55 protein-coding genes and 1 pseudogene (1 of these 56 only partly in view) are annotated in these 57,671 nt (G+C 27.0%); 9 read left to right on the forward strand and 47 right to left on the reverse strand.

Annotated elements, in window-relative coordinates; all coding sequences use genetic code 11:
* Positions 1-41: 41 nt before the first annotated feature.
* The 5 genes from NG918_RS06510 to NG918_RS06530 all read right to left on the reverse strand — a co-directional run bounded on the left by NG918_RS06510 (position 42) and on the right by NG918_RS06530 (position 8,554).
* Positions 42-1,649: a putative polysaccharide biosynthesis protein gene (locus NG918_RS06510; protein WP_252213739.1), complete on the reverse strand. Its 1,608-nt coding sequence runs from the start codon at positions 1,647-1,649 to the stop codon at positions 42-44.
* 9 nt (positions 1,650-1,658) lie between these two features.
* Complete coding sequence (locus NG918_RS06515) at positions 1,659-2,627, reverse strand: RluA family pseudouridine synthase (protein WP_252225416.1); 969 nt, start codon at positions 2,625-2,627, stop codon at positions 1,659-1,661.
* Between the two features lie 30 nt (positions 2,628-2,657).
* Positions 2,658-3,839 carry a M20 metallopeptidase family protein gene (locus NG918_RS06520; protein WP_252213742.1) on the reverse strand — a complete coding sequence of 394 codons (1,182 nt, stop codon included), beginning with the start codon at positions 3,837-3,839 and terminating at the stop codon, positions 2,658-2,660.
* 24 nt (positions 3,840-3,863) lie between these two features.
* Positions 3,864-5,978: a cell division protein FtsA gene (locus NG918_RS06525; RefSeq protein ID WP_252213744.1), complete on the reverse strand. Its 2,115-nt coding sequence runs from the start codon at positions 5,976-5,978 to the stop codon at positions 3,864-3,866.
* 569 nt (positions 5,979-6,547) lie between these two features.
* The gene (locus tag NG918_RS06530) at positions 6,548-8,554 is read right to left on the reverse strand and encodes an ATP-dependent helicase (protein ID WP_252225419.1); all 2,007 of its coding nucleotides are present in this window, start codon (positions 8,552-8,554) and stop codon (positions 6,548-6,550) included.
* A gap of 183 nt (positions 8,555-8,737) precedes the next feature.
* On the opposite strand from NG918_RS06530, the gene NG918_RS06535 reads away from it, so the two are divergent.
* Complete coding sequence (locus NG918_RS06535) at positions 8,738-10,216, forward strand: nicotinate phosphoribosyltransferase (RefSeq protein WP_252213748.1); 1,479 nt, start codon at positions 8,738-8,740, stop codon at positions 10,214-10,216.
* A 117-nt stretch (positions 10,217-10,333) separates the two neighbouring features.
* Here NG918_RS06535 and NG918_RS06540 read toward each other — a convergent pair whose 3' ends face one another.
* From NG918_RS06540 to NG918_RS06550, 3 genes are all read right to left on the reverse strand, one after another.
* A complete protein-coding gene (locus NG918_RS06540) occupies positions 10,334-10,540 on the reverse strand; it encodes a hypothetical protein (protein ID WP_252213750.1) in 207 nt (68 codons plus the stop codon).
* A 281-nt stretch (positions 10,541-10,821) separates the two neighbouring features.
* Positions 10,822-11,139 (reverse strand): hypothetical protein, encoded by a 318-nt coding sequence (locus NG918_RS06545; protein ID WP_252225422.1) that lies wholly within the window; start codon positions 11,137-11,139, stop codon positions 10,822-10,824.
* A gap of 247 nt (positions 11,140-11,386) precedes the next feature.
* On the reverse strand, positions 11,387-11,704 hold the full coding sequence (locus NG918_RS06550) for a hypothetical protein (protein ID WP_252213754.1): 318 nt from the start codon (positions 11,702-11,704) through the stop codon (positions 11,387-11,389).
* Positions 11,705-11,980: 276 nt separating this feature from the next.
* Here NG918_RS06550 and perR point away from each other — a divergent pair, with 276 nt between their 5' ends.
* Both perR and NG918_RS06560 read left to right on the forward strand, forming a co-directional pair.
* Positions 11,981-12,397 (forward strand): transcriptional regulator PerR, encoded by a 417-nt coding sequence (gene perR, locus NG918_RS06555; RefSeq protein WP_205449880.1) that lies wholly within the window; start codon positions 11,981-11,983, stop codon positions 12,395-12,397.
* Positions 12,398-12,522: 125 nt separating this feature from the next.
* Entirely contained in the window at positions 12,523-13,431 is a 909-nt protein-coding gene (locus NG918_RS06560) for a hypothetical protein (RefSeq protein ID WP_252225424.1), read from the forward strand.
* 137 nt (positions 13,432-13,568) lie between these two features.
* Here NG918_RS06560 and NG918_RS06565 read toward each other — a convergent pair whose 3' ends face one another.
* From NG918_RS06565 to NG918_RS06610, 10 genes are all read right to left on the reverse strand, one after another.
* Positions 13,569-14,156, reverse strand: coding sequence for a hypothetical protein (locus NG918_RS06565; RefSeq protein ID WP_252225426.1), 588 nt, complete (start codon positions 14,154-14,156; stop codon positions 13,569-13,571).
* A 114-nt stretch (positions 14,157-14,270) separates the two neighbouring features.
* Positions 14,271-14,534, reverse strand: a complete 264-nt coding sequence (locus tag NG918_RS06570; RefSeq protein WP_205449878.1) for a hypothetical protein — start codon at positions 14,532-14,534, stop codon at positions 14,271-14,273.
* A 31-nt stretch (positions 14,535-14,565) separates the two neighbouring features.
* Positions 14,566-15,093, reverse strand: coding sequence for a hypothetical protein (locus NG918_RS06575; protein ID WP_252225428.1), 528 nt, complete (start codon positions 15,091-15,093; stop codon positions 14,566-14,568).
* A 183-nt stretch (positions 15,094-15,276) separates the two neighbouring features.
* Positions 15,277-15,873 (reverse strand): ribosome biogenesis GTP-binding protein YihA/YsxC, encoded by a 597-nt coding sequence (yihA, locus tag NG918_RS06580; protein WP_252213762.1) that lies wholly within the window; start codon positions 15,871-15,873, stop codon positions 15,277-15,279.
* Positions 15,863-18,196, reverse strand: a complete 2,334-nt coding sequence (gene lon / locus NG918_RS06585) for an endopeptidase La (protein ID WP_252213764.1) — start codon at positions 18,194-18,196, stop codon at positions 15,863-15,865. Before lon ends, yihA begins: the two co-directional genes overlap by 11 nt.
* 303 nt (positions 18,197-18,499) lie before the next feature.
* Positions 18,500-19,789, reverse strand: a complete 1,290-nt coding sequence (clpX, locus tag NG918_RS06590) for an ATP-dependent Clp protease ATP-binding subunit ClpX (RefSeq protein ID WP_252213766.1) — start codon at positions 19,787-19,789, stop codon at positions 18,500-18,502.
* A 38-nt stretch (positions 19,790-19,827) separates the two neighbouring features.
* Positions 19,828-20,427 carry an ATP-dependent Clp endopeptidase proteolytic subunit ClpP gene (gene clpP / locus NG918_RS06595; RefSeq protein WP_252213768.1) on the reverse strand — a complete coding sequence of 200 codons (600 nt, stop codon included), beginning with the start codon at positions 20,425-20,427 and terminating at the stop codon, positions 19,828-19,830.
* A gap of 153 nt (positions 20,428-20,580) precedes the next feature.
* Positions 20,581-21,864: a trigger factor gene (gene tig, locus NG918_RS06600; RefSeq protein ID WP_252213770.1), complete on the reverse strand. Its 1,284-nt coding sequence runs from the start codon at positions 21,862-21,864 to the stop codon at positions 20,581-20,583.
* 92 nt (positions 21,865-21,956) lie between these two features.
* Positions 21,957-22,754, reverse strand: coding sequence for a hypothetical protein (locus tag NG918_RS06605; protein ID WP_252213772.1), 798 nt, complete (start codon positions 22,752-22,754; stop codon positions 21,957-21,959).
* 98 nt (positions 22,755-22,852) lie between these two features.
* A complete protein-coding gene (locus NG918_RS06610; protein WP_252213774.1) occupies positions 22,853-23,059 on the reverse strand; it encodes a hypothetical protein in 207 nt (68 codons plus the stop codon).
* A gap of 321 nt (positions 23,060-23,380) precedes the next feature.
* Between NG918_RS06610 and NG918_RS06615 the strand changes: the two genes are divergently transcribed.
* Positions 23,381-24,151, forward strand: a complete 771-nt coding sequence (locus NG918_RS06615; protein ID WP_286673965.1) for a histidinol phosphate phosphatase — start codon at positions 23,381-23,383, stop codon at positions 24,149-24,151.
* A 167-nt stretch (positions 24,152-24,318) separates the two neighbouring features.
* On the opposite strand, the gene hisE is transcribed toward NG918_RS06615, so the two are convergent.
* From hisE to hisZ, 10 genes are all read right to left on the reverse strand, one after another.
* Entirely contained in the window at positions 24,319-24,645 is a 327-nt protein-coding gene (gene hisE, locus NG918_RS06620) for a phosphoribosyl-ATP diphosphatase (RefSeq protein ID WP_252213778.1), read from the reverse strand.
* Positions 24,646-24,666: 21 nt separating this feature from the next.
* Positions 24,667-24,996: a phosphoribosyl-AMP cyclohydrolase gene (gene hisI, locus NG918_RS06625; protein ID WP_252225437.1), complete on the reverse strand. Its 330-nt coding sequence runs from the start codon at positions 24,994-24,996 to the stop codon at positions 24,667-24,669.
* Positions 24,997-25,047: 51 nt separating this feature from the next.
* Positions 25,048-25,809, reverse strand: a complete 762-nt coding sequence (gene hisF / locus NG918_RS06630; RefSeq protein WP_252213782.1) for an imidazole glycerol phosphate synthase subunit HisF — start codon at positions 25,807-25,809, stop codon at positions 25,048-25,050.
* Between the two features lie 37 nt (positions 25,810-25,846).
* Positions 25,847-26,560, reverse strand: a complete 714-nt coding sequence (gene hisA, locus NG918_RS06635; protein WP_252213784.1) for a 1-(5-phosphoribosyl)-5-[(5-phosphoribosylamino)methylideneamino]imidazole-4-carboxamide isomerase — start codon at positions 26,558-26,560, stop codon at positions 25,847-25,849.
* Positions 26,557-27,177, reverse strand: coding sequence for an imidazole glycerol phosphate synthase subunit HisH (gene hisH, locus NG918_RS06640; RefSeq protein ID WP_252213787.1), 621 nt, complete (start codon positions 27,175-27,177; stop codon positions 26,557-26,559). Before hisH ends, hisA begins: the two co-directional genes overlap by 4 nt.
* Positions 27,178-27,198: 21 nt before the next feature.
* Positions 27,199-27,786 carry an imidazoleglycerol-phosphate dehydratase HisB gene (gene hisB, locus NG918_RS06645; protein WP_252213789.1) on the reverse strand — a complete coding sequence of 196 codons (588 nt, stop codon included), beginning with the start codon at positions 27,784-27,786 and terminating at the stop codon, positions 27,199-27,201.
* Complete coding sequence (hisC, locus tag NG918_RS06650) at positions 27,776-28,828, reverse strand: histidinol-phosphate transaminase (protein ID WP_252213791.1); 1,053 nt, start codon at positions 28,826-28,828, stop codon at positions 27,776-27,778. Before hisC ends, hisB begins: the two co-directional genes overlap by 11 nt.
* Positions 28,829-30,115 carry a histidinol dehydrogenase gene (gene hisD / locus NG918_RS06655; protein WP_252213793.1) on the reverse strand — a complete coding sequence of 429 codons (1,287 nt, stop codon included), beginning with the start codon at positions 30,113-30,115 and terminating at the stop codon, positions 28,829-28,831. It abuts the gene before it with no gap.
* 61 nt (positions 30,116-30,176) lie between these two features.
* On the reverse strand, positions 30,177-30,800 hold the full coding sequence (gene hisG, locus NG918_RS06660; RefSeq protein ID WP_252213795.1) for an ATP phosphoribosyltransferase: 624 nt from the start codon (positions 30,798-30,800) through the stop codon (positions 30,177-30,179).
* 2 nt (positions 30,801-30,802) lie between these two features.
* Positions 30,803-31,951, reverse strand: a complete 1,149-nt coding sequence (gene hisZ, locus NG918_RS06665) for an ATP phosphoribosyltransferase regulatory subunit (RefSeq protein WP_252225441.1) — start codon at positions 31,949-31,951, stop codon at positions 30,803-30,805.
* A gap of 282 nt (positions 31,952-32,233) precedes the next feature.
* Between hisZ and NG918_RS06670 the strand changes: the two genes are divergently transcribed.
* Entirely contained in the window at positions 32,234-32,620 is a 387-nt protein-coding gene (locus NG918_RS06670; protein ID WP_252213799.1) for a hypothetical protein, read from the forward strand.
* Positions 32,621-33,040: 420 nt separating this feature from the next.
* On the opposite strand, the gene NG918_RS06675 is transcribed toward NG918_RS06670, so the two are convergent.
* From NG918_RS06675 to NG918_RS06710, 8 genes and pseudogenes are all read right to left on the reverse strand, one after another.
* Entirely contained in the window at positions 33,041-33,547 is a 507-nt protein-coding gene (locus NG918_RS06675; RefSeq protein WP_252225444.1) for a GNAT family N-acetyltransferase, read from the reverse strand.
* A 126-nt stretch (positions 33,548-33,673) separates the two neighbouring features.
* On the reverse strand, positions 33,674-34,831 hold the full coding sequence (gene thiI / locus NG918_RS06680; protein WP_252213803.1) for a tRNA uracil 4-sulfurtransferase ThiI: 1,158 nt from the start codon (positions 34,829-34,831) through the stop codon (positions 33,674-33,676).
* Positions 34,831-35,976: a cysteine desulfurase family protein gene (locus NG918_RS06685; RefSeq protein WP_252213805.1), complete on the reverse strand. Its 1,146-nt coding sequence runs from the start codon at positions 35,974-35,976 to the stop codon at positions 34,831-34,833. Before NG918_RS06685 ends, thiI begins: the two co-directional genes overlap by 1 nt.
* A gap of 563 nt (positions 35,977-36,539) precedes the next feature.
* Positions 36,540-37,391: pseudogene (locus tag NG918_RS06690) on the reverse strand (DegV family protein).
* 269 nt (positions 37,392-37,660) lie between these two features.
* Complete coding sequence (locus NG918_RS06695; protein WP_252213809.1) at positions 37,661-38,098, reverse strand: ACT domain-containing protein; 438 nt, start codon at positions 38,096-38,098, stop codon at positions 37,661-37,663.
* The gene (gene thrB, locus NG918_RS06700) at positions 38,095-38,994 is read right to left on the reverse strand and encodes a homoserine kinase (protein WP_252213811.1); all 900 of its coding nucleotides are present in this window, start codon (positions 38,992-38,994) and stop codon (positions 38,095-38,097) included. The genes NG918_RS06695 and thrB overlap by 4 nt, the downstream gene beginning before the upstream one ends.
* A gap of 3 nt (positions 38,995-38,997) precedes the next feature.
* Positions 38,998-40,461, reverse strand: coding sequence for a threonine synthase (thrC, locus tag NG918_RS06705; protein ID WP_252213813.1), 1,464 nt, complete (start codon positions 40,459-40,461; stop codon positions 38,998-39,000).
* A 119-nt stretch (positions 40,462-40,580) separates the two neighbouring features.
* On the reverse strand, positions 40,581-41,519 hold the full coding sequence (locus NG918_RS06710) for a DUF6414 family protein (RefSeq protein ID WP_252213815.1): 939 nt from the start codon (positions 41,517-41,519) through the stop codon (positions 40,581-40,583).
* A gap of 271 nt (positions 41,520-41,790) precedes the next feature.
* Here NG918_RS06710 and NG918_RS06715 point away from each other — a divergent pair, with 271 nt between their 5' ends.
* Positions 41,791-42,774, forward strand: coding sequence for an alpha/beta hydrolase (locus NG918_RS06715; protein WP_252213817.1), 984 nt, complete (start codon positions 41,791-41,793; stop codon positions 42,772-42,774).
* A 264-nt stretch (positions 42,775-43,038) separates the two neighbouring features.
* Here NG918_RS06715 and NG918_RS06720 read toward each other — a convergent pair whose 3' ends face one another.
* The gene (locus NG918_RS06720; protein WP_252213819.1) at positions 43,039-43,596 is read right to left on the reverse strand and encodes a DUF3867 domain-containing protein; all 558 of its coding nucleotides are present in this window, start codon (positions 43,594-43,596) and stop codon (positions 43,039-43,041) included.
* 189 nt (positions 43,597-43,785) lie between these two features.
* On the opposite strand from NG918_RS06720, the gene NG918_RS06725 reads away from it, so the two are divergent.
* Positions 43,786-44,556, forward strand: coding sequence for an alpha/beta hydrolase (locus tag NG918_RS06725; protein WP_252213821.1), 771 nt, complete (start codon positions 43,786-43,788; stop codon positions 44,554-44,556).
* A gap of 411 nt (positions 44,557-44,967) precedes the next feature.
* Here the strand turns inward: NG918_RS06725 and NG918_RS06730 are convergent, their stop codons facing one another.
* The 8 genes from NG918_RS06730 to NG918_RS06765 all read right to left on the reverse strand — a co-directional run bounded on the left by NG918_RS06730 (position 44,968) and on the right by NG918_RS06765 (position 54,079).
* Positions 44,968-45,765, reverse strand: coding sequence for a sirohydrochlorin cobaltochelatase (locus tag NG918_RS06730; RefSeq protein WP_252213823.1), 798 nt, complete (start codon positions 45,763-45,765; stop codon positions 44,968-44,970).
* Entirely contained in the window at positions 45,755-47,038 is a 1,284-nt protein-coding gene (gene hemL / locus NG918_RS06735) for a glutamate-1-semialdehyde 2,1-aminomutase (RefSeq protein ID WP_252213825.1), read from the reverse strand. The genes NG918_RS06730 and hemL overlap by 11 nt, the downstream gene beginning before the upstream one ends.
* Before the next feature lie 194 nt (positions 47,039-47,232).
* Positions 47,233-48,198, reverse strand: a complete 966-nt coding sequence (hemB, locus tag NG918_RS06740; RefSeq protein ID WP_252213827.1) for a porphobilinogen synthase — start codon at positions 48,196-48,198, stop codon at positions 47,233-47,235.
* 2 nt (positions 48,199-48,200) lie between these two features.
* Positions 48,201-49,676, reverse strand: a complete 1,476-nt coding sequence (gene cobA / locus NG918_RS06745; RefSeq protein WP_252213829.1) for a uroporphyrinogen-III C-methyltransferase — start codon at positions 49,674-49,676, stop codon at positions 48,201-48,203.
* Positions 49,677-49,890: 214 nt separating this feature from the next.
* Complete coding sequence (gene hemC, locus NG918_RS06750) at positions 49,891-50,763, reverse strand: hydroxymethylbilane synthase (protein WP_252213831.1); 873 nt, start codon at positions 50,761-50,763, stop codon at positions 49,891-49,893.
* A gap of 49 nt (positions 50,764-50,812) precedes the next feature.
* Positions 50,813-51,487 carry an NAD(P)-dependent oxidoreductase gene (locus tag NG918_RS06755; protein WP_252225451.1) on the reverse strand — a complete coding sequence of 225 codons (675 nt, stop codon included), beginning with the start codon at positions 51,485-51,487 and terminating at the stop codon, positions 50,813-50,815.
* Entirely contained in the window at positions 51,445-52,650 is a 1,206-nt protein-coding gene (hemA, locus tag NG918_RS06760; protein WP_252225452.1) for a glutamyl-tRNA reductase, read from the reverse strand. The genes NG918_RS06755 and hemA overlap by 43 nt, the downstream gene beginning before the upstream one ends.
* Before the next feature lie 562 nt (positions 52,651-53,212).
* Positions 53,213-54,079: a ferredoxin-like domain-containing protein gene (locus tag NG918_RS06765; protein ID WP_252213837.1), complete on the reverse strand. Its 867-nt coding sequence runs from the start codon at positions 54,077-54,079 to the stop codon at positions 53,213-53,215.
* A 241-nt stretch (positions 54,080-54,320) separates the two neighbouring features.
* Here NG918_RS06765 and NG918_RS06770 point away from each other — a divergent pair, with 241 nt between their 5' ends.
* On the forward strand, positions 54,321-54,962 hold the full coding sequence (locus NG918_RS06770; RefSeq protein ID WP_252213839.1) for an undecaprenyl diphosphate synthase family protein: 642 nt from the start codon (positions 54,321-54,323) through the stop codon (positions 54,960-54,962).
* Between the two features lie 147 nt (positions 54,963-55,109).
* Positions 55,110-55,385, forward strand: a complete 276-nt coding sequence (locus tag NG918_RS06775) for a DUF1294 domain-containing protein (protein WP_252213841.1) — start codon at positions 55,110-55,112, stop codon at positions 55,383-55,385.
* A 214-nt stretch (positions 55,386-55,599) separates the two neighbouring features.
* Here the strand turns inward: NG918_RS06775 and NG918_RS06780 are convergent, their stop codons facing one another.
* Both NG918_RS06780 and metA read right to left on the reverse strand, forming a co-directional pair.
* Positions 55,600-56,952 (reverse strand): sodium-dependent transporter, encoded by a 1,353-nt coding sequence (locus NG918_RS06780; protein WP_252225453.1) that lies wholly within the window; start codon positions 56,950-56,952, stop codon positions 55,600-55,602.
* A gap of 357 nt (positions 56,953-57,309) precedes the next feature.
* A protein-coding gene (gene metA / locus NG918_RS06785) for a homoserine O-acetyltransferase MetA (RefSeq protein WP_252225454.1) crosses the window boundary here: on the reverse strand, positions 57,310-57,671 show its final stretch. Its footprint extends 559 nt past the window's final position; the window shows 362 of its 921 coding nt (coding positions 560-921); its start codon lies off the right edge, out of view — the gene reads right to left on this strand; its stop codon occupies positions 57,310-57,312.

Here is a 57,671-nt window from a genome sequence, read left to right on the forward strand (position 1 = left end):
TTGCTTATGTATATATCAACGCTCTACTAAAACATAGCCAATTATTTTAATTTTACTCTCAAAAATCTTGGCAAGATATTATATGCTTTTTGAGAGAATGACGTAATATCATTTTTTCTGATGCCGCCTAATATTATCATCAAGTACAAGTATGCAAATCCACCTACTGAAATCATAAGCATTGTTACTAATCCTTGTGCTATTCCTCCAGCATCTAACAATATGAGTAATACTCCAAAAGGTTCTTTAATTAAGTATATGCCTGCAACCATTCCTATTGAAGAAAGAATCGGTTTTAAAGTATGCTTAAACATTGGTAATCTCATTTTTAATGTTTTGCTAAGTTTTCGTTGATTTAATATAAAAGGTATTGCAAACCATAGAAAATTACCAAAAACAGCACCTAATACATTGATCTCTGGCATTCCAACCAATATGTAATTTGTAACTATTTTAGCTACTATACCTATCATAAATGTTCCTAAAACAAAGTAAAGCTTATTCATACTTTGCAATATAACATTTTGAATTTGTACAACGGCCATTAATATTACAACAACAGAACCGTATATCATTAATTCAAATCCTTGTTCTGAGCCATATAATAATAAATAAATTTCTTTACTTAAAACGGCAAGTCCTACAGCTGCTGGTATTGTCACTGCATAAGTTATTCTAAATGCAAAATTTACTTTTCTTCTAATCTCTTTTTTATCTTTTATAGCTACTGCACTTACAATTGCAGGTAATACTGTTGTTGCTAGTGCTGTAACTATTACTAACGGAACAGAAAGTAATGTTTTGTACGTTCCAAGTATTCCGTAAAGCTCATTAGCTTGTTTTTCTAAAAAACCAGCATAAGCTAATCTATTTTTTACATTTACCATATCAATTAAGCTACCCAAGTTTTGTAATCCAGCACTTAATGTGATTGGTACTCCGTATTTGACTAATTTCCTAACTATTCTCTTATTGCTTACCCTTTTAACAGGTGACTCTGCACCAAAGGCTTCCCCTTCATAATTTTTCTTATAATATACATATATCATATAAAGGCACGCTATTATTGCACCTAATGTAGTACCTACTGTTCCACCAGCGCTACCATAAGGAATGCTTATTTTTACTAAAACATAAGCAAATGCTAAACTCACTCCAACATTTATTATTTGTTCTAATACTTGAGATACAGCTATTGCTGTCATATTATTTTTACCTTGAAAGTACCCCCTATATGCTGACAATATAGAAGTCACAAAAATACTTGGAGCTAAAAATAGCAGACCATATGCCGCTTGTGGTGTTCCTATTGCATTTGCTATAGGCGTAGATAATATCATGATAAGTATACTTATTATACCGCCAACACCAGCATAAAGTATTGTAGATATCTTTAGTGCCTTAATTGCATCTCTTTTATTTTTCATAGCTGTAAGCTCAGCTACAACTTTTGCAATTGCTGGCTGAGCTCCTAAAGTAGTTACTGCATATGCAAATATGAATACTTCATAACACATTTGGTATATTCCAAGGCCTTCAAGACCTATTGTTCTTCTTAATAACGGAACATAAAATACAGACATCAGTTTAGCTAAAAGTCCTGCTGCTGAAAGAATTACAAAGCCTTTAGTAGATGATTCTTCTTTCATATTAAACCCCTATCTAAGTGAAAATTTAAATACATCACTCTTTATCTTCTTTAATATCGGAGGTAAAGCATTAACTACAGTTTTATTTGTTAAATAAGCTACTTTACCTTTCATTTCTTTAAAAACTAATTTATATGCATATAAATATTGATATTCTAATCCATACTTGTTTTTGAAGAATGAATTTAATTTTCTATCTCCATATTTGTCATCACCAATTATAGGACTTCCTAAATGTGATAAATGAGCTCTTATTTGATGGCTTCTTCCTGTAATTAAATTAATTTCAAGTAGTGAATATGCACCATTAGTTTGTGTTGTAGTAACTTCCATTGCTATTTTTTTAGAATCTGGTACTTCTTTTTCATATACCTTAGATATATTTGTATCTTGATTCTTTAATATATATCCTGTATATAATCCATCTTTTACCTTTCCCTTAACTAAAGCTACATAATATTTTCTTACTCTATCTTCTCTTATTGTTTCATTGATAGATTTTAATCCCTCAAATGTTTTTCCAAACATAACCAAACCAGATGTGTTTCTATCTAATCTGTTACATGGTGCAGGTGTAAATGTAATTTCATTTTCTGGAACGTATGATCCTTTTTCTTTTAAATATGAAAGTACATAATCTGTTAATGTAGGTTCTTTTTCATCTTTATCAGGATGTACTAAAATACCTGGCCATTTTTCAACTACTAATAAATTTTCATCTTCATATGCTGTTTTCATTCCACTAAAATTTACTTGAATAAATTTTTCTTTCTTTTCCGGATTACTCTTTATATATTTTATTTCAACAATATCTCCTTCTTCTAAGAAATACTTTTCACTTTGTTTTTTACCGTTAACTCTTATATCTTTTTTTCTTAAAGCTTTAAATATTGCACTTAGTGGAACGTCCTTTAATAACTTTCTTAAAAATTTATCTAATCTTTGACCGGCTTCATTAGCTCCTATTTCGATTTTCAAATATTATCACTCCTATAATTTTTCTTTTGGTTACTTTGTTAAATAATTAAATGCTGTTAAACACTGAATTGCTACACCAAGTGGTATACAATCTTCATCTATATTAAAAAGATTACTATGTGCAGGTTCAGTGGTTTTCTTTTGTTTATTTCCTGATCCTAGAAAATAAAATGCTCCTGGTCTTTCCATTGCAAAATATGCAAAACTTTCAACTCCCATATGAGGTGCTTTTTGTTCAACTACATTTTCATTTTTTAATATATGACTTGCAGAACTCTTTAACAATTCTACCATATAATCATCATTGTATAGACAAGGATAGCTTTCTTCTATCTCTATTTCTGCTTTTGCTCTTGAAGACAAAGCAATTCCATTAACAATTTCTTTTAATCTTTCGCTTGCAAATATTCTGTCTTCTTTTGTCATCGTTCTAATTATTCCGCTTAATGTAACTTCCCCTGGAATAATATTTTGAGCTGTCCCCCCATTTATTGTTCCAATAGTAATTACTGATGGATTTACAGGCGATATTTCTCTACTAACTATACTTTGAAGTGCAATTACTATATGACTAGCTACAACAATAGGATCAATTGTTGTATGTGGTGCAGCTCCATGTCCCCCTTGACCTGTAATTTTTATTTTAAATGGATTAGATGCAGCATTAACAACGCCTTTTTTAACTTCTATATTTCCAATACTTACATTTTCATCAACATGAAGACCCAACACATAATCAACCCTTGGATTTTCTAGTACTCCATCTTGTATCATATATTGAGCTCCACCAACAGTTTCTTCAGCAGGTTCAAATAATAATTTCACATTTCCACTAAATTCACTTTTGTATTTATTTAATATTTGGGCTACTCCTAAAAGTATTGTTGTATGTGCATCATGTCCACATGCATGCATTTTCCCACTTACTTTTGAGCTATACTCACAAGATTTCATATCTTGAATAGGAAGTGCATCCATGTCTCCTCTTATTGCTATAGTCTTATTGCTGCCTACTTTTTCTCCTTTTATAATTCCACAAACTCCAGTTTTTGATACCTCTATATATTCAATGCCTTCTGTTTTTAAAAAGTCTTTTATAAGGTCAGAAGTTCTATGTTCTTCAAAACCAACTTCTGGATGCTCATGTATATCTCGTCTTATTGATATCAATTTGTCTTTTATATCATTAGCCTCTTTTTTAAAATCTATCATAAACACATACTTCCCTTCTAGATATTATGACCAATAAACTTCTATAACATCGCCCTCATCTATTCTAGCTGTATATGATGAATTTTCCCCATTAACTTTAGAATTTATTGTGCCCTTTGAAATTGTTAAATCAAAATCTATATAGTCAAAAATATCAACAAAAACATATTCATTTTTGCCTTTTAATACTATCTCTTTATTATTTACAATAACTTTTATTTCATTAAATTTTTCCTGAAATTTATCTTTATCTACATCATTATTTAAATTATCATCAGTACTTAATTCATAATCTTCATTTAACTTAGACTCTTCGTTTTCTTTTTTAAGTTCTTCATTGCTATCGTTTATTGGTTCAATATCTTCTAGTTTATCATTCTCTATTTGTGTTTCAACTAATGAACTATCTTTTTTTATAAGTCTTTCTCCATCTTGAGCTTCATATTCCTCATGTAACAAAACATCATCTTTGAACAAGCTTATTTCATCATTATTTAAAACATATTCTTTTATTTCAGAAACTTTATTTGGTATAAATACTCTAAGTTCATCACTATTTTTCAATTCATAATGTATATCTTCTATTTTATTATTTATTGTTATTATAGGTTCCAAATTTATAAGTTCATCATTAATATAAATAGTTATAGAATTTATATTTTCAATATAATCACGTACTTTAGGACTCGCATTATTACCATTCTTAGCATATTGTACTTCTATATTATCATTAGCCTTAACTTCTGTTTCTAATGCAGATTCATTTCCATTTATAAATATCTTAGCACTAGTTCCATATTCTCCAAATACAATTCTTTTACGTCCATTATATTTAAATCTTATACTCTTTCCATTTTTAGCTATAAGTAATGAGGGATTAATTCCCGCTTGAAGTAATACATCCATAACTGTATGCTTGTGAGAATTAAATAAACTAACAGGTGTATCATTTAATATAACATCAATAAAATCTGTACCTAAATTTCTTAATGCTATAAGTCCTATTCCTAGTACTGTAACCCCTGCTGATCCCAAGGAATTATCAGATATGCATTCTGTAATAGCATTTCTATCTTTAATTGCAATTCTTTGAGGTGGTAAATTTAAATTCACACTTATACATTCTAATAGTCTAGGTGTATGTGCCCCTCCACCAACTAAAAATACAGCACTTGGAGACTTTCCACCATTTAATTCTAAAATCTTACTTGAAATCTCTTCTGATATCTTTTTTACTGATGGATCAATTAATTTAATAATATTTGATGATAAAATTGTATTTTCAAGGCCTAACACATCAGTATAAACAATTTCTTTAGATTCATTTACAGACTTTTTTATAAATTCTGCTGTATTAAAATCAACTAAATACTCTTGTGCTATTATTTCAGTAACTTCATCTCCAGCCATGGGTACCATACCATATGCAGATATTGTTTCTTTATTACTTATTGCTATATCTGATGTTCCCGCACCAACATCTATAAGAGCAATATTTAATAACCTTAAATTTTTAGGTATAGCAGCTTCTATTGCTGCAATAGGTTCTAATGTTAAATTAGTTACTTTTAAATTTACCTTATTCATTACAGAATAAAGAGAATCAATGACAGATCTCGGTAAAAATGTTGCTATTACTTCTGCTTCAATAGTTTTCCCCTTATGTCCTATTAAATTAGATATAACAAAGCCATTTAAATAAAAGCTTTTAACAGAATAACCAACACAATATAATTTTCCATCAGCACTATTATCTATTTCTTCTTCTGCATTTTTAACAACACTAAGTTCTAAACTCCTTACAATTTCCTTATCAATTTCTTGATCTTCATCTATTTCTATTTCTGCCCTTGAATTTACAGTTCTTAAAAATCTCCCAGCAGCTGCTATGGATACTTCTGTAAGTGTAATTTCTATTTTCTCTTCTAATACTCTTTTCACTTTTTCAACCACAGAAGCAACTAAATTAATATCATGAATTTGACCATCTACCATGGCTCTTTCTTCATGTTCCATATATTCTTCACATACTACTTCAAATTTTTTATCTCTTATTATCCCTACAGTTCCTATTATAGATCTTGTTCCTATATCTAATGAAAAAATTATATCTTTAGGATTAAAATTTTTTAACTCCATCTAAACACAACCTTTATCGTACAAATTTAGTAATTATTCCTCTTAAATATACTATAAATTATATATTATAATCTAATCACATTCAATTAATCATAATTCTCACAATTTCTTTATTATCCAAATAATTATACTATATATTTCATAAAAGTTATAATAAAATAAAATTATACAAAATATTATTATTTTTTTGCATGAAAATAAGCATAAAAATGAAGTATTAAAACTCCATTCTTATGCTTATTTAATTTTATTTTTCTTATATTTTTCTCGTTCTTCTTTTGGATTTATTATTTTACCAACTGCAATGAGTATAACTGCTGCTAAAATTAATATAACAATCCATAATTTAACATTCATAACGAAATCACCTTATCTCTTAATATAATGCATAAATCATAAATATTTATCTAAAAGTATATATTCTATAAATTAATATAAAATCCTTTAAAATAATATTAACTAAATATATAACTATTTATTACAAATAATTTATTCTATTATTCTTTAACATTTTTTACTTTAGCAAGAAAGCAGAGGCATATAAAAACAATATTTTATTTACAAAACTATTAAACAATCTTTTGTATTAAATTATTTTCTGCTAATACCTTTAAAGAAAAACTTCTAATAATTCCATCTTTAAAATTTATAGTAACTTTATCATCTTCAATTGATTCTATTTTACCTAAGCCATAAGTCTTTTGCATTATATCATCACCTATTTTATATCCATAAGTATCCTTAGGCAGTTTGTCAAATCCTGATTCACCTATAAATCTAGATATTTCCTTAAATTGTCCTCTTCTATTCCTTGGTGCAAATAAATAAAGATTATCTATTGTTCTTGTTATTCCAACATAAAAAAGTCTTCTTTCTTCTTCTATGTTTTCTTCTTTGCTAGAGGAATGTGGAATAGTATCTTCATTACAATTTATAAGATATACATTTTTAAATTCCATGCCCTTTACTCCATGAATTGTACTAAGTATTACTCCTTCTCTTTGATTTTTATTTTTACTTTCTTCTATTTCATTACTTACATTTTCAATGTGAACTAAAAAATCAAATATATTTTTAAATCCTTCTGCGGATAATTTGAATTCTTCAATTACTTCTTCTAAATCATCTAAGTTCTGACTAAATCTTTCGCAATAAGATTTCAAATAATCTATATATTCTAGATCCATAACTATATATGAAATTGCAGAACCTAAAGAAACTTTATTTAAATAATTAAAGTCTTTCTTTAATTCATCCAGCTTCTTTCTTTGAAATGGTGGAGTATCATCTTTGTTTATTAATATATCAATCAAATTTTCCTGTATAGTATACTTTCTCACATAATCTATATTGTGCTTACTTATATATCTAAATGGTTTATTTATAATCTTTAGAAAACTCTCTTTATCAAAGGGGTTTACAACAAATTTTAAATAAGCTATCAAATCTTTACATATAAAATGTTCAAAAAAATTATATTGTCTATCTAACAATTTAAATGGAATATGATTTTTAGTAAATGCATCTATAACACTCATAGCTTCCATATTAGTTCTATAAAGAACAGCATTTTCTTCATATTCTATATTATATTTTTTTTCATTTTTAATTAAATCTACTAAAATATCCCCTTGAGACTTTTCGTTATAAGGAGTATAGAATTTGATTATTCCATTTTCTTTTTTATTAGATAATATTTTTTTATTATTTCTTTCTTTATTAAACTTTATTAATGCCTTAGACTTTTCAACTATATTATCTTTACTTCTATAATTAATCGATAAATAATGTTTTTTACTATCTTTAAATATCTCATCAAAAGTAACCATATACATTGGTCTAGACCCTCTAAATGAATAAATACACTGATCTTCATCTCCAACAGCAAATAAAAAATTATCTTCACCATAATTTATTAATTTTAAAAATTCAATTTGTAACTCATCACAATCTTGAAATTCATCAACTAGAATATATTTAAATAATTTTCTATAATAACTTAATGCCTTTTCATTATTTTCAAGTAATTCTAACGCTTCTATGGCTAAATCGTCAAAATCTATTTTTCCATGCTCTTTTTTATAATATTCATAACATTCTAAAGCATCTTCAAATATTTCTCTAGATACAGATGGTTTGAAATCACTCAGTCTTATTCTTGAAGTTTTATATAATGATATATTATTTAAAACTTCTTTAATTTTATCTTCATTAATGTCATCAAAATACTTTGTTAACACTTTATTTATAAGCTTGTTTACAATACTTCCATCTATTATATCTATACTTTTCCCTGTTCTTAAAAGAATTTTGTAAAAGAGTCCATGAAATGTGCCAAAGAATGGTGATATATTTTGTTTAAATCTATTTTCATATCTTTCTTTCATGTTTTTAGCTGCTGCTTTAGTAAATGTAATTACTATTATACGTCCATTACTAACTTTTAGTTTATTAACTAAATAATATATTCTGTTAATTATTACAGTAGTTTTTCCAGATCCAGGAGCTGCAATAATTAATGCATTTTTATCCTTAGTTATCACTGCTTCATTTTGATATATATCCAGATTATACATTAACTTCCTCTTTCCTTACTTAATTCTTGAATTATTATATAATAACGCAATAAATAACTATATTGTAATAATTATATTATAGATGTACAATAATTTTATTATATACTTTTATAGATACTTTCACAAACTATAGGTAGATAACTTAATTATAGTATTGTGAACTTTACTTAAAGGAGACTATTCATGGAAAATAAATTTAATGTTAGATACGAGAGAAATCTTACAATGTTAGTAGATTTTTATGAATTGACTATGGGAAATGGTTATTTCAATAAAAATCTTCAAAATAAAATTGCATATTTTGATATGTTCTTTAGAAGAGTTCCTGATGGCGGTGGTTATTGTATCATGGCTGGAGTTGAACAATTAATAGAATACTTAAATAATTTAAAATTTACTGATGAAGACATTATGTATTTAAAAAATAAAAATATTTTTTCAGAAGATTTTCTTAAATATTTAAGAGATTTTAAATTTAGTTGTGATGTTTGGGCTATTCCAGAAGGAAATCCAGTATTTCCAAATGAGCCATTAGTAACAGTAAAAGGTCCTGTAATCCAAGCACAACTTGTAGAAACAATGATACTTTTAACTATAAACCATCAAACATTAATAGCAACAAAAGCTAACAGGATTTGTAGAGCTGCTGGTAATCGTTCTGTAATGGAGTTTGGTTCTAGAAGAGCTCAAGGATATGATGGTGCTATTTATGGTGCTAGAGCTGCAATGATAGGTGGATGTGATTCAACAGCATGTACTATTTCAGATAAAATGTTTAATATTCCTGCTGTAGGTACAATGGCTCATAGCTGGGTACAACTATTTGACAATGAATATGAAGCATTTAAATCATGGGCTGAACTTTATCCAGATAATTGCTTATTATTAATAGATACTTATAATGTTATAAAATCTGGTATCCCTAATGCAATAAAAGTTTTTGATGAAATATTAAAACCACTGGGAAAAAGACCTACGGGTATTAGAATAGATTCTGGTGATATAACCTATTTAACTAAGCGTTGTAGACAAATGCTAGATGAAGCTGGATACGATGATTGTAAAATAGTAATCTCAAACTCACTAGACGAACATATAATTAGAGATGTACTAGAGCAAGGCGCTTGTATAGATTCATTTGGTGTAGGTGAAAGATTAATAACTGCAAAATCAGAGCCTGTATTTGGTGGTGTTTATAAATTAGTAGCTATAGAAAACGATAATGAACTAGTACCTAAAATTAAAATCAGTGAAAATGATGAAAAAATAACCAATCCTGGTTTTAAAAAAGTAATTAGAATTTTTGATAAATCTTCTCATAAAGCTTTAGCTGACCTAATAGCTTTAAAGAATGAACAAGTGGATGAAAGTAAAACATTGACTATATTTGATCCCGTTCATACTTGGAAGAGAAAAAAATTAAAAAATTACTATGCTAAAGAGCTTCAAGTTCAGTTATTTGATAGTGGCAATTGTATTTATGAATCACCTAGTGTGCTTGCAATTAGAGATTTTGCTAAAAATGAAACAAATAAATTATGGTCTGAAGTTCTTAGATTTGAAAATCCACATACTTACTATGTAGATTTATCTGAAAATCTATGGGCATTAAAGCAATCACTTCTTCATAAATATACTAAATCATATGAAACTCAAGATTAATCATTATGCTCTGTTTTAGCATAATGTTGATGTATTTAAAACAGATCCAATTATTAGGCACAATCAAAAAAATATCCTATATTTTTAACTTTAAATATAGGATATTTTTTATGCTAACTAATAGTTACTTTCATCATTATAAATAGATTTTTTTAAAAAGCTATATTCTTCTTTTATTATATCTTTGAAATTTATTCTATTTACTGATAAGTATTCTTTAAAAATACATTGTCCATCATCTTCAATATCACTTGTTAACATTGGACATGAATCATAACATTCATGATACTCCTTAGAACTTGACCAAAATGGACACTTACCCATAAACTCACACCCTTTTTTTGTAAGAAATTGTTTCCATCAGACTCATTATATTATAAAATATAACAAAAATAAAGTTTTTTAGCATTTTTACATATTTTTATAATATTTTTCTTTTTTTCTTTCTATTTATAAAAATATCTTAATGTTCAAAGCTATATAAAATTAACATTTATATAACCTTTATCTAAACATAATGTAATTTTTTCAAATTAAAAACTCTCTATTTCTTCTATAAAAAAATAAAGCTATACTATTAAAAATTAATAGTATAGCTTAAACTTCTAATTATTTTTATTTACTGTTATATTTATGATTTCATTTTGGAATGCTTTCAACAATGCCTTTTCTAATACCTTTTGGTTATCAAAGTTTTCTATATCTTTGCATACTGCAAATACCTTATTAGTCTCACCTTTGAAATTCATATAAGTTAAAGTTACATTTGGTTTATCATACTCTACATCTATAACTTTTATCCCCCAAGATATCTGAGCAAAATCATCTTTTATATTTAATTGATTTAGTTCTTTTATCTTTTTTACTTCTTTACTTGGATCTGTAATTATTATTAATTCTTCTCCAACTTTATATTTTCCCATAACTTTTTCCTCCTTATACATGAGCTGCTTAATTATAAGTAGTTTTTGTATATAACGTTAATTAATTAACAAATATATATTATTTTTTATTATTTAATTTTTCTTATTATATCACATATTATATATAATAAAACAAAAAAGTGAAAAAACATTAATTTACTTTATGTTAGAAAATTTCTACATGTAATAAATTAATTTTTTTCACTTATAATAAAATTGTGTTCATATATAGTTACTTCTATAAACACTAGCTATTTTTATCAACTGCTATATTTATTATTTCATTTTGGAAAGCTTTTAATAATGCTTTTTCTAATACCTTTTCGTTATCAAAATTTGCTATATCTTTGCATATTGCAAATACTTTATTTCTTTCACCTTTAAAATTTATATATGTTAAAGTTACATTAGGCTTATTATATTCTACATCTACAATTTTTACGCCCCATGCTATTTGTGCAAAGTCCCCATCTATTTTTAAACAAGTTAACTCTTTTAATTTTTCCATCTCTTTATTAGGATCAGTAACTATTATTAATTCGTCTCCAACTTTATATTTTGCCATATCGTACTCCTCCTCTATAATAATATAATTTTTAAAATAGATTGTTAATAAATTAACAACTTGTCCTACTTATATTTTAACAGAATTTGATAAAGTATACAATAGGTAATTTACAAAATATTAATAATATAATATTTTTTATGAATATTTTCCGTATATTTCTTATTATTTAATAATTATTACTACCTATTTCATTATTAAGTAATAATAATAATTGACTTTTAATTATTATTATTATATACTTTTAATATATTACAATAAACGGAGGTGTTTACAATTAACGAAATAGCTTTAATTTTCAAAGAAAAAAAGCTTAAATTGACACCACAAAGATTAGCTGTATATAATTATTTATTAGGCACTGCATCACACCCATCTGCCGAAATTATATATAAAGCTATTCATGAGCAATATCCAACCATGAGTTTAGCTACTGTATATAAAACACTAAAAACTTTAGTAGATGTAGGACTTATCCAAGAAATTAATGTTGGGGAAGGAAATTTCAGATATGATAGAAATCCTAATTCACACCCACATATACAATGTTTAACTTGTGGAAGAATTGATGACTTTGAAGATTTAAACTTGGATTATATTAATCAATTAGCAGAAGATCACTCTAAGTTTACAGTTTGTTATAATAGAGTTTATTTTTATGGATACTGTAAAGATTGTCAACATTTAAAATAATAAAAAAATAAATTATAAATATACCCATTTTTATAATCTTAGATTATTAAAAATGGGTATATTTTTTTATAAAGTTAGAATTAAAAAAATATTATGTACATATAATTTAATTGAGGTGATACATAATGAAATTATTAATAATCAAAAAAAAATTTATTCTAGCTTTAATAGTTGTAATAATTATATCTACTACTATTATTATAAACAAAAGTAATAATTTACAAACCATTGCTCCTATAGATTCAACTAAAAACATAGATATCGATTTGACTTGTGATGGTCAAAATGAACATATAGAATTTATTAAAAAAGATAATACTGTTGATTTAAACATTTCTCATAATAGTAATAACACTTATCTATCTACTAAAATTAATGACAATGTACTTTTTTCTTTAAATAACCATTGGTCACCCAAAATTTATTTATATGATCTTTCTAGAGATGTAAATCCAGAAATAATTCTACAAGGTGTAAAAGAAAATAAAAGCATATGTTATATATTTTCTTGGAAAGATGGTGAATTTCAAAATCTATATTCAAGTGATAAAAATATATTTGGCATATTAGACTCTAAAAATAATAAAACGCCTCAATGTTTTTCATTGTCAGCATCCAAAGGAAATTCATCTTCAAGTAGTTTTATGATAATAAATAATGAAGTATTAGATACAACAAACGATGCTTCTACTATTCCGTCACTAAACAACATAACTAATTTCATCAAATTAATAGAAACACCTTATGAATTAGATGATTTACCTGATATATTTTCCCCTAAAATAGATAGTAACGATTTAGCTACTTTATGGAATTTAGATAAGGAGAATCATTCCTATTCTTTTCAAGATGCATTCTTTTATGATTACAATTGGGATTCTTATAGTAATGCTACATCTTTAAAATGGAGATTAACTTTTGAAAAAAATAAATTAAAGGGAGAAGAGGGAGATAAAAGTGAAGTTATTTTTTATCTAGATTCTACAATAGAGGACTCTAATTTTAAAATCATTTCAATAAAAAGGATTAAATAAAAAGGCCGCTAATGCGGCCTAAAAGGGGGATGGGGGGGGTGCTTAATAAAAAGGTATTTTTTATTAAGCTTTTGGAGAATATATTCTCCGTTACAGTAATATTATTAACAACAATTCCATTTGTTATACATAGTATTTTAAATATCTTTAAATGCACCATTTTTATACAAATCTATTATCTTATCTATAAAATTAACTTTTTCTGGATGAACAAACCCCCTTAAAGATATTAACATTTCTAAATTACTATCTTCTTCTTCAATTTCTTTTTTATGATGAGAATTTGATCTTTTATTTTTCTTCTCACTTATATTTTTTTCTTGAATATTTATGTCATTTGATTTATCTGTAAAATCATTCATAATATCATTTGATGTATTCATAAAGTCACTTGTAATATCATTCATTGTATTTATGTTATTATTTCCATTCATAGGATTCATGTTATTCATGTTCATATTGTTCATATTCATGTTTCTTTGATTTGCATTTCCGAAATTACCTAAATTTATTCCTGCCATATTTGCTAATGGTGCTAAATTAGCTAAATTTAAGCCATCTATATTCATAGATGCTAAAAGACTATTTATATCAAAATTTCCTCCTAACATTCCCATTAATTGAGCTGGATCTATTCCAAATGGATTGACATTATTGTTTCTAAAATTATTGCTTCCCATATTATTATCAACTGGCTGTTTTTCCTTACGTTTATGTTTAGCCATCAAAATTCCTCCAATTATAATTCTCCTAATTTAATATATGTATAATACAGTAAATATGTTTATACTTTTACGCATTTTTTTGGAGGGCTTAAAATTAAGCCCTCCATCCACTATCTAGCAGCAGCAAACATTTCCTGAATTGTTATATCCTGAATTGAAGAAACATCCACCAAATAATATAAATAGTAAGATAATTAAATATGATGAATTACAATTTAGTAATCCTGATCCACATGCTATTAATAAGAATATAATTGGTGCAACACCACATCCTCCACCTAAGAAGCCAGATCCAGTATTATTGTTTGTGCAGCAAGGTGTACAACAGCAATCATTCATTTTCTTTTCACAGCAACATTTATTCTTCTTTTTAGACATATATATCTCTCCTTCCTAAAAATTCAGAATTCTAGCAACAACAATTGCCAGTAAAATTACCTAAACCTGATGTAAATGGGCTTATTCCAGCACCACCGCATCCTGCATTATTTCCACCCCATCCATTACAAAGGAATAGAATTACTAATAAGAATAGATATGCACTACAGTTTCCTAATAATCCACTGCCAGTTGCATTTCCTTTGTTGTTACAACAGCAATTGTTATTGCTGCAGCAGCACTCTTTCATTGGACGTCCACAACAACAACAACAACAACAACAATCATCATTGCATGCACAGCAATTATTATTCATATAACTATTATTTCCACCGCCTAAGAAGCCATTACTACCACAGCCACAATAGAATAATATTAATAAAATCCAAATCCAGCTACCTAATCCACAGCCGGTACCAAATCCACCATTTCCACAACCTGGGTTGAATCCTGGATTTCCTCCGATGTTATTTCCACAACAACAATTATTGCTAGTATCTGAATCACAACAATTATCATCACATGAATTTAAGCCATTTAGGATATCATTCATCTCCATATATATTCCTCCTTGGAAATTTTTTATTCTTGATACTATATACTATTCGCTCATATTTAATTTGACACTATTTTTAAAATAAAATAAAACTCCATCAAAAAATTAATTTTGATGGAGTTTTAACTCTTTTATTTATTAAATTTAAACGCTAGTTTTCAATATAAATACGTTATTAGAGTATATTTAATCAATATCTGTAGCAAACTCTAAAAAAAGCTTGTCAATTAACTCTTCTGTTCCTTTTTTATTTAAAGATGAATAAAAATATAATTTATCATCTTTTGTTAAATTTAATGTATCTCTTATTAGTTTTTCACTTTTTTTGAACTCTGAATTTTTAAGTTTATCACTTTTAGTTGCAACTACAACTACATCATATCCAAAATGCTTAGCCCACTCATACATCATTATATCATCACCAGTTGGCTTATGTCTTGAATCTACAAGACATACTATTCTTTTTAATTCTTCTCTATGAGATAAATACGTCTCTATAGTCTTTCCCCAAGTGTCTTTTTCACTTTTTGATACTTTGGCATATCCATATCCAGGTAAATCAACTAAATAAAAGTCATTATTTATTAAAAAGAAATTTATAAGTCTTGTCTTTCCTGGTGTTCCACTTACTTTAGCTAATTTTTTTCTATTAGTTAAAGAATTTATTAAAGAACTTTTTCCAACATTAGATCTTCCAACAAAAGCAACTTCATTTCTACTATCAATTGGGTATTGATGTGGTTTTACGGCTGAAATAATAAATTCTGATTGTTTAATTCTCATTAGTATCCTCTCCAATTAGCGCATTTTTTAATACCTCATTCACTTGACTTACAGGAATGATATTTAATTTATTTTTTATTGAATTCGGTATCTTTTCTATATCTTTCTCATTTTCTTTTGGAATTATTATAGTATCTATACCAGCTCTAAATGCTGCTAATGATTTTTCCTTTAATCCTCCTATAGGAAGTACTCTACCAGTTAAAGTTACTTCCCCTGTCATAGCAATATTATGCTTAACTTTCTTACCTGATAAAGCTGACACTAACGCTGTAACCATTGTTACTCCAGCAGACGGTCCATCTTTAGGAACTGCACCTTCTGGTGCATGTATATGAATATCTTTATTTTTATAGAAGTTTTCTTCTATTTGAAATTTATCTGCGTTCGCTCTAACATAACTATAAGCAGCTTTTGCAGATTCTTTCATTACATCACCTAATTTCCCTGTAAGTTCTAGCTTTCCGCTTCCCTTCATAGCCATTACTTCTACCGGTAATGTATCTCCACCATATGCTGTCCATGCCATACCTGTAACTACACCGATTTTATCTTCTTTATCTATCTTATCAAATTCATACTTTCTTTTACCTAAAAGCTTTTGTACCTTGCTTTTATCAATTGTAATCTTTGATAGATCTTCACTTAACATTTCTGCTAAAGCTTTTCTTATAATAGAATTTAAATTTCTTGTAAGTCCACGAACTCCTGATTCTCTAGTATATCCTTCTATTATTTCATTAATTGCCTCATCTTTAAGTTCTACCTTATCAGAATTAATTCCCATTTCCTCAAGCACTTTTAGTATTAAGTGATTTTTAGCTATATTGAATTTTTCCTCATAAGTGTATCCAGATACCTCTATTATTTCCATTCTGTCTAATAAAGCTCTTGGTATAGTTTCTAAAGAATTAGCTGTAGCTATAAACATTACTTTTGATAAATCCATATCAAGTTCTAAATAATTATCTCTAAAAGTCTTATTTTGTTCACTATCTAATACTTCTAAAAGCGCGTCAGATGGTTCTCCCTTATAACTTGAACTAATTTTATCAATTTCATCAAATAATATTAAAGGATTCATAGTTTTAGCTTCTTTTAATGCATAAGCTATTCTTCCTGGTATAGCTCCAACATAGGTTTTTCTATGTCCTCTAATTTCAGCTTCATCTTTCATTCCGCCAAGAGATATTCTTGAATATTTTCTATTAGTAGAATGTGCTATTGACTTAGCTATTGAAGTTTTTCCTACTCCAGGAGGGCCAACTAAACATAAAATAGGTCCTTTAGAATTTTTACTTATTTGTTTTACTGCTAGATATTCTATAATTCTATCTTTAACATCTTCTAATCCATAATGTTCATTGTTTAATACTTCTCTGGCTTTTATTATGTCTATGTTTTCCTTAGTTTGCTTATTCCAAGGTATGTTAAATACCCAATCTAAATATGACTTTATCAAATTTCCTTCTGAAGAAGATGAAGAAGTACTTTTAAGTCTACTTAATTCATACTGAGCCTTTTCTTTAACTTGCTTTGGAAGTTTTGTTTTATTAAGTAAAGTTTCGTACTTATCTATTTCTTTCTTTTCTTCATCATCCATTCCTAATTCTTCTTGAATTGCTTTTAATTGCTCTCTAAGGTAAAATTGCTTTTGTTCTTCATCAATATGTTTCTTAACTTTTTTTGAAAGCTTATTTTGAATTTTTAATATATCTGTTTCAATTTTAACTCTAGTTAATACCAGCTCTATTCTTTTCTTAATATCTATTGTTTCTAATACTTCTTGCTTTACATCATCTTCAGTAACAGAGTAAGATGCTATTATGTCAACAAACCCACTAGGATCCTCTAAAGGTTCTGTTGATCTTATAATATCTGCATAGTTATCATCCGATAGCTTCAGCAAATCAATAAACTCTTCGTCTAAAAGTTTTATATAAGCTTCTAATTCTTCATTAACCTCTATTTCCTGTTCTATAATTTCTATAGAACCTTCAATATATTCATTATCATTCGCCACATATTCAACTATTTTTCCTCTTTTTACACCTTCAACAAGTACTCTAATTGTATTGTCAGACATTTTAAGAATTTGTTTTATTTTACAAAGTGTTCCTATATCATATATATCTGCTCTCTCTGGATCCTCTATTTCAGGATCTTTTTGAGTAACGAGAAAAATTTCTTCATTATTTAACATAGCTTCTTCAACTGCTGCTACTGATCTTTTTCTTCCAACATCAAAATGTGCTACTATATTTGGAAAAATAGTTAACCCTCTTAAAGGTATCAGCGGAAGTGTATATAAATTTTGTGTCATTCAAACGCCCCTCCATCTTAATTACTTCATTTAGTATACACATATTAAGTGTATATTTCAATAAATATACATAATTTAGGATTAGTCTAAATTATAAACTTGTTACAACTAATCTTAAATATTATTATTATAAATTATTATCAAAAGTTTTTCTAGCTTTTGCTGTTATTTCGTTTTTATAATTAAATTCTGCAATATCCTTGTATGATAAATTCATTTTTTTATTACGTCAATACTAATTCATTTTCAAATATCTATATAAGAACAAAAATACTGATATCTAAATAGATATCAGTATTAAGATTAAGCTGATTCAATATCTTTTTTAACTCTATTTGATGCTAAAGTTCCCCTTGTTTTACCTTCCGGTAATCTTTCTACTTGAGGATTTTCTTTGTTTTTAATGCATTCTTCAGTTATAGTAACTTTCGTTATTTGTTCATCCGAAGGTATTTCATACATTATTTCTGTCATCATTTCTTCTATGATGGCTCTTAACCCTCTTGCACCAGTCTTTCTATCTATAGCTTCTTCTGCAATAGATGTTAGTGCTTCATTGTTAAACTCAAGTTCAACATCATCTAATTCAAATAGCTTCTTGTATTGTTTTACAAGAGCATTTTTCGGTTTAGTTAAGATGTTTATTAAAGCATCTTTATCTAATGATTCTAAAGTGACTAATATTGGAAGTCTTCCAACAAATTCAGGGATTAATCCAAACTTAAGTAAATCTCCTGGCATTATTTCTTTTAGAAGTTTACCAATGTCCTTTTCATGTTTACCTTGAATTTCAGCACCAAATCCCATAGAACTTTTTCTTGTTCTATTTTCTATTATTTTATCAACGCCATCAAAAGCACCACCACAAATAAATAATATGTTAGATGTATTTATTTGAATAAATTCTTGATGTGGATGCTTTCTTCCACCTTGAGGTGGTACTGAAGCAACTGTTCCTTCTAATATCTTTAGTAATGCTTGTTGAACACCTTCGCCAGATACATCTCTAGTTATTGAAGGATTTTCAGATTTTCTTGCAATTTTATCTATTTCATCTATATAGATAATTCCTCTTTCTGCTCTTTCAACATCATAATCAGCATTTTGTATTAATTTAAGAAGAATATTTTCAACATCTTCTCCAACATATCCAGCTTCTGTTAATGTTGTAGCATCAGCTATTGCAAATGGAACATTTAAAACTTTAGCAAGTGTTTGAGCAAGTAACGTTTTACCAGAACCTGTTGGTCCTAACAATAGAATGTTACTCTTTGACAATTCTACATCTGAATCTTGCTTATTAGTATTAATTCTTTTGTAATGATTGTAAACAGCTACTGATAATGACTTTTTAGCTCTTTCTTGACCAATTACATAAGAATCTAAATATTGTTTTATTTCATTAGGTTTAGGTACACTTTTGGTATCAAATTCCACAGTTTCTTCAAATTCATCTGCTATAATTTCTGAACATAAATCTATACATTCATCACAAATATATACTCCTGGACCTGCTATTAATCTTTTTACTTGGTCTTGAGTTTTACCACAAAATGAACACTTCAACTGTTTCTTTTCATCATATTTAGCCATATATTCACCTCACTTAGTACAATAAATAAATTACACTCTTATTTATCTTTTCCAGTTTCGTTCTTAGTTATTACTTTATCTACTAAACCATATGTCTTAGCTTCATCTGCTGTCATAAAGTTATCTCTTTCAACATCTGCTTCAATTACTTCTAAAGGTTGATCTGTATTTTCACTTAAAATCTTATTTAAAGATTCTTTGATTTTTAATATTCTATTAGCATGTATTTGAATATCTGTTGCTTGACCTTGAAATCCACCAAGTGGTTGATGAATCATTATTTCTGCATTTGGTAAAGCATATCTTTTGCCTTTAGCACCACTTGATAATAAAAATGCTCCCATAGAAGCAGCCATACCTACACATATAGTAGAAACATCTGGCTTTATATATTGCATAGTATCGTATATAGCCATACCAGCAGTTATTGAACCTCCAGGACTATTTATATATATAGATATATCCTTATCTGGATCTTCACTTTCTAAAAATAATAATTGTGAAACTATTAAATTAGAAGAATCATCATTTACTTCACCACTTAACATAATTATTCTTTCTTTTAACAATCTAGAAAATATATCGTAAGAACGTTCTCCTCTACTTGTTTGTTCTACAACCATTGGAACTAAACTCATATAATTCCCTCCTTTTTCATATAACAACATTTGAAATTGATTCTTATATAAATTATATAAAAAAATACCCAAAATGTTAATCTTAAATTTGAAATAATTGCCAGAAATACTTCTGGCAATTATTTTTCAAACTATAAAATTGTATAATATCTATTATTTACAAGATTCTTTTATTAATTTAAGAGTATTTTCTATAATTATATCTTTTTCAATCATACCTTTTTGAGCTTTTAATAAAATGTTAGCCATCTTTTTAGGATCCTTAGGTCCATACATTCTACCTAACTCTAATGCTTTTTCATTTAATTGTTCATCAGTTGCTTTTACATCTTCAGATTTAGCTATTGCTTCAAGAATTATGTCAGCTTTAACTTTTCTTTCAGCATTTTCTTTCATGAATTCTCTCATTTTTTCAATTGTATTTCCAGTGAATTCCATATATTGATCTAAGCTTAATCCTTGATATTGTAATCTTGATTCAAGATCCTTCATCATAGAATCTATTTCTTTTGTTAACATTACTTCTGGAAGATCTATTTTTGAAGTTTCAATTATTGAAGTTATAACAGCTTCTTCAAATTCTCTTTCAGCTCTTGCATCATTAGATTCTTCTAATCTTTTCTTTATATTTTCTTTTAATTCTGCTAATGTATCAAATTCAGATACTTCCTTAGCAAATTCATCATCTAATTCTGGTAATTCTTTAACTTTGATTCCTTTTACTGTTACTTCAAACATTGCTGGCTTAGCATTTAATTCTTCTTTACCATAGTTTTCAGGGAAAGTAACATTAACTTCCTTCTTATCTCCTATAGATAAACCTATTAATTGTTGTTCAAAGTTATCAATGAATGTACCTGATCCTATTTCTAATGGGTAATCAGTACCTTCTCCACCTTCAAATGCTTCACCATCTACGAATCCTTTGAAGTCGATTATAGCTATGTTTCCATCAGCTACTGTTCCTTCTTCTTTAGTTTCAATTCTTGCATTTTTAGATTGCATTTCTTTTACTTGTTTTTCAACTTCTTCTTCAGATACTTCATATGAAGGTTTTTTAATATCTAAACCTTTATATTCTCCTACTTCTACTTCAGGATATGTAGTAACTGTTGCTGTATAAACAAGTTCTTTACCTTCTCCAATTTCAACAATATCAACCTTTGGATAATCAACTGGTCTGATATCTTCAGCCTTTAATGCTTCATTATAACTTTCATCTATAGCTATATTAACAGCATCATCATAAAAAATTTCAATGCCATACATTTTCTTTAGTATTGCCATTGGAACTTTTCCTTTTCTGAATCCTGGCACATTGTATCTACCTTTGTTTTTATTATATGCTTTAGTTAATGCGGCATCAAATTTTTCTGCTTCAACTTTTATTTCTAATTTAACCACATTTGTTTCTATCTTTTCAACTTTAGCTTCCATCTTATTAATTCCTCCTAAAATAGTATACATCTAATTTAACTAGGTTATTATACCATAAATCCCTGTTTCTTATCAAATTATTTATATAAATATTACTGTTTAGCAATATTGCAATTTACATCTATGTAATAAATATTACCATCTACAGTAATTTTTATTCCTTTTTCTTCACGTTCAAGAATTTCTATTTTTGCTCCAGCTAAATCCCACTTTATTACATCACTATTATTACTTATATTTGTTATCCATAAATATTGTTTTGTTGCTGCTGTTCCAAAATAAGGTCTATTACTAACAAAAACTATATTATCATCATTAACAAACTTGGGATTATAATTCCATAAATATTGTGGATTACTCATAATAGTTGATTCTCTTGTGAATACGTCACCCTTTGATGATTTATATTCTTCTTTTGATATAATCTGAGAAGTCCCATCTACATTATATAAAGTAATTGTTTGATCATTTTCCAATATCAATATTTTTTTTCCAGATTGACTGATATCATATACCAATGCCTTATCACTAGACTCTATATTTGTAAATTTTATATCTTCATTTTCTTTAATATATATAGCTTTAACTTTTTGCCCATTTTTTAAAGTTATTTCAAAAGATTCTTCTTCAGATTTAGGAAGTTCTGGTTCTTTTTCTACTTGGTCAATCCCTTGCTCCGATAAAATCTCATCATTCTTTTGAATTGAATCACTATCTATCCATGCCTGTATCTTTTGTTTTACATTTGAATAATCTGTAGTGTTACCTAACACTTTAATCATTGATATAATAACCACTAAACTAATTATTATAAATATTATTAAAAAATTTCTTTTTCTTCTTTTCATGCGTTTTTCATATTCTCTACTAAAAATACTTGGTTTAGCCAAAACTTTCCCTCCAAAATACATATATTATAACCAACCAAATTAATTATATATTATTATTTCTTTTAAATCTATATCTTAATTTATATTTAATATTTTCTTTATAATTTATGCTTACTGCACTTTTTACTTTTACACCCAGTACATTTATTACAATCAACAGATTGGTTATTCTTAGTACAACATCCACCACATTTTAAAAGACCTAATTCTTTAAGTTCTTCCATTGATAAATTGCATACATTTTCTGAATACTCCTCATAATCTGGAGTACCCTTTAATAATTCTTCTTTTTTTATTTCTATCATATTTTTTAATTCTCCTACTATATTTTTTGTTTATTCACATCTCCTTATGATTTGTTATTAAAATGAATTTTATGAAAAATATTGTTTTAGTAACCCTAAATAATGTATAATTACTTTATACTCAATTACATAATATTACTTTATTTATCATATTGTAATATAAAACCTTCTTCAAAATCCCATGTTGTTCATTTAGTTATTTTTTAGATGGACATAATATTTAGTCTGCATTTTAATTATGCAGACTTTTTTAGAATAAACTTATTATAATATATATATCATATATTTCTACATTAATATATAAAAATTGGAGTGATTAAATTGATATTTGATAGCCATATTCATACAATATTTTCATCTGACAGTGATATGAAAATATCTGATGCTATATCAAAAGCAAATGAATTAAATATAGGACTTACACTAACTGAACATTTAGATCAAGATTATCCTGATAAAGATCTGTTCAAATTAGATATTCCTAATTACTTTGATAATTATTCAGAATATAAAAATAATAATTTACTTTTAGGCATAGAATTAGGCTTAACTCTTCCTTCATTTAATACAATAAACGAAAAAGCAAAAAATTTTAATTATGATTTTGTACTAGGATCAGTACATGCTGTTTATGATGAAGATATTTACGTTGACTATTGTAAAAGAGATGATCTTACTAAAAAAGAATTCTTTCATAACTATCTTGAATTCATGCTAAACGTAATAAATAAATATGATTGTTTTGATTCATTAGCACATTTTGACTATCCTTGCAGATATACTAAGTTTGAAAACAATGAAATTGCTTTATGCGATCATGGTGAAATACTTGATAAAATATTTAAAACATTAATTTCTAAAGGAAAAGTACTAGAGATAAATACTCGAAGACTTGATACTAATGAAACATTTCATAATATGATAGATATTTACAATAGATATAAAGAACTTGGTGGTAAATATATAACCCTTGGTTCAGATGCTCATAATGTTAATGACATAGCCACTAATTTCAAAAATGCACTTTCGCTAACAGAAATACTAGGTCTAAAACCCATTTATTTCAAAAATAGAAAACCTGAATTTTTTTAAAATAATTAGACTAAAAAACTCCAATATAGTTTGTTTAATGTAAACTTAAATAAAATATCTGTTTTTATAGATGTTAATATGTGAATAAGTGAAGTGGCAATTAACTTTACTCATTCACATATTAACATCTTATTAAAACAAATCCTAAATAAAGATTATATTAACTTTTAGTATTCTTTTATTGCTTTTCTTTCACCTTTAAAATTATTAATCCTTTCACTTCTTTTTTTTAATTCATTTTTTATATTTTCTAAAGGTATATTAAGCTCAGCCATTAATACAAGTATATGATAAGTTAAATCACATATTTCATTTACTTGTTCCTCTTTATTGCTTTCCTTACTGCTTATTATAACCTCTGTGCACTCTTCTCCAACCTTTTTTAAAATTTTATTTATTCCTTGCGTAAAGAGATAATTAGTATACGATCTATTTTCTCCACTAATTTTTCTTTCTAAAATTGTACTATATAAATTTTTTATCTCATTTTCCATAAAAACCACTCCAATTCTATATTAAAAATCTCTATAAAAACAACTTTTGTTTCCAGTATGACATGCTGCTCCCTTTTGATTTACAGTAATTAAAATAGTGTCATTATCACAATCTATTTTTATTTCCTTTATATATTGAAAATTCCCTGATGTAGCCCCTTTATTCCAAAGTTTCTTTCTACTTCTACTACAAAACCAAGTAGTATCCCCTTCTAAAGTTTTCTTCAAACTTTCTTTTGACATATATCCTAACATTAATACTTCTTTACTTTTATAATCTTGAATTACAGCCGGAATCAGACCATTCCCTTTATCAAAATCAACAATATTTATGCGCTCCTCAATATTCATATAAACCTCTCTAATATATTAAAAATTAGCTTTGTTTTAAATTTAAATTCTTTATACTCTAATGGGTATTTTTTTATTAATCAAATATTTCTTCACATCTTTAACTGTTAATTCACCATAATGAAACAGCGATGCTGCTAATGCTGCATCAGAAATATTATTTTTAAACACCTCATAAAAATCTTCTAAACATCCACATCCGCCTGAAGCTATAACAGGTACACTGGTTATATTGCTTACTGCTTTTGTTAATTCTAAATCAAAACCATTTTTAGTACCATCAGCATCCATTGATGTTAATAAAATTTCTCCTGCACCAAGTTTTGTTACTTCTTCAACCCATGATAATAAATCAATACCTGTATCTATTCTTCCTCCATTAACAACCACATTCCAGCCTGAATTATCCATTCTTTTTTTACCATCGATAGCTAGTACAATGCATTGATTTCCAAAATAAAATGCACTTTCTTTTATTAAATTTTTATTCTTAACAGCTGCTGAATTTAAACTGACTTTGTCTGCTCCAGCTCTTAATATAGCTTTTATATCTTCTAATGAGCTTAATCCGCCTCCAACAGTAAATGGAATAAAAATTTGCTCAGCTACCTCTTCTACTACTTTAAGCATTATTCCACGTTTTTCATGAGTAGCTGTTATGTCTAGGAATACTAATTCATCTGCTCCCTGATCATTATAATGTTTTGCAAGCTCTACTGGATTTCCTACATCAATTAATCCTTTAAAATTTATACCTTTTACTACTCTTCCATCCCTTACATCTAAACAAGGAATTATCCGCTTAGTATGCATGTACTCACCCCCTTTTTAATAAATAATTAAATTATAATTATCTTGTTATATCTATTGCTTCCTTTAATGATAAGCTACCCGAATATATGGCTTTTCCTGTTATTGCCCCATAAACATCAATTTTTTTTAATTCTTTAATATTTTCAATATCTTTTATTCCACCAGATGCTGTTATATCTATATTTACAAGTTTTTTCAATTCAATAAGCATATCAACATTAGGACCCTCTAATGTTCCATCTTTACTTATGTCTGTAACTATTATATTTTTTACACCTAGGGTCTCCATATTTTTTGCAAAATCTAAATAATTAAGTTTGCTTTCTACAAGCCATCCTCTTCCATAAACATATCCATTTTTGCAATCTATACCAACTGAAATTTTTTCTCTATAACACTCAATAGCTTTTTTTAAAAGTTCTTCATCTTCTATAGCTATGGTTCCAAGAATAACTCTAGAAACACCATTTTCTATTAGTTTTTCTATAGTTTTAAAGTTTCTAATTCCTCCACCAACTTCTATAGGAATAGTCAATGTTTTGGCTAGTTTTAATATTATCTTCTCATTAACGCAATATCCAGATTTAGCACCATCTAAATCAACTAAATGAAGATAATCCGCACCTAAACATTCAAATTCTTTTGCTATATTAAAGATATCATTTGCAACTACTTCTTTTTTATTATAGTCACCTTGATAAAGTCTCACTGCTTGACCATCTATTATATCTATTGCAGGTAATATTATCACTTAATCAACTCCCCAAAGTTTTTTAATAACCTAAGTCCTACATCTCCACTCTTTTCCGGATGAAACTGTGCACCTATAATATTTTTATGTCTAACAATTCCAGGAATTTCATTAATTCCATATTCAGAATAAGCAATTAAATCCTCTTCATCATATCCTTGTGCACAATATGAATGGACATAATATACAAAATCACCTTCTTCAACACATTTACAAAGTTCATCTTTTTTATTATAAATAAGATTATTCCAACCTATATGAGGTATCTTTACATTATTATTTTTATCTTCTTTCAATTTAACAATATTACCTTTTAAAAGTCCTAATCCCTCTTCTTCATACCTCTCAAATCCTTTTTCAAAAAGAAGTTGCATTCCAAGGCATATTCCAAGGAGCGGTTTTCCATTTTCAGCTTCTTTTTTTATTATAGTATCTAAAGACTTTTCTTTTATATTGCACATTGCATCTTTAAATGCTCCAACTCCTGGTAATATAATTCCTTTAGAATTTTCAATTTCATTCTTATTACTTGATATTTTATTTTCTATTTCAAGGTTATTTAATGCATTACTTATACTTTTCAAATTTCCCATTCCATAATCGATTATAACTATCATGTAATTTTTAGCCCCCTTAAATTACAATATTCCCTTTGTAGATGGTACTTTATTTAATTCATTTCTTTCTTTTGCCTCTCTTAAAGCTCTTCCAAGTCCTTTAAATAAAGCCTCTATTTTATGATGATCATTTTTTCCATATAAAATTTTACAATGTAATGTTATTTCTGAATTTAATGCAAAAGCTCTAAAAAATTCCTCAACCATTTCAGTAGATAATCCCCCTACTTTTTCTCTAGTAAATTCACAATCAAATACTAAAAAACCTCTACCACTTATATCTAAAGATACTAACGACAACACCTCATCCATAGGCAGAAAAAAAGTTCCATATCTATTTATTCCTTTCTTGTCTCCTATGGCTTCTTTAAATGCTTTACCCAAAATTATTCCAATATCTTCAACACTATGATGATCACACACATTTAAATCCCCATCACAAGATAAATAAACATCCATATTACTATGAAATGAAAATAATTCTAACATATGATCTAAAAAACCAATTCCAGTATGAATTTTATTTAATCCATTTCCATCTAAATTAATATCTATTTTCACCTTAGTTTCACTAGTATTTCTTTCTATTTTAGCTATTCTATTTTGCATATTGTTCTACAACTTGATATATAAAAATTTCTCTTAATACATTTACTAGTTTTCTATTTTCTAACTGTGAACCTACTGTTATTCTAAATGTATCATCAGAAAAATTTCTAATTAATATCCCTTTCTCATTTAATCCATTTAATAAGGCATACTTATGTGATGTTCTTCCAAATATAAAGTTACCTTTGGATGGATAAAACTTTATCTCCATTGAAGCATCCTTCTCTATAGATTTAAGTTGAAGTAATAATTTTTCTCTATGAGCAATAATTACTTTAGAATTTTCTATAACTCTATCTGGATATTTCAATGCAGTTAATACCATAGCTTGAGAGTACGAATTAACTGTATATGGTATCTTTTTTTTACTTAATTTTTCTAATATGTTTTTATTAGATATTAAAAATCCTACCCTTAAAGCAGCTAAACCCCATGCTTTTGAAAGTGTTCTTGTAACAATTAAATTTTTATATTCATTTATATATGAAATCATACTTTCTCCATTAAATTCATAATAAGCTTCATCTACCAGTATTGGAATATTGGGAAATCTTTTTAATAATTTGATAATATCATTATTACTTAATGATAGACCTGTTGGATTATTGGGATTTGAAAATATAATCAAATCTACATTTTCCCTTTCCCCCAATTTAATAAATTCATCTAAATTAAATACTATATTTTCACCTAGTTTATACTTAACTATTTTTCCTCCAAATAAGTCAGTATAAAAATCATACATTGTAAAATCAGGATCTAATGTGAGTACTTTCTTACCATAACCTATATAACGGCTTATAACTAATTGAATCACTTCATCAGATCCATTTCCAACTATAATATTTTCACTTTGTGTTCCAGCATACTCAGCATATAGATTTCTTATTTCAAGCATATTATTTTCAGGATATCTGTGAAGCTCTATAGTAGATAAATTACTTTTCATTTCTATCATTATATTATTATCCATGTCTATATAACTTTCATTGCTATTTAATCTTATTTGGTATTCTTGATCTATATCTATATATTGATTCATTTATACAAGCCTCACTTTCACTGAATTTGCATGAGCAGTTAATCCTTCTTTATTAGCTAATGTTATTATTTTTTCTCCATTTTCTAAAATAGCTTTTTGAGAATAATATAAGAAAGATGATTTTTTAATAAAACTATCTACAGATAATGGTGAAAAGAATCTAGCTGTTCCACTAGTTGGTAGTACATGATTGGTTCCTCCAAAATAATCTCCTATTGGTTCTGGTGAATATCTTCCTAAAAATACGGAACCAGCATTTCTTACCTTCCCTAAATACTCCATTGGATTATCAACCATGAGCTCTAAATGCTCTGGAGCCACAAGATTTGATATATCTATGCATTCATCTATATCTTTACATATTAGAGCTTTACCAAACTTCTTAAGAGAATCTCTTATTATATCTTTTCTTGTAAGATTTTTAATTTGTAATTCTAATTGTTTTTCTACTTCATCATATAGTCTTTTTGAAGTTGTAACTAATATAGATGAAGCTAATTTATCATGTTCTGCTTGAGACATTAAGTCAGCAGCTATAAAACTTGGATTTGAGTTTTCATCTGCTATAATCAAAATTTCACTAGGCCCTGCAATCATATCTATATCCACAGTTCCAAATACTAATTTTTTAGCAAGTGCAACAAATATATTTCCTGGACCAACTATCTTATCTACTTTTTTTATACTTTCTGTACCATAAGCTAGCGCACCAATAGCTTGTGCCCCACCAACTTTATATATTTTATCTACCTTTGCTATACTTGCTGCAACTCCTATATATGGATTTATCTCCCCATCCTTATCAGGTGGAGTTACCATTATAATCTCATCAACTCCAGCTACTTTTGCAGGTATAACATTCATCAATACCGAAGAAGGATACGCTGCTGTTCCACCAGGAACATATACGCCAACTCTCTCTAATGGAATAACTCTTTGCCCTAAATAAACCCCTTTATCTTTAGCCATAATAAATCCATTTGTTTTTTGCTTTTTATGATAATCTTCAATATTTACTTTGGCCTCTTGTAGTGCTTGAATAAATTCTTTTTCAACACAATCAAAACATTTTTCTATTTCTTCACTTTTAACCTCTAATTTTTTTAGTTTAACTTTATCAAATTCATTAGTAAATTTAAATAACGCCTTGTCTCCAAATCTCTTAACTTCTGATAGTATAGTGCTTACATTAAACATAACATCATTTTGTATTGAACCTTCTCTTTGATTTAATTCTTTAATTAATTCACCCTTATTTGCTTCATTAACTTCCATTAAATTTAACAATTGAATCGCCCCCAATTTACTATTGTTAATTATTATATTGTCTTTTAGCATATATAACTTATCAGATTACATCTCTTACTCTATGAAGAAATTCCCTTATTTCATTTTGTTTCATTTTAAAACTAGCTTTGTTTACTATAAGCCTTGCACTTATATCAAATATATTATCCAAAACAATAAGTCCATTTTCTTTTAAAGTAGTTCCAGTCTCCATAATATCTACAATCCCATCACATAGCCCTAGTATTGGTGCAAGCTCTACTGACCCCTCTATTTTTATCACTTCTACATCCATTTGTTTCTTTTTAAAATACTCTTTTGCAACATTTGGATATTTACTTCCTATTTTTATATGTCCAGTCTTTTTAAAAACATCATTTTCAGGCAATGACGCTACTATAAATTTGCATTTTCCAATCCCTAAATCTAATACTTCATAACAATTATCTCCACTTTCCAAGATAGTGTCTTTTCCAACAACTCCAACATCAGCAACACCATGTTCTACATATGTTATTGAATCTGCTCCCTTAACTAAGAAATACTTAATATCTCCATTCCTATCATTAAAAACTAATTTTCTTCCTTTATTTTTTAATTCACCTGGATCAAAATTGGCTTTTTCTAATATTTTTATACTTTCTTCTTCTAATCTCCCCTTCGTAAGTGCAATACTTATTGCCATATTTATCTTCCCCCATATTTAACTATTTTAAATTCACTTAGCTCTTCATCATGAAATAATTCCACTACTTTTCCCTGTTTTCGCAGTTCCTCACTTTTCTTTATAGCTTGTACTACATCTTTGTTACCATAAAAAAATTTATAAATGTCTCTATTTTTCTCCATTATCTCATTATTATCTATATTTTTTATCACTACTAAATCAACATCAATTGAAAACCCTATTGCTGGCAGATCAGTGCCATAAGATTTTATTAATTTATTATATCTACCACCCGCTAATATACTATCTCCAATGTCTTCCCCATACCCCCTAAAAATTATTCCTGTATAATAATTAAGTTTAGGTACCATCCCTAAATCAAAGGTTATATTTTCTTTATATCCTAGTTCTTCTAATTGAATATATAACTCTTCTAAATAACTTATACTTTTTAAAAGTTCATTATTAAAGGCTAATTTTTTTCCTTCTTCAAGCACTTTTCTATCACCAAACATCCAAGGTAATTTATTGAAAAATTTTCTATACTCTTCTTTTATATCTAGTCTTTTTAGAAAGTCTTCTAAATTTTTTAAATTTTTTCCTTCTATCAATTTAGCTATCTTTTCTTTATTCTCCTTATTGATATTTAAATCGTTAAATGCAGAATTAAAAAATTCTATATTACCTATTTCTAATTTAAAATTCTTTAGCCCTAATTTTTTTAATGACTCTAATGCTAACACCAATATTTCTAAATCCTTATCAATACCATTAATCCCCACTAACTCAATACCACAATCAGTATATTCATTTCTTCTACCACCTAAACTCTCATGAACTCTAAAAACATTTGATATATATCTAATTCTTATAGGTAAAGCTTCACCTTTTAATTTAGTAGAAACTAATCTTGCTATTGGTATTGTCATATCTGGTCTTAAAACAAGTATTCTTCCCTTATTATCAAAAAACTTATACATCTCTTCTTCTTTTAAGCTTTCTGGATAATAATTAAATGTTTCATAAAATTCTAATGTTGGTGTTATTACTTCTCTGTATCCCCAATTACTAAATAAATCATCTATGTTTTTTTCTAGGTGCCTTTTTATTTCACATTCATTTAAGACAAGATCTCTTGTCCCTTCTGGAAGCATATTTCTTTTATTCATTACTCCACCCCACTTATTGCTTTTACTTTAACGCGTTAAATCGATATTGTAATTAATAATACTGTATATTTTTGTTAATGTCAATATTAACCATAGATTTTATTAACATTTATTTTATCATATTAACTATAATTTGTTAATTCGATATTTTTATTGTTTTATAATTAATATATTAATAATATATTTTCAATAACCGTAAGTAGGATGGAATATTTATTGAATAAAAAATATTTTAATTAATATAATAATTAATCTATCAATATTAATATAGGAGATGTTTGTATGAATATTTTTATTTTAATTTGTAATATTTGTATACCACTAATAATGATTTGGATAGGAATACTATATAGATATAATTCATCTAAAAAGATAAATAAAACTTTGGATTTAATTGCACCTATAGCAATGTTATTTTCAGGTATTTCTCATGACAAGAAATGTTCTAATAATAAAAATATATTAATATCAGTTAATAAAAAGTGTAGTTTAATATGGAGTATTTCTGGATTTTCTACATTATTTATTTGTTTGATATTATTAATATTAAATAAATCTGATATTAATAATATAAGTATTATATTATTAGAGATTGAATGTTTTATTTTTGTAATTATATATTTGACTGTAGAACATTTATTAAAAACTAAATTTTATAAAAAAAATTAATCAGCGAGCTTAATAATAGACCATTTAATTGGTTCTGGTGCAAAGATTATTGAAAGACAGAACTATTAAATTTACTGTTAAATTATTTTCATGAGATGGATATGATGCATGTGAATTTTTATTGCGTGAGTATTTACTGATAGAAATGCGTAATCAAAAATTATTTAAACCAGATTATTTTACAGAAATTATTCAAAAAAAGAATTAATATTTAAATTATTGGTGCTATTAAATAATTATTTATTTTTTCAATTTAAGCGGTCTCCGAATTGACAAATTTTAATCTTGGATCTATGTCAATATAGTAGACATAGATCCATATATTTTAGTATAAGTACCCAGTTACATTAAAAATTTTCTTATAATAATTAAAGTAAAGATTCCCATCTACGAGCTTCATACTATAATATAAATTTATTTTTAAAGCCCACATTCATCAATTTTTTGTATTGCTTCTTTATCTAATCTATGAATTATCCACTCATTCATTTGCTTAGCACCTATGCTTTCATAAAAGTTAAGAGATGATTCATTCCAATCTAAACAAACCCACTCCATTCTCTCACATTTTTCTTCCTTAGCTATATGTACTAGAGTTTCAAATGCTTCTTTTCCAATGCCGTTTCCTCTATATTCAGGATCTATGTAAATATCCTCTAAATATAATCCTGCTCTTCCTATAAATGTTGAAAAATTAAAGAAGTATATTATATACCCTATAACTTTATTATTAAATTCTATAATCAAAGCATGTGCCCTGTTATTTTCAAAAATTGATTCTCTAAGTATTTCTTCAGTAGCAACAACTTCATCTAGCATCTTTTCATATACTGCTATTTTTTTAATAAATTCTAATATAGCCGGTATATCTTCTTCTGTGGTTTTCTTAAATTTAAGCCCTTTTATTTTTGTTTCTATATATCCCATATTTTACCCCCCTAATAAATTCATATTTATTTTATTATACCAAAAATAAACATCTAAAGGATACGCCTCCAGATGTTTTTAAGTTAATCATATTTAAATATTTGTTGATAAAAACAGAACCAAATATTAATAAATAATAACCTCCATTTCATCAATAGCTTTTCTTACAAGTTCATTTATATTTAGTCTCTTTTCTTCTTCTCTTATTGAATCAACTCTTGGTTTTGTTTTTGGATGTTTAGGCACAAAAATAGTGCAACAATCTTCATAAGGTAATATTGATGTTTCATATGTTTCAATCTTTCTTGCTATATCCATTATATCTGTTTTATCCATAGCTATTAATGGTCTAAAAACAGGTCTATCTGCACAATCATTACTTACTATAAGACCTTCCATTGTTTGACTTGCAACTTGACCTATACTTTCTCCAGATGTTACTGATTGAATTCCTTTTTCCTCTGCTATTTTACAAGCAACTCTCATCATAAATCTTCTCATTATTATAGTAAGTTCATCTTCTCTACACTTCTCTAAAATTTCCATTTGTATTTCAGTAAATGGAACAACATATAAATTTATCTTTTCAGTATATGAAGCTAAGATTTTTGCTAGCTCTTTAACCTTATCTTTAGCTCTTTCTGATGTATATGGATGACTATGATAGTAAACACAATTTAATTCTACACCTCTTTTAGCCATAAGATACCCTGCTACAGGTGAATCTATTCCTCCTGATAGCATAAGTATCGTGCTTCCATTCATACCATATGGTAGTCCTGCTACTCCTTTTTTAATGTCTGTATTAGACCATACATATGCATTTTTATTTCTTATTTCAACATTTATTAAAATATCTGGAGTTTTTACATCTACACTTATTTCTTTATCACAATTATTTAATATATAAGCTCCTATATCCCTTGATATATATGTTGAATTTTCACCAAAATTTTTATTAGCCCTATTAGTGTTTACTTTGAATGTTTTTCCTTTAGCTTCATTAAGTTTTTCAAGTCCTGCTTTTTTTATACAATTCATATCCATCTCTACTACATCTACTAATGCTACTTCAGATATGCCAAAAACATTACTTAATCTCTTAATACTCTCATCAATTTTATCAGTTTTTATAAAATACCTGCCACTATCTTGTATAAATTCTATTTTTATTCCTTCTAGTTTTTTTCCTATATTATCTCTTAATCTCTTTTCAAATTTATTTCTATTTAGTCCTTTTAAAAATATTTCTGGTGCATATTTAACTAAAATTAATTTTTCCATTATCTCTTCATTCTCCTTAAAAATTTAAGACCTTTTTCTAAGACTTCTATCACATAATCTACTTCTTCTTCAGTATTATCATAAGAAAATGAAAATCTAACACCGCCTAAAATTTCATCTTTAGTTAAATTCAGAGCTTTTAAAACATAGCTCCCACTATTTATCCTACCTTTAGAAGAACATGCCGATCCTGTGGATACATATATATTTTCTTCTTCTAAAAAATGCAATAAAACCTCTCCTCTAACTCCTTTAAATGATATATTTAGTATGTACGGTGAGAAATCATCATTCAATAAACTGTTAATTTTAATATCTTTAAACAATTCTAATTTTTCAATAAATCTTTGTTTTATTTTGTAGACTTTATTATAGTTACTATTCAAATTATCATTTACTATTTTAGCCGCTACTGACATCCCCATAATTCCTGATATGTTTTGAGTGCCTGCTCTAGCTCCAAATTCTTGTTCACCACCTTCAATTAACGGATTTAATATATTTGACTTTTTAATATACATAAACCCACAACCTTTTGGACCATAAAATTTGTGACTACTAGCAGTTAAAAAGTCTATATTCATTTCTTTTACATCTAACTTAAGTTTCCCATAACTTTGAACTGCATCCACATGAAATTTAGCTCTACTGCTATTTTCTTTTATTAGCTCACCTATTTGTTTTAAATCTTGTATTACCCCAACTTCATTATTAACATGCATTATTGATACAAGTGCAGTTTCTTTAGTTATAGAATTTTTAAGATCATTTAAATCTACTTTTCCATTACTATCTATTTTTAAATATGTTATCTCAATTCCATTGCTTTCCAAATTCTTTATTGTATTTGCAATTGAACTATGCTCAAATGGTGTTGTTATAAAATGAGCGCCTTTTTTTAATATACCTTTAATTACTTGATTATTTCCTTCGCTTGCACCAGAGTTAAAATATATTTCATTTTCATTTGCATTTATTGTCTTTGCTAAAACTTCTCTACATTCTTTAAGCTTTCTTTCACTTTTCAACCCTAATCGATGAAGAGAAGAAGGATTACCATAATACTCTTTCATTCCATAAGTGACTTCTTCTATAACTTCATTTAAAGGTTTAGTAGTTGCACTATTATCAAAATAAACTTCCATTATTTTTTCGTCCTTTCATTAAATATATGGCTTATTAATCATTAGATTTTTTTATTGTATTTTAAGAATATTTAAAATAACGCTTGTTCATGAGAAGCTTTATTAAATAAATAGTATACATAATATTCTTAGATCAAAACTTTCTCTCAATAAGTAATCATTGTTTTATACTAATTATTATTTTACACTACAATACTAAAATTGTCTCAAAATAAGCCTAATCTTTTTTATATTTTGTACTAATCTTTTTAATTTATTAGTTTTATAAAAGCTTTTGTAAAACTTACTTCACCACATTTTAGATTAAAGTTTCTAATTTTATATTTCGCCACACTTTTTAATCTTAAATTTTTTTATTTCTTAATAATAAAAGGTTATGTTTTAGCAGCCTGTTGATATATGTATAAGCAAAGTGAATTTAGTAATTGAACTTAGGAATACTAAAAATTAATATATCAACACATATTTAAAACACAGCCTAATAAAAAAATCGCTAAATTTAAATTATTAATAATTTAAATTTAGCGATTTTAATTAAACTTGTCTTTGTTATATATAAGAATTTAACATTTAGTATAGTATGCAACCCCCATACTGCCTGGACCTACATGTAATCCTATTATAGGGCCTATATATTGAATAGTAACAGGTATATCTAATTTTTCTTCTAGTCTTTTAGCAAGTTCTAATCCTTCACTTTCACAATTAATATGATGAACTATAACTTCGCCTAAACCTTTTTCTTTAACATTCTTTATAACTTCATTTACTATTGTATCAACTGCTTTTTTCTTTGTTCTTACTTTATCAAATACTGTAGTTTCCCCATTCTCTACTGTTAAAATAGGTCTTATTTGAAGTATTGTTCCAAGTAAAGCAGAAGCTCCGCCTATTCTTCCACCTTTTTTTAAATACTTTAGTGTATCTGGTACAAATAAAAATCTACTATTTTCTTTTACTTGTATTGCTGCTTTAACAACTTCATTTATACTATTTCCAAATTTAGCACTTCTTGCAGCCTCCAACACTTGATATCCCATCTGCATACAATTAGTTGTTGAATCTATTAGCTCTATTTTTGCATCAGGATATTCTTATAAAATCATTTCACGAACTAAATTAGAACTTGAATATGTTCCACTCATCTTTGATGATAAAAATATTCCTACAACATCATGTCCATTAACTACTTTTTCCTTAAATATTTTAAAAAGTTCATCAATACTTGGTTGTGATGAAGTTGGAATTTCATTGCTTTTTTCCATCTCTTCATAGAATTCTTTGTTATTTAAATCAATTTCTTTATAACTTTTTCCATTTAAAATAACATTCAATGAAGCAATTGAAATATCATATTCTTCAAGTAATTTTTGTGGAATACAACTAGTACTGTCTGTTACTATCTTTACTGCCATGGTTATCCCCCTAATATATGTAATTTTTATAACTACAATTATATCATATTTATTAGTTATTTCCCTATATTATCGGTTTCTAATCTATATTTTTACACATTAAGAAAAAGACGTAGTAATATATAATGTTCGTATATTACTACGCCTTCTTCTTGTTAATAAATTAGATTTATTTATACTAAATTATTTATATTTAGTAACATTTTAATAAATCTTATTAAAATGTTACCTTATAAGCCCCTTTTAGTTAATCACATAACTTTTTAAATTTATTCCATTGCTACAAATTCTATTTTTTCAACATGTTGTATTCCTGACAAACCATTTAAAAGTGTTTTTATATCTCCTATTAATGTAGACATATCAATTGTAACACTTATATTTGCTATTCCATTTATAGGTATACCTTGATTTATAGTTAGTATGTTACCACCTTGTTCTGAAATATAATTTATTATTCCAGATAAAACCCCTGTTTGATCTTTAACTATTAAATTGAAAGTCACTTTTTTGCCTTGAGAAGTCTCTGCAAAATCAAATATATAATCTTTATATTTATAATATACACTTCTACTTATCCCTGCTATTTTCGTAGCTTCAGTAATTTCCTTGACCTTGCCATCTTTCAATAGCTTTTGAGCAAAAACAACTTTTTCATAAACATCCGGTAAAACTCTTTTGTCTATAACTAAGTAATTTCCTTTCATCGACAATCTCCTTTTATTACAAATGCCCCCTTGTTATCTGCTTGTAATTCTAAAACTCCCCATTTAATACTATGATCTTCTAAATATTGCTTAATATTATTGCTAAAGCCATTAGCCCCATTATCGATTATAGACATAATAGTTGGTCCTGCACCACTCAAATAGCACCCTAATGCTCCAAGCTCATAACATTTATTATAAACGTCATCAAAGTGAGGTATCAACTCTTTTCTATAATTTTGATGAAGTGCATCATTACAAGCACTTCTTATTAAATCATATCTATCAGTAGCAAAGCAAGAAATCATAAGTGCTGCTCTCCCAATATTATAAATTCCATCTTGTCTTGAAATTTGTTTTGGAAGAACTTTTCTTGCTTCTTCAGTAGATAATCTGAAATCAGGTATTATAGTTATAAATTTAACTTTATCTTTAATTTCTATTTTATTATATACAGTCTTATTATTTTCAATTATTGCAACAACTATTCCCCCAAATAGAGCTGGTGCAACATTATCCGGATGACCTTCTATTTCAACAGCCATTTCTAATAGTTCATCCTTTGAAAATTTTCCCCCTAAAATTTCATTAGCTCCAACTAATCCCCCAATTATGCAGCTAGAGCTACTTCCAAGTCCTCTTGATATAGGTATATCTTGCTTTAATATAGATATTTCAAGCCCATTGATTACATAACCTGCCTTATTAAAGCAATACTTCATAGCTTTATATATTATATTATCTTCATTACAAAATTCTTCTGGTATCCCATTAAAATTTAATCCATCATTTATTTCTCTAAAGGCAAATTCATTATATAATTCTACTGCCATTCCTATTGAATCAAATCCTGGTCCCATATTTGCTGACGTAGCTGGCACTCTAACTTTAATCATAATTTATCCTTCAATTCCAAGATAAGAAAGTAATGCTTTTTTCATCTCAGACTTATCCCAAACTTCATCATGAAGAATTTCATATTCCGATAAATTAACCAAACTATATGGTATATTGTTTTTTGTAATTTCAGATAACTTCTTTAATACCTCAAAATCATCAATTTCATCATTTGAAATATTTAGTGCTTTACAAATACTTCTTGGGAATTTAAATGGACTAGCAGTTGATGCTATCAACACTTCTTTAGTATCATTAGTTTCTGCTTGATATTTATTTTTAACAACATAACCAACAGCCGTATGAGTATCCATTAAGTAATTATCTTTTTCATAAACTTCTTTTATTGCATTAGATACTTCTTCTGTTGTAGCATATTCTCCATAAAACTCTTTCATAAATTTTTTCATGTCATCATTTATTTCGTATACGCCATTTTCATTCAATGAATTCATAAGATTATTTATAACTTCTGAATTTCGTCCACTTGCCTCGAATAACAATCTCTCAAGATTAGATGATACTAAAATATCCATTGATGGTGATTCCGTTAATACAAGTTCACGTCTCTTATCATAAATACCGCTTTTAAAGAAATCTGTTAAAACTTTATTTTCATTTGAAGCACAAATAAATTTATCTATAGGAAGTCCCATTTGTTTCGCGTAGTATGATGCTAATATGTTTCCAAAGTTCCCTGTTGGAACTACTACATTAATTTTTTCATCTTGTTTTATAACCCCTTTTTTCACCAAGTTGAAATACCCATAAAAATAATATACTATTTGTGGAACTAATCTCCCTATATTTATAGAATTTGCAGATGATAAAGCAAATCCTTTCTTTAATAAGTTATCTTTAAAATCATTATCTCCAAATATTTGTTTTACAGATTTTTGTGCATCATCAAAATTTCCATTTATGCCGATAACTTTAACATTATTGCCTTGTTGAGTTATCATTTGTCTTTCTTGTATAGCACTTACACCTTTCTTAGGATAATATACCACTACTTTAAATCCATCAACATTTTTAAATCCTTCTAAGGCTGCTTTTCCTGTGTCTCCTGATGTCGCTGCTAATATTACTATATCTTCCTCTTTATTGCAAATCTTTTTTGCTCTTTTCATTATCTGTGGAAGAAATAGTAATGCTGCATCCTTAAATGCACAAGTTGGACCATGATATAATTCTAAAAAGTTATTATGTACCTTAACTTCAAACCTATTATTATATGATTCATTAATTGCGTTCTTTAAATCTTCATCATCAATATCAGTAAAATATTCATTAATAATTTCAAATGCTAATTCTTCATAACTAAATTCCTTTTTATTCTTTAATGATGAATATACACTAGGAAAACTTTCAGGTACATAAAGTCCTCCATCTTTAGAAATTCCATTTATTATTGCCATTGCAGAGGATACCCCATATTCCACTCCTCTAGTACTTATAAATTCCATTCAATCACCCCAATTTCTTTATCTAATTATATATGCCTTTTCTTAATATATATATATTATCATGTCCTTATACAGAAAACAAGTGTTTTTATTTTAAATACAAATAAGCATAACTATTCTCAGATAGAAATGCTTATTGGCATTAATTGTATTCCCTTATTTTCAACTTTGCAACAAGGTCTTTCAGGTACTATTATCCCATTATCTTTTAAACATTCTAAAAGCGAATCACAATAATTTAAAAGATCTTCATAAAACTTTTCTGTACCTGTTTTTCTTAAAAAATTTATACATCCTGATCCACAGCATGTTTTTACTACCTTGCCAATTACTTTACATTCACAATTTATTTTATCAAAGATATTATAATCGTTATTCATAAAATTGTTTTTATTAACAGTTAAAACAGTAGTACAATCCCCTGTGGTCATAATTAAATCCTCAGTATTATTTAAAGTCAGTGTTCCTTTTAAGTTATTTAATAATTTTAAGAGAACTGAAAAATTTATAAATTTATATTTTTCTTTATCTAATAATGGATCTAATTTGTCACACCCTATAGCACTTAATAAAGCAATTAAAGTTTCTACATAAGACACAATTGATTGATTAGTTATTTGTCCTGTGATTTCTACTAATTCTCCTGATTCAACTTCATCGTTTAATATATTAATAGCATTTCTAGAATGCAATATTTCCCCTTTATTAAAAAAATTATTAAGATTTCCATTAAGAACAAATGTTGTATATGTCCTACGTATTTCTTCTTCTAACCTTACGTTTCCTGTACCATTAAAATCTTTCCATACTTGATTATGCTGTTCTGCATTTACCAAATTGCCTTTATTTTCATCTCTATATCCTTCTCTTTCGTTTTTTCCTTCAGTTTCCTGTTGAAAAGAACCACTCCTACTATCAAAATGAACTCCTTCAGAAACTTTTGCATCTCTAATTCTTTTTTGAATTCTTGTATCTATATAACCTGATAAAACTAAAGAAGATAAATTTCTAACTAAGTTTTCATCTAAATATATAAGTATATCAAAAGGATTATTCATATATTCTCTCCTTATAAAAAAATCACTAAGCGACTGTAGAGCGTTTATTTTTTTACGCATCTGCCTTTTTAAATTCATTTGAAAAAATCTAGCAGGCGACTGTATTCTCTATTTTTATTATCTATAAATTATTTATATGATTTCTATTAACATATTATTTCTCCTAAAATCTTAAATAAATCATATATATTTATTAAATTAATACATAGTATAATCATTATATACTTATGATATAATAGTTATTATATTAATTTTAAGTTGTGGTGTTTTTATGCGTATTATAAAAAAAATTTTTAAATTTTCATTAATAATTATATTAATTTTAAGTATTAGCTTAGGAATAATCTTTAGAAAAAAAATTCAATTAACTTATACTATTGTTAAAGATGTAATTTCTTTAAAAGATAATTTTTCGTTAAATAAAGAATTTGAATTCTCACCGACTAATGATGTAGATTATAAAGATATAATCTATAAAGATACTAATAATGTACAATTAAAATTAGATATTTATAAACCTTTGAAAAATATCTATAAGAGTTCTCCTGTAATTCTATATGTACATGGTGGAAGTTGGGTATATGGTGATAAGAGCATTCCTCAATTTATCACTCCAATACTAGATATATTTAGAAATAATGGATTTACTATAATAAGTACAGAATACGAACTTATGCGTTCGCATGAAAATTTCGAAAAACAAATATGTGATATAAAAGATACTTTAAGATGGATTTACAAAAATAGCGAAGACTATAATATGAATCCAAACCAAATTGGAATTATAGGTATGTCATCTGGTGCTCATTTATCATTGATGAGTGCATATACTTCAAATGATGATTTTACTGATGATGTAGATTTAGCTAAGTATCCTTCAAAAGTGAAATATGTCATTGATTTTTTCGGTCCTACAGATCTTAATTTGTTAGATACATCTGATTTGAATTGGGACTTAACAAATATTTTTAATTCTATAAATGATAGAAGCTCTATAGCCTCTGAATTTAACCCTATTAATTATATTAATTCTAACATTCCAGATACTTTGATAATTCATAGTAAGAGTGATTCCCTTGTTCCTTATGAAAGTTCTTTAGACTTATATAATAAATGTGTTGAGGAAAAAGCATCTGCTCAATTAGTACCTTTAGAAGGTACTTCACATGATATGTCAAACATATTTACACAAGATATAATCGATCTAACCAAAGAAGTATTAAAGTTTATAGTAAAAAAATCTCCATTATATTAATTAATATAATGGAGATTTTAATTTTAGGATATGTGTTGATATATGCAATGGGGAAAGTGGCATATATCAACACATGATTATAGCATTGCTCCTTTATCAATAGATATATCTTTTTAAAATTGTTCCTTATGCCCACATACTTTTCTTTCATAGTTAAAACTACTCTATCATAGTGCTTCTTATTTCTTATTTCCATATAAAAAGTCCTCTTCTAAACAATAGGTTTTAATATATTCTTTGTTTAAAAGAGGGTTTTATTCACATTTAATATTCATATGATTTAATGTTTTCAGATAATACAACTTTTAATTTATCATTTTCTATAACTTTTTTATATGAACATATAAATTCATTTAATTCATTATCACTTAAATCTATCTTTTGAAGACTTATTAACCTCATTTGATCTTCTTCTATTAATGCTGTTAGATTATTTTTCTCATTACTTATTGTGTATTCAGATACTGTTTTTACTTTAATTCTGCTCTTATATTTTTCTTGAAATCCCATGGTTTTTCTAATAGACTCATAACCATTTGGCATTTTATTTAAATTTATACCTGCCATTTTTAGTTGTTCTTCAATCATAGAAGAGTCTATTCCATATCTCTCTAAGAATTTCTTCTGTATATTTAATAACTTATCTTGTGAAATGTTATTTTCTCCCATATATGTCATGATATTTTTAGAAAAATCTTGCATTGTTAAATTTCCAGCAGCTAATTCATAATACATAGAATAAATATAACTTTCAAATTTATCTACATCTTTATCCTTAGCTTTATTTTTCAACTCATTAAAATCTATAATTTTGTCATCCATATATACTCCTCCTTATTTATCATTATATACTAATACACTTATTTATATATTAACAAATCTATTTATTAGTGTAAATTTTTAAATTTATAAATTATTTTACAATATACACTATATAAATTCTATGGTAAGTATTATAATATATCTCATAAAAATACTTAAAATATAATTTTTAGGAGGATATAATTACTTATGATTATTTCACAATTTCTAAATTCATTTGATGGGACTAAGCTTTATGTAAGAAAAAGCTTAGTTGATAATGCTAAAGCAGTGCTTATTATAGCTCATGGCTTAACCGAACATTGTAATCGTTATGAACATTTGATTAAAAATTTAAATATGGATGGTTTTAGTACTTATCTTTTTGATCATAGAGGACATGGAAAATCTCATGGTACAAGAGGTCATTGTAATAACTTTGATGAAATAATTCAAGATATAAATTTTATGGTAGATATAGCAAAAAAAGAAAATAAACATCTACCAATATTTTTAATTGGACATGATTTAGGGGGATTAGCTATAGCAGAATTTGCAATAAACTATCCCAATAAAGCTAGTGGACTTATTATGTCTAGCGCTTTAACAAATAATACTAATGATACTTATATTGCAAATGATGTAGAAAAACTAATTTGTAGTGATAAAAATGTAGTAAATAATTATATTAAAGATTCTTTAATATTAAAAGAAGTCTCAGATAGCTTATATACTGAAATTCAAAAAGCTCTTAAATCTTTAAATAAAGATTTACATAAATTTGAATTTCCAGTATTAATTCTTCACGGAAAAGAAGACAAGCTTGTTTCATGTAAAGATTCAGAGAAATTCTATAATGCAATAAAATCATCTGATAAAACAATTAAAATTTATGATGGTTTATATCATGAAATTCTTAACGAACCTGAACGTGATTATGTGATTGATGATATTAGCCAATGGATAAAATCACATTTATAACATATCAATATTCATTAAACATATATCCACATAAAAAAACATTATAATTATTGGCTATGTTTTAAAACAGTGTTGATATATGCAATAGGTGAAGTGGCATTGTAAATGGACTTTTAGAACCCTTAATGAGTATTGTTACATTTACTGCTTGTCCTAATTTTATATTGGGAACAAGCTAAAATGGAACTATACTCATTTTAGTGTTCTTAAGTGAGAGTCGAAATTTTATATTTCGCTCCTCGAACTTACTCAGCGAAGTCGAGTTTCCTTTTTACATTCCGCCCACTTTGCTTATGCATATATCAACACTCTGCTAAAACATAGCCTAATTATTAAACCTAAAAGAACTAAATCTGATAGATTAATTTAATCATTCAGATTTAGTTCTTTTATATTGTTACCATTTAATAATTATAATTTATTTATTAACTCTTTAATATTTTCTATATATAATCTTTTTACACTTAAAAGTTCTGTTAAAGATTTATTAAAACATGTTACTTTTACACCTTTAGCTTCTATCATACACTTCCATGAATCCTTATTTTCTCCAAATATATCTTTAGTAATATGCTTACCAGATACTGATAAAAATGGTACTATAGTTATTTCTTTTATTTGTCTTATTATAATTTTATCTAAAATTTCATTTATAGAAATTTTTCCTTCTAAAGTTCCTATAAGTACATTTTCATAATTCATATTTAATAATTCTTTTTGAAACATGCTATATACAATATCAGATTTATTTGTTGTACCATGACCTATTAATAATAAATTTTTATCTTTAGGTAATTCATTTTTTATACCGTCTACTATATTACTAAATACCATTCCTTTAGATTTATTATCTAATTGTAAAATAGGATTTCCTAATATAATTTTATTAAACTCATGACTATATTTAGAAACAAATTCTTTTATTTTCTCATACTCATTTCCATGAAGTACATTTAAAGGCATTATTATAATATCCGTACAATCCTTTAATTTTGCACCTCTTAAAGCTTCCTCAAAATGTAATATATAAATACCAAAATCATTTGATAATTTTCTTAGTATTATTTTAGATGTAAAACACTTAAAAACTAAATATTCACTTCCATAAACTTCTCTTATCTCATTTTCTATTGGATCTATACATTTTTTTATAGCTTCGGTATTTGATGTACCAAAACTAACTAATATAATAGCTTTATTATTTTTCATTTACAGAAAACCTCTTAAATGCATCTAAGAACTCATCAATATGTTCTTCTGTATGCTTTACACTTAAAAACATAGCTTCAAATTGTGATGGTGCAATATTAAAGCCTTCATTTAACATGTGTTTAAAATATCTTTTAAATCTTTCGTTATTACAAGTTTTCACATCTTCATATGTATTTACTTTTTCTAATTCTGTAAAGAATAATGTTAACATTCCACCAACCCTATTTATTGTTAATGGTACATCATTTTCTTTTGCTATTTCTATAAGACCTTCTTGAAGTTTTTTACCCATTTTTTCAACATGATCATATAATTCCATATTATTTTTCAGCTTAGTTAATGTAGCAAGTCCTGCTGCCATTACAATAGGATTTCCTGACATTGTTCCTGCTTGGTAAACTCCTCCACATGGAGATAACTTTTCCATTATTTCTTTCTTACCAGCATATGCTCCACATGGAAGACCGCCACCCATTATTTTGGCATATGTAATTAAATCAGGCTTAACATCAAATAATGTTTGTGCTCCCTTAAATGCCACTCTGAATCCTGTCATTACTTCATCAAATATAAGCAATGCACCATATTCATCACATAAAGATCTTAATTCCTTAATAAAATCTTCGTTGGCCTTTATAACACCCATATTTCCTGCAACTGGCTCTATGATAACAGCAGCAATTTCATTTCCTTGCTTTTTAAAAAGTTCTTTTATTTGAGTTTTATCATTATATAGTCCTATTAATGTGTTTTCTACACTTTCCTTTGGTACTCCAAGAGATCCTGGAATTCCTTCTGTAAGTACTCCTGAACCTGCTTCTATTAAAAATCCATCAAAATGTCCATGATAACATCCTGCAAATTTAACTATCTTACTCTTTCCAGTATATCCTCTTGCAAGCTTTACAGCACTCATAGTAGCTTCTGTACCTGAATTAACCATTCTTATCATGTCTACATTATCTAAATTTTCACACATAAATTTACTTAGTTCTAATTCTAACTTAGTTGGTGCTCCAAAAGCTAAAGCATTTTCACATGTTTCTTTAATAGCACTTACTACATCTTCATCACAATGTCCTAAAAGTAGTGGCCCCCATGCTAAAACAAAATCTATATATTCTTTTCCGTCTTCATCTTTAATAATTACGTCTTTTCCTGACTTTATAACTGGAGGATTCATTCCCATCTCTTTAAAACATCTAACAGGACTATTTACTCCACCTGGCATATATTTCTTTGATTCTTCGAATATCTCTAAACTATTCATTATATTCACTCCCTGTACATATCATTAAAATACTTGTAATAAAACTTAATTTTACTCAATATATTCAATAAAAAGTGGATAATTGAGAGTTTCAGTTAAAACTCCTAAAGACTTTCTAAAAAATATATTTTAAAATTCTACTAGGAATTTTCTCCTTAACTCTACACTTTCCACTATCAATTCTCAACTAAAATTTATCTATTTAAAATTTGTGCCGCTTCTAATGCATGATAAGTTATTATTATATCTGCTCCAGCTCTCTTTATTGAAGTTAAAATTTCCATTATTATTCTTTCTTCATCTATAAGTCCTTGTTTGCCTGCTGCTTTAACCATTGCATATTCACCACTTACATTATAAGCTGCAAGAGGCATCTTAAAGTTTTCTTTGCATTCTCTAATTACGTCTAAATAAGGTAATGCTGGCTTAACCATTATAATGTCGCAGCCTTCTTCTATGTCTTTTTCTGTTTCTCTTAATGCTTCTAATCTATTGGCTGGATCCATTTGATAAGTTTTTCTATCCCCAAATTCTGGTGCTGATCCTGCTGCCTCCCTAAATGGTCCATAAAATGCTGAACAATATTTTGCAGAATAACTCATTATACTTACGTTTTTAAATCCATTGTCATCTAATGCTTTTCTCATAAATCCAATTCTACCGTCCATCATATCTGAAGGTGCTACCATATCAGCTCCTGCCTTTGAATGAGATACTGCAATTTTTCCTAAGTATTCAAGTGTCTCATCATTATCTACATCGGATTCATGAATTATTCCACAATGTCCATGAGATGTGTATTCACACATGCAAACATCTGTTATAACAAGTAGTTCTTTATTTAACTCCTTAATCTTTCTTACAGCTTGTTGAACAATTCCGTTATCATTATATGCTTCACTTCCACAAGCATCTTTATGCTCTGGAATACCAAATAAAAGCACTCCTGCAATGTTAGCTTTTTCAACTTCTGCAATTACTTCATGTAATCTATCTATTGAATAATGATAATTATCTGGTAAAGAAGAAATTTCTTTCTTTATATTTTCTCCTTCTACAACAAATATAGGATATATAAAATCCTTAGTATGTAGTGTAGTTTCTCTTATCATATCTCTAATAGCTGATGTTGCTCTTAATCTTCTACCTCTTTTTATCATAATTACGCCTCCATATCTTTTACAAATGACTCAATTTCTTTTAAAAATCCATCTTGTGAATGCTCCTTACAAATATAAGCCTTTATTCCTAACTCTTCAAGTGGTTTATTAGTTCTAGTGCCTATTGCTATAACTTGTTTTTCTTTAATAGCATCTAAGCCAACCATATCTATCATGTTATATACAGTTGATGGGCTTGTAAAAAATACTATATCAACTTCATCAAATGCTCTTTTATTTCTTACTCTTCCTTTTACTGTATCATAAATAAATACTCTATCTACATTAGCACCTACATTAGATAATTCATCTGCTATATCTGACTTTGCTAATGATGAACATGGAATAAGTACTTTTTCATTTTCTTTAACATGTGGTTTTAACACTTTTATTAATCCAGCACCTATAAATTCTCTAGCTTTCACAAAACATATTATACCTCTTCTTTCAAGAGCTTGCCATGTTGCTTTACCTATAGCTGATACTTTAGCTTGTAATTTTCTTATATCATATTTCTTTTCTATTAAATAGTCAAAGAATATATCAACTGAATTCACAGAAGTAAATACTATATGATCATAATTTTCTAAATCATCCATATAGATATCTAAATTACTAGCTGTACTTTCTATTTCTATAGCACTTAAAGCCGTAACTTCAGCACCCATATCTCTTAACTTTTGCTTTAAAGTAGCTGCTTGTTTTTGAGATCTAGTTACACAAATATTTTTGCCAAACAAAGGTTTATGTTCATACCAAGCTAAGTCTTCATTTAAATTAACCACTTCACCAATAACAATTATACATGGTGATTGTAATTTAGCTTCCTCTACTTTTTCACATATATTCTCTAGAGTTCCAACTACCTTCTTTTGCTTACTTGAAGTTCCTCTCATAACAACTCCACAAGGTGTAGAAATATCTTTTCCATTTAATACAAGTTCATGTACTATGTTTTCTAAATTGCTTAATCCCATCATAAATACTAAAGTTCCTTCTTCCATAGCTAATGCTTTGAAATTAGACTTAATATGTTTTGCTGACATTCCAGTTACAACATGAAAACTTTGAGCTATTCCTCTATGAGTTATTGGGATTCCTGCATAATTTAATACTGCTATTGGAGACGTTACTCCTGGTATTACTTCAAACGGAATATTTTCTTCCTTAAGAGCTAATACTTCTTCTCCTCCTCTTCCAAAAACATAGGGGTCTCCACCTTTAACTCTTCCAACTATATGACCTTTTTTTGCTAATTTTACTAGCATTTCATTTATTTCTTCTTGTGTTTTATAATGTGCTCCTGGTTCTTTTCCACAATAATAAATTTCACAAGAATCGCTTAAATAATTTAAAATATTATTTGAAACTAATCTATCATATAAAACTGCTGTACATTCTTTTAATTTGTTCACAGCCTTTATAGTTAATAACTCTTCATCTCCTGGTCCTGTACCTATAATATATACTTTATTCATAATCTATTTTTAATAAGATGTTATGCCTACTACATAAACCTCTTATTAATTCTAAGCCACCTTTCAGTAAATTTTCAATATGCACCTTAAATGAATATCAATGTTTTAGTATAAAAGCTATCTATAGTTAGAGTTTGTTTTTTATAATTTTTGAAATCAAACTTCCTCTATGATTATCATTATATTAAAACATCAATATCATACTTAAATAACATCATTCTAATATTTTTTGTGCTAATTTCTTTCCTAATTCAATATTATTAGTTTTGCATCCTAAAATATCTTTTTTAACTATTTTTCCACCTATATCATATATTCCAATCATGTATAAATCATCACCTTGAATTTCTGAATAAGCTCCAATAAGGCTATGACAATCACCTTGTAATTCTTTCATAAAACTTCTTTCAGCTTCCACAGTTAAAGTTGCTTCTGCATCTATTAAAGCTTCAAAATATTTATTAGCATCCCCATCTTTTAAGCACTCAATTCCAAGTGCCCCTTGAGAAACTGCTGGCAAAAATTCCTTTGGGTCAAAATAATCTGTTATTAAATTTTCATCACCAAGTCTTTTAAGACCTGCTGCTGCTAGCACGATTCCATCTAAGTTTTGTTCTTCCATTTTCTTTAATCTAGTTTGAACATTACCTCTTATAGGTACTATCTCTAAATCATTTCTTAGCAGTTTTAGTTGTGCTGCTCTTCTTATACTACTTGTTCCAACTTTAGCACCTTGTTTAAGATCTTTAAATGAGATATCTCCATTTGAAATAAATGCATCTCTAATATCTTCTCTTCCTGTTATAGCTGTAATCTCAAATTCACTACTAACTTCAAAAGGAACATCTTTCATGCTATGAACTGCAGCATGAGCTTCCTTATTTAAAAGAGCAAGTTCGATATCCTTGACAAAAAGTCCTTTACCACCTATTTTATTTAATGATACATCTAGCTTTCTATCTCCCTCAGTTACTATAAGTAATTTTCTACCATTTATATTAAATTTTGATTTTAATTTATCCATAATTATTTCAGTTTGAACTTGAGCCAACTTACTTTTTCTAGTTGCTATTATTAATTCATTCATTATTCTTACTTCTCCTTTATCTATCGAAATTTTTAACTTAAAATATAATCTATATTAATTTATTTAATATTTCTTCTTCAAAGTAAAGTTTTAATACTAATTCCTCTTTATGATTGTCATAAAAAAACTTAAAATCATCGCAAGAAATAAAATCTATTATCTCTTTTTTATATTTTGAAAGATTTATAGCTTTATTTCTAATCTTAGTTGTTAAAGCTATAAAATCATCATAACTTTCTAATAGATCTTGTACTTTATTTGCAAGCATTACTGAACCTTTAGGATTTCCACCATTTGTATTTAATGCAAAAGTTATATTTTTAAGATTTCTTTGAACAGGTATAACACCCATGCCATTCTTAAAACTTGAAGAGTCTATATATATTTTATAATTCTTATCACAATATTTTTTTATATTATCGTTAATTTCTCCATCATCTATTGTTATCAGAACTAAATGTTTATTTTCTAAAAACTCATAATTAAACTGATTTTTTATTAAAATCAGTCTTTCTTTAAATTCTTCACATAAACTTATTACTTCTTCACAAAAATCTTTTGAAATGACTTCAACATAGCAGCCTATTTTTAAAAAATGTTTAATCTTTATAAATCCAGCTCTTCCTCCACCAATCACACCAATATTTATTTTATAAGAAAATAGTGAAACAAAGGAATAATCTATTTTTTCTCCATAAATATGCTCTTTATTATTCTTAAGCATTCCTCTTCACTTCCCTTTAAAGTTTCTTCTTTCATTACCTCTATAGCTCTATTTATGTAATAGTCAGATGTACTCTTTATCATTTTATTCGCTAAGTCAATATCATTTTTGTCTTTACATTTATTTTTAAATGTAGTCATTCTCTTATCATATATTTCTTTAGAAGTTACTTTTAACTCTTCTATTAATGGAGTGATACTTCTTAGTCTTTTCCATTCATAATACTCATTTAAGTATTTCTCTAAAATAAATTTATTTGAATCCATCTTATCAAAACGCATTTTTTTATTACCATCATTTATGTGACTTATATTATCTATGTTATAAACCTCAGCTCTATCTATATAATTAATCTCATCATCAACATCTCTTGGAACTGCTAAATCATAAATTAGTATTTTGTTTCCTACTTCATTTATATCCTGCTCTTTTATAACTATATGAGGTGCTGATGTACATGAAATTACGCAGTCCATATCATTTATGTATTTATTTTTTTCTTCAAAATCTATTACTTTTACTCTATCATCAGTAATTCCAGTCTTTATTTTCTTATTTCTAACTGCTAAATAGACTTCATTTATATTATGTGCAAGTAAATATTTCATAGTTAAACGTCCTACATCACCATATCCTAATACCATGAATTTTTTACATTCTTTATTAATAGATTCATTTACAACTATTGATGCTGATGATACTGGAATTTCAAATAATCTCGATTGACTTTTAAACTTTTTCCCACATGTTATAGCATATTGAAATAATCGTTGTAGTTCTAAATTAAGAGCTTTTATATTTAAAGACTTAAAATAAGAACTTTTTACTTGACCTAGAATTTGATCTTCCCCTAATATTTTTGAGTGAAAACCACAAGTCACTTCAAATAAATGCTTACATGCTCTTTTATCTTCTGATATAAAAACATGTTCTTTATAACTATAGTCCCAATTCAAAACTTCAAAAATCTTTTTTAATAGTTCTTCATTAATATAAGAAACATTAAAATAAATTTCTGTTCTATTACAAGTTGCAAGTATGATAACTTCATCCAAATATTGTAACAAACTATTTAGATACTCATCATATTTGTTTGCTTTTATAGTTAATTTTTCCCTAATTTCTATTGGTGTATTCTTTTTTATTCCTAATACTGCTATCATTATTTTTCCACCTTGTATAATTATTTAAATATTTATATGTTCTAATTTAATATACTTATTTTATATTAAAACATATAATAAAAAAAGCAAAATTCTAATTTATAATAATTATTTTTTAATATAAATTACATTTTATTACTTTATTTGTATTAAATGTTGTTATAATAGTCTTTCTTAGAACAAAATCGCTAAGGCGACTTTGGAGCCGTCGATTTTTTTAGCCATGCGCCCTTTCCAAACGCAGTGCAGGAATAATGGTGCGGCATATGATTATTTTTTATTCTTTAGGGGTACTCATAATACCTTTAAAACACATTATTTTAAAAGTTATCCACAAATTTTTTAATAATATAAATTCCTAAAGAATAAAATATTATTACGATAAATACCATTTAGCCTTTTTTATATGTATCTTTTCAATTATTATAATTAATTACTTCTAAAGTAACATCATAATTTTCCATATATTAAAAAGTTCAAGTTGTCTAATTAATTACCACTTGAACTTTTAATTCCTTTATAAATATTATTTCAGCTCCATTTTAAGTGAATATTGATATTTTTAAATAGATGATCTATTTAAAACATTATTTATAAATTCTTCTTTTCCTATTCTATCCATAACTTTAGAAATTCTTTCACCAGGTTGTCCTACTTCTCTATAGTAGTCAACAATTTTATCAACCATTGGAATTATTTCTTCTTCTTTAAATATCTTTCCTAAAGAGTCTCCAATTCTCATTCCTCTACCGAATCGTCCACCAACAAAGATTTCTCCACCTTTTTCTTTTGCAACAGCTGCGCCTAATTTGCATTCTCTTACGCATCCACCACAATTAACACATAAATCTTTATTATGTATTATCTTTTTATCAACTACTTCTAAAGCTTTTTGTCTACAAGCCTTAACACATAGTCCACATCCAATACACTTTTCTAAAACAAACTCAGGTACTGTTCTTCCCATAATACCAATATCATTTATATTAGCCTTTGCACAATTGTTAGCACAACCAACTACTGCTAATTTACATTTATGAGGGGTATCTGTTCCAAAATACTTATCTTCTAATTGTCTACATATTTCTTGTGTATTAATATTTCCATGAAGACATACAGTACCTTTACAAGATACTAATGGTCTAAATTTTTGCCCTGTACCACCATGTCTTAAACCTAACTTCTTTGCTTCTTCAATAACTTTTTCTACATCTTCATCTTTTATCCAAGGCACTTCAATTTGAAGTCTTGTTGTCATTCCGCAATAATCTCTACCATACTTTTTAGAAATAACATTTATATTGTTTAATTCCTCTACTGTAAAATTACCTGCTCTACCTAAAAATCTTACTGCAAAATGTTCTTTGTCATTTTGTAATAAAAAACCTAACGCTTTTAATTCCTTTTGTCTTTTTGCATTAACTGCCATATATATGTCCTCCCTAGAAATAAATATATTTATTTACGTTAATTTTATATAAATAAAATTTTTAATAAACTCTTCTATACTATCTTAATAAATAAATTAATTATACTCTAATACTTTTTAATATATATTTATCATAACTAAATACCTATATGTGTATTTTTAACTATATTGGATATACTTATATTTATAGATTAATATTTTTAAATCACATTAAAATTTTATTACATTAGGAGATAAAAAAATGAGAATTCCAAAACATATAGGCGTCATTCCAGATGGAAATAGACGTTGGGCTTTAGCTAACGGATTAACAAAAGATAAGGGGTATTCCTTCGGTATAAATCCTGGCCTTGAAGTTTTTAAATTGTGTCAAAAAGAAGGTATATCTGAAGTAACTTTTTATGGATTTACAGTAGATAATACAAAAAGACCTAGTGAGCAAAAAATAGCCTTCACTGACGCTTGCATTGAATCTGTTAAATTACTCACAAAAGAGAATTGTGAAATATTAGTTTTAGGAAATACAGATTCAAAATTATTTCCTAAAGAACTATTACCATTTTCAAAAAGAACTACTTTTGGAACTGGTGGAATTAAAGTTAATTTTTTGATGAACTATGGTTGGGAATGGGATTTAAATATCTTAAAAGAAAATGATTCATCTCATAAGGGGATTATACCTTATATACACTCTAAAGATATTTCCAGAATAGACCTGATTATAAGATGGGGTGGAAGAAGAAGACTTAGTGGTTTTTTGCCGGCTCAATGTGTTTATTCAGATTTTTATGTAATAGACTCATATTGGCCTGCATTTAAAGAGCATGAATTTTATGATGCATTAAATTGGTATAACCATCAAGATGTAACTCTTGGAGGCTAAATCAATTATTAAAACTTATAATATTCATATAAAAACTGATATTTATATAAAAAGCTATTTTATTTAATTGTGAAATAGCTTTTTTTTGAGTTCATACTTATGCTAAGATAAATAATATACTATATTATTTACACTGAGGTGAAAATTATGATTAAAATCTTTATTATATATTTACTATTTATAAATTTCATTGGTTTTTCTATTATGTTTATTGATAAAAATCGTGCAATACACAAAGAATGGCGAATTCCTGAAAAAACTCTAATTGTAATCTCCTTAATTGGTGGTTCTATTGGTATGCTTCATGGAATGTTTACTTTCAGACATAAAACTAAACATTTAAAATTTACACTAGGGGTCCCTACTATTCTAATATTTCAAATTGTATTTATTATATATTTATGTAATTACATTAAAATTTAATTAATTTCTTCTATAAATAAGAATAATTAAGTAGAACCAAATGAATGCTCCACGCTTTTTAGTTCAGAGTGAAGATATGAAAATTGAGAGTTAAAGAATAAAAAAATAAGGCTTTGCAATTATATCAAAGCCTTATTTTTGTTAATATTAAATATTTAACCAGTCGAGCTTAGTTGTGCATATTATAAAACACTACTAAAGCATTGACTTTAATTTAAATAAATGATTTTAAAAATACTACTATAATAAGTATTGGTGCTATGTATTTAATAATAAAAATTAAAGCTTTTACTATTGCTTCATTCTTTAATATTCCATTATTACTTAATTGATCTATTAAATACTTTTTATTTATAAAGTATCCAGCTAATAAAATTATCAACAATCCATTTATAGGTAAAAATATCTTAGATACAAGCACATCACATAAATCAAAAAATGATAATCCCAATATTAGTTTATCACCTAAAACACCTTCTGCATTACCTGATAGTGCTGCTAAGGATCCAATTCCTAATAATATTATTATATTTAATATTATTGCTCTCTTTCTTTCTATTTTTAATTCTTCTGTAAAAAATGCAATTAAAACTTCTAATAATGATAACATCGCCATTGTAGCTGCCATTGCAGTAAGAGCAAAGAACATAATTACCAAAATCCAACCGCCTGGCATTTTAGCAAATATTAATGGAACTGTATTAAATAATAATCCTGGACCACTACTTGGTTCTAATCCAAATGAAAAAACTGCTGGAAATATAGCAAGGCCTGCTATTAATGATACTAAAGTATCTGATATTGCTACCTTTCCTGCTGTACCAATCAAGTTATTATCATCAGTATAATAACTACTATATGTAATCATTGCTCCACTTCCAACTGATAGCTTAAAAAATGCTAATCCTAATGCTGAAAGTACAACTCCAATATGTACTTTTGAAAAATCAGGTTTAATTAAAAAATTCACACCTTCTATAGCATTTGATAATGTTAAACTTCTAAAAGCACATACTAAAAGAAGTAAAATTAAAACAGGCATTAAGGTTTTTGTTAACTTTTCAATGCCACCCTTAACCCCTAAAACTAATATTATTCCACCAACTGATAATGCAATTAACTGCCAAATAATTGGAGCTATAGGACCTACACTTGTATTATAAAATATATTACTTGCAGATTCTAATGTTACTCCCTTTAATGCCCCTGTTACCGCTTTAAATACATATGAATAAACCCATCCAACAACTACTGTATAGAAAAACAACATAAAATATGTTGCTAGTATTGCAAAAATACCTATAACTTTAAAGCCCTTTTTATCTGTAATCTTTGAAATTGCTCCATATACGTTTCTTCTAGTACCTCTACCTATTACAAATTCACTAATAAGTACAGGTAATCCTACTAAAGCAACACATATTAAATATATAATAATAAATGCTGCTCCACCATTTTCTCCTGTAATATAAGGAAACATCCATATATTACCTAAACCTACAGCGGAACTTAATGTTGCTAAAAAAACTGTTAAACTTGATGAAAACTTCTCTCTCTTCTGTTCCACACTAATCCTCCGTTTACTTTTTATAAATTAGACATTATAAATTAGACATTTGAAAATACTTATCAATGTGTCCTTTTAAAATCATTTATATTCTAACATTAAAAATTATCATTTGTAACATTTTTAGATAAAATACATTATTTTTTTTAATTTTATAAAGAATTGCCGAAAAAAACAAGCTTTTTTATTAATTTAATTAATTTTTTTAAACATCCTTAAATAATACTATTATTATAGTAACGATTTATTCGTTGAAAGTTGATAAGTGATAGTTAAAAATTATGTTTAAAAGTATAATATAGAATTTTTTATTTTTGGGTACATTGAAATAAGCTGTGTTTAAAAACACAGCTCTTATTACTTAGAGATATCATTGATGTTATACGGAGTATTTTGATATACACAATAATTTAACCAATTACCAAATATTATATTAGAACTACCTCTCCATGTAAATTTAGGAGTACTATTTATATCGTTATCTACAAAATAATTTTGTGGTATATCTGTATTATCTCCCTTTTCCCTATCTCTCATATATTCTTCTTTTAATGTATTTCTATCATACTCAGGATGACCCATAAAGAATATTTTTCTTCTATCTTTAGTAGCTACAATAAAGATACCCGCCTCTTTGGATTCCGATAAAATTTCCAATTCTGAAATTTTACTTATATCTTCTTTTTTTACTTCTGTATGTCTAGAATGTGGTGCATAAA

The organism is Clostridium sp. ZBS2, assembly GCF_023845855.1.
Taxonomy (GTDB): Bacteria; Bacillota; Clostridia; order Clostridiales; family Clostridiaceae; genus Clostridium; species Clostridium aquiflavi.

Excerpts from the sequence above, each read along its gene's own strand:
- NG918_RS06510 (WP_252213739.1), bottom strand. The coding sequence starts at position 1,649 with ATGAAAGAAGAATCATCTACTAAAGGCTTTGTAATTCTTTCAGCAGCA.
- NG918_RS06520 (WP_252213742.1), bottom strand. The coding sequence starts at position 3,839 with ATGATAGATTTTAAAAAAGAGGCTAATGATATAAAAGACAAATTGATA.
- NG918_RS06525 (WP_252213744.1), bottom strand. The coding sequence starts at position 5,978 with ATGGAGTTAAAAAATTTTAATCCTAAAGATATAATTTTTTCATTAGAT.
- NG918_RS06530 (WP_252225419.1), bottom strand. The coding sequence starts at position 8,554 with ATGTATAATCTGGATATATATCAAAATGAAGCAGTGATAACTAAGGAT.
- NG918_RS06535 (WP_252213748.1), top strand. The coding sequence starts at position 8,738 with ATGGAAAATAAATTTAATGTTAGATACGAGAGAAATCTTACAATGTTA.
- NG918_RS06540 (WP_252213750.1), bottom strand. The coding sequence starts at position 10,540 with ATGGGTAAGTGTCCATTTTGGTCAAGTTCTAAGGAGTATCATGAATGT.
- NG918_RS06545 (WP_252225422.1), bottom strand. The coding sequence starts at position 11,139 with ATGGGAAAATATAAAGTTGGAGAAGAATTAATAATAATTACAGATCCA.
- NG918_RS06550 (WP_252213754.1), bottom strand. The coding sequence starts at position 11,704 with ATGGCAAAATATAAAGTTGGAGACGAATTAATAATAGTTACTGATCCT.
- NG918_RS06560 (WP_252225424.1), top strand. The coding sequence starts at position 12,523 with ATGAAATTATTAATAATCAAAAAAAAATTTATTCTAGCTTTAATAGTT.
- NG918_RS06565 (WP_252225426.1), bottom strand. The coding sequence starts at position 14,156 with ATGGCTAAACATAAACGTAAGGAAAAACAGCCAGTTGATAATAATATG.
- NG918_RS06570 (WP_205449878.1), bottom strand. The coding sequence starts at position 14,534 with ATGTCTAAAAAGAAGAATAAATGTTGCTGTGAAAAGAAAATGAATGAT.
- NG918_RS06575 (WP_252225428.1), bottom strand. The coding sequence starts at position 15,093 with ATGGAGATGAATGATATCCTAAATGGCTTAAATTCATGTGATGATAAT.
- yihA (WP_252213762.1), bottom strand. The coding sequence starts at position 15,873 with ATGAGAATTAAACAATCAGAATTTATTATTTCAGCCGTAAAACCACAT.
- lon (WP_252213764.1), bottom strand. The coding sequence starts at position 18,196 with ATGACACAAAATTTATATACACTTCCGCTGATACCTTTAAGAGGGTTA.
- clpX (WP_252213766.1), bottom strand. The coding sequence starts at position 19,789 with ATGGCTAAATATGATGAAAAGAAACAGTTGAAGTGTTCATTTTGTGGT.
- clpP (WP_252213768.1), bottom strand. The coding sequence starts at position 20,427 with ATGAGTTTAGTTCCAATGGTTGTAGAACAAACAAGTAGAGGAGAACGT.
- tig (WP_252213770.1), bottom strand. The coding sequence starts at position 21,864 with ATGGAAGCTAAAGTTGAAAAGATAGAAACAAATGTGGTTAAATTAGAA.
- NG918_RS06610 (WP_252213774.1), bottom strand. The coding sequence starts at position 23,059 with ATGATAGAAATAAAAAAAGAAGAATTATTAAAGGGTACTCCAGATTAT.
- hisE (WP_252213778.1), bottom strand. The coding sequence starts at position 24,645 with ATGGAAAATGAGATAAAAAATTTATATAGTACAATTTTAGAAAGAAAA.
- hisI (WP_252225437.1), bottom strand. The coding sequence starts at position 24,996 with ATGAATATTGAGGAGCGCATAAATATTGTTGATTTTGATAAAGGGAAT.
- hisF (WP_252213782.1), bottom strand. The coding sequence starts at position 25,809 with ATGCATACTAAGCGGATAATTCCTTGTTTAGATGTAAGGGATGGAAGA.
- hisH (WP_252213787.1), bottom strand. The coding sequence starts at position 27,177 with ATGATAGTTATAATCGATTATGGAATGGGAAATTTGAAAAGTATAAGT.
- hisB (WP_252213789.1), bottom strand. The coding sequence starts at position 27,786 with ATGCAAAATAGAATAGCTAAAATAGAAAGAAATACTAGTGAAACTAAG.
- hisC (WP_252213791.1), bottom strand. The coding sequence starts at position 28,828 with ATGAATCAATATATAGATATAGATCAAGAATACCAAATAAGATTAAAT.
- hisG (WP_252213795.1), bottom strand. The coding sequence starts at position 30,800 with ATGGCAATAAGTATTGCACTTACGAAGGGGAGATTAGAAGAAGAAAGT.
- hisZ (WP_252225441.1), bottom strand. The coding sequence starts at position 31,951 with ATGAATAAAAGAAATATGCTTCCAGAAGGGACAAGAGATCTTGTCTTA.
- NG918_RS06670 (WP_252213799.1), top strand. The coding sequence starts at position 32,234 with ATGAATATTTTTATTTTAATTTGTAATATTTGTATACCACTAATAATG.
- NG918_RS06675 (WP_252225444.1), bottom strand. The coding sequence starts at position 33,547 with ATGGGATATATAGAAACAAAAATAAAAGGGCTTAAATTTAAGAAAACC.
- thiI (WP_252213803.1), bottom strand. The coding sequence starts at position 34,831 with ATGGAAAAATTAATTTTAGTTAAATATGCACCAGAAATATTTTTAAAA.
- NG918_RS06685 (WP_252213805.1), bottom strand. The coding sequence starts at position 35,976 with ATGGAAGTTTATTTTGATAATAGTGCAACTACTAAACCTTTAAATGAA.
- NG918_RS06695 (WP_252213809.1), bottom strand. The coding sequence starts at position 38,098 with ATGAAAGGAAATTACTTAGTTATAGACAAAAGAGTTTTACCGGATGTT.
- thrB (WP_252213811.1), bottom strand. The coding sequence starts at position 38,994 with ATGATTAAAGTTAGAGTGCCAGCTACGTCAGCAAATATGGGACCAGGA.
- thrC (WP_252213813.1), bottom strand. The coding sequence starts at position 40,461 with ATGGAATTTATAAGTACTAGAGGAGTGGAATATGGGGTATCCTCTGCA.
- NG918_RS06710 (WP_252213815.1), bottom strand. The coding sequence starts at position 41,519 with ATGAATAATCCTTTTGATATACTTATATATTTAGATGAAAACTTAGTT.
- NG918_RS06715 (WP_252213817.1), top strand. The coding sequence starts at position 41,791 with ATGCGTATTATAAAAAAAATTTTTAAATTTTCATTAATAATTATATTA.
- NG918_RS06720 (WP_252213819.1), bottom strand. The coding sequence starts at position 43,596 with ATGGATGACAAAATTATAGATTTTAATGAGTTGAAAAATAAAGCTAAG.
- NG918_RS06725 (WP_252213821.1), top strand. The coding sequence starts at position 43,786 with ATGATTATTTCACAATTTCTAAATTCATTTGATGGGACTAAGCTTTAT.
- NG918_RS06730 (WP_252213823.1), bottom strand. The coding sequence starts at position 45,765 with ATGAAAAATAATAAAGCTATTATATTAGTTAGTTTTGGTACATCAAAT.
- hemL (WP_252213825.1), bottom strand. The coding sequence starts at position 47,038 with ATGAATAGTTTAGAGATATTCGAAGAATCAAAGAAATATATGCCAGGT.
- hemB (WP_252213827.1), bottom strand. The coding sequence starts at position 48,198 with ATGATAAAAAGAGGTAGAAGATTAAGAGCAACATCAGCTATTAGAGAT.
- cobA (WP_252213829.1), bottom strand. The coding sequence starts at position 49,676 with ATGAATAAAGTATATATTATAGGTACAGGACCAGGAGATGAAGAGTTA.
- hemC (WP_252213831.1), bottom strand. The coding sequence starts at position 50,763 with ATGAATGAATTAATAATAGCAACTAGAAAAAGTAAGTTGGCTCAAGTT.
- NG918_RS06755 (WP_252225451.1), bottom strand. The coding sequence starts at position 51,487 with ATGCTTAAGAATAATAAAGAGCATATTTATGGAGAAAAAATAGATTAT.
- hemA (WP_252225452.1), bottom strand. The coding sequence starts at position 52,650 with ATGATAGCAGTATTAGGAATAAAAAAGAATACACCAATAGAAATTAGG.
- NG918_RS06765 (WP_252213837.1), bottom strand. The coding sequence starts at position 54,079 with ATGGCAGTTAATGCAAAAAGACAAAAGGAATTAAAAGCGTTAGGTTTT.
- NG918_RS06770 (WP_252213839.1), top strand. The coding sequence starts at position 54,321 with ATGAGAATTCCAAAACATATAGGCGTCATTCCAGATGGAAATAGACGT.
- NG918_RS06775 (WP_252213841.1), top strand. The coding sequence starts at position 55,110 with ATGATTAAAATCTTTATTATATATTTACTATTTATAAATTTCATTGGT.